This window comes from Streptomyces sp. NPDC103540 (genome assembly GCF_055584445.1).
Map to the genome: position 1 here is coordinate 1 of NZ_JBVJMA010000025.1, position 54,143 is coordinate 54,143.

Below are 54,143 nucleotides of genomic sequence, written 5' to 3' on the forward strand. Positions count from 1 at the left end.
AAGGAACGGACGCTTCCTTTGTACTCACCCTCTCGGGCTTTCCTCCGGGCTTTCGTTCTGTGTTCTTGCGTTTCCGACTCTATCAGACTCTTTCGTGTCCGATTTCCTCGGCTGCTTTCCAGGTTCTGCGCTTTCGCGCTTTCCCTTTCCGGCGGTTCCAACTCTACCAGATCATTTCCGCGCCGTTTTACCGGACTTGGATTTGAATTCGGTGACCGTTGGGGGTCTGTGCCTTTCGGCGCTCCGCTACGTTAGCGCTTTCCCCTTCCGGTTCATAATCGAGCCGGGCGGCGGGAATTCGAGCATGCCGAATAGGACCCCGCCAGGGGTAAGTCGTAGGTAGTGGTTTGGCCGCTCTGGGGGTCTGCTGATGGCAGTGCCCCGTTCAAGCGGCTCGGGCTACGTTAGGCGTCCCCGCGGGGCGAGTCAAGTTGTGCGGCGGCGTGGCGCGTGGGCGCGGTAGGGGCTGACCGTGGGGTCCCCCGTGATCCAGTAGCGGTACGGGTGGGCCGCGCCGGCACCGCCCACTCCCGTGCGCGGGCCGTTGCTCACCAGCTCGGGTGAGGTGGGGGTGCCGGCGAGCAGGGAGAGGGGCGCGTCGGGTCCCGCGCACAGGTCGGTGCCGTCCAGTGAGCGGTCCACGTCCAGGGCCGTGGCGAGGCGTGCCGGGCCTTTGGCGAGTTCGCGCGGGGTTCTGGCCGAGATCCGACGTTTGGACGCGAGGTCGGCGCCCACGGTGATCTCCCCCGCGCGCAGCAGTACGCCGCTCGCGTGGTCCGGGGGGCCGCACACCAGGTTGAGGCTGAACCACATGCCGTAGATGAAGTAGACGTACGCGTGTCCGGGCGGGCCGAACATCGACGCGTTGCGGGCCGTGCGGCCGCGGTAGGCGTGGGAGCCGGGGTCCGCGGCGCCCTCGTAGGCCTCCACCTCGGTGATGCGCAGTTCGAGGGGGCCGTCGGTGGTGCGGCGGACGAGGACGCGTCCGAGCAGGTCGGGGGCCACGGTGAGGACCGGGCGGTCGAAGAAGGACCGGCCCAAGGGCGTACGGTCGGGGCGCGCGCTCATCCGGTCGAGCGTAGTGGACGGCGTACGCGTGCAACCGGGGCCTAAGGTTCCGCGTTGGTAAGGGGTAGGCCGCCGGCCTGTCGTTTCCGTAGGTCCGTAATCCGTATCAGGGGAGTTTGAGCATGGGGTTCAGGAAGCTGTTCGCGAGCCTGGGTGCCGGTGGTGCTTCGGTGGACACGATCATCACCGAGCCGAACGTCGTGCCGGGCGGGATCGTCCAGGGTGAGGTCCGGATCCAGGGCGGGTCCGTCGAGCAGCAGATCGAGGGGCTGTCCGTGGGCCTTCAGGCGCGGGTGGAGGTGGAGGGCGGCGACGGCGAGTACAAGCAGGACGTCGTCTTCACCAAGCAGCGTCTCGGTGGTGCGTTCAAGGTTCAGGCGGGTGCCCTGCACGTGGTGCCGTTCGGGCTGGAGATCCCGGCGGAGACGCCGATCACCCACTTCGGGGGGCAGCACCTGCACGGGATGAACATCGGTGTGAGCACCGAGCTGGAGATCGCGCGCGCCGTGGACGCGGGCGACCTGGACCCGATCAACGTGCACCCGGTGCCGGCGCAGCAGGCGATCCTCGACGCGTTCCGGCAGCTGGGCTTCACGTTCCGCAGTGCGGACATGGAGCGCGGGCACATCCGGGGGACGCGGCAGACGCTGCCGTTCTACCAGGAGATCGAGTTCCTGCCGCCGGCGCAGTACCGGGGTCTGAACCAGGTCGAGCTGACCTTCGTCTCGGACGGTCGCGAGATGGACGTCGTGCTGGAGATGGACAAGAAGCCGGGGCTGTTCAGCGAGGGCAGCGACACGTACCGCTGCTTCCAGGTGGGGCTGCAGTCCTACGAGGGGACCGACTGGGCGGCGTACCTGAACCAGTGGATCGCCTCGGTCGGTTCGCAGCGCAACTGGTTCTAGGCTCGGGAGCTCGGGGCCGTACGTGCGCCACGCGTACGCGCGTGCGGCCTCACCCCTCATCCCGAGCGATCCAGGAGGAACAGCAGTGGCCGAGCAGAACAGGGCGCCCCTTCCGCACGCCTTCCACCCCGAGGTGGAGGCCTTCACCGTGACCAGCGCGGATCTCGCGCCGGGTGCGGAGCTGGCCGCGGCGCAGGTGCTGACGGGGGGCAACGTCTCGCCGGAGCTGCGGTGGGAGGGCTTCCCCGAGGGCACGAAGAGCTTCGCGGTGACGTGCTTCGACCCGGACGCGCCGACGGGCAGCGGATTTTGGCACTGGGTGCTGTTCGACCTGCCCGTGTCGGTGACCTCGCTGCCGGCCGGGGCGGGCAGCGGTGACTTCGAGGGTCTGCCGGAGGGGGCCGTGCACGTACGGAACGACTACGGCACCCGGGACTTCGGTGGTGCGGCTCCGCCGCGCGGGGAGCGGCACCGGTACGTGTTCACCGTGTACGCGGTGGACACGGAGGAGCTGGGTCCGGACGAGGATTCCTCGCCGGCGGTGGTCGGGTTCCATCTGCGCTTCCACGCCATCGGTCGTGCGCAGCTGATCGGTGAGTACGCGTCGCCGGTCGGCTGATCTTCGCCGAGCGTTTGCCCGGTCCTGGTCTAAGGAAGGCCAGGACCGGGCATTTTTATTGCGTTGTCCCGCGTGGCGCGCGCGGCCAGAGTGGTTGCGGGCCCTGCCGCCAGGGTGGTCGCGGGCCTGCGCACGGGAGGTGGGCGAGATGCGGGACACGCTGGTGCTGAATGCGAGCTTCGAGCCGCTGTCGACGGTGACCTTGAATCGGGCCGTGGTCTTGGTGCTCCAGGACAAGGCCGTGGTCGAACAGTCGCATCCCGAGCTGCGCGTGCGCGCGGCCACGATGGAGCTGCCGATGCCCCGGGTGATCAGGCTCTGCCGGTACGTGCGGGTGCCCTTCCGAAGACATGCTCCCTGGTCACGGAGGGGGGTGTTGGTCCGGGACCAACACCGGTGCGCGTACTGCGGGAAGCGCGCGACGACCGTGGACCACGTACTGCCGCGGGCCCAGGGTGGTGGGGACACGTGGTTGAACACGGTGGCCTCCTGTGCCGAGGACAACCACCGCAAGGCGGCGCGGACGCCGGAGGAGGCGGGGATGCCGCTGTTGCGCAAGCCCTTCGTGCCGTCCCCGGCTGACGCGATGCTGCTGGCCCTGGGGGTCGGGGGGCAGGACGGGTTGCCGGAGTGGCTGGCCCGGTCCGCCTAGTCCGCTCGCGCTGGGCGGCGTAGGTCTTCTACGTCGTTCAGCGGAGCAGGAGTTGGGCGATGGCGATGAGGCCGACCGTGACGATCACGGCGCGCAGGGCGGTGGGCGGGAGCTTGCGGCCGACCTTGGCGCCGATCTGGCCGCCGAGGGTGGAGCCGACGGCGATGAGCAGCACGGCGGTCCAGTCGAAGTCGGCGACGAAGAGGAAGAAGACGGCCGCGATGCCGTTGACGAGGGCGGCCAGGATGTTCTTGACGGCGTTGATCCGTTGCAGGTCCTCGTTGAGCAGCAGCCCCATGAGGCCGATGTAGAGGACGCCCTGGGCGGCGCCGAAGTAGCCGCCGTAGGCGCTGGAGAGCAGCATGCCGGTCAACAGGGCCGGGCCGCCGTCGGGGTGGGATCCGGGTCCGCCGGTGGCTTCCCGGCGGCGGCGCAGGGCCGCGGCGAGGCGGGGCTGGAGGACGACGAGCACCAGGGCCACCGCGATGAGGACGGGCACGATCGTGTCGAACGAGTCCGAGGGCAGGGTGACCAGGAGGACGGCGCCCGCGAGGCCTCCGACGAGGGAGACGGCTCCGAGGCGCAGGACGCGGCCGCGCTGGCCCTTCAGTTCCTTGCGGTAGCCGATGGCTCCGCTGATGGAACCGGGCACCAGGCCGAGGGTGTTGGAGACGTTGGCGGTCACCGGGGGCAGCCCGATGCCGAGGAGCACCGGGAACGTGATGAGGGTGCCGGAACCGACGATGGTGTTGATCGTGCCTGCGCCGATTCCGGCGGCGAGGACCGCGAGCGCTTCCCAGATGGACATGGACATGGACAGAGCCATCCCCTTCGAGTGAGTGGGTCGCCTCCCCGCCGTGAAGGTCGAGGGGCCTCACCGATCATGCACGAGGGGAGGGTCGCTCAGTCGATGGGGGGCTGCTCCCGGCGTTCGGCGGCGGCGCCGCCCTCGGGGGCCGCCTTGCCGGGGTTCTGCGGGTTGAACCCGCTCGAACCGCCCGCCAGGGGGCCGAAGTTGCCCATGGCGCCCGAGAGGCCCTTGAGCGCGTCACCGATCTCGCTGGGCACGATCCAGAGCTTGTTGGCGTCGCCCTCGGCGATCTTCGGGAGCATCTGGAGGTACTGGTAGGCGAGGAGCTTCTGGTCGGCGTCGCCGGCGTGGATGGACTCGAAGACCGTACGGATGGCCTGGGCCTCGCCCTCGGCCTTCAGCGCGGCGGCCTTGGCCTCGCCCTCGGCGCGCAGGATGGAGGACTGCTTCTCGCCCTCGGCGCGCAGGATCTCGGACTGGCGGACGCCCTCGGCCTGGAGGATGGCGGCGCGCTTGTCGCGGTCGGCGCGCATCTGCTTCTCCATCGAGTCCTGGATGGAGGTCGGCGGCTCGATGGCCTTGAGCTCGACGCGGTTGACGCGGATGCCCCACTTGCCGGTGGCCTCGTCGAGGACCCCGCGCAGGGCGGCGTTGATCTCCTCGCGGGAGGTGAGGGTCCGCTCCAGGTCCATGCCGCCGATGATGTTGCGCAGCGTGGTGACGGTGAGCTGCTCGATGGCCTGGATGTAGCTGGCCACCTCGTAGGTCGCGGCGCGGGCGTCGGTCACCTGGTAGTAGATGACCGTGTCGATGTTGACGACCAGGTTGTCCTGGGTGATGACGGGCTGGGGCGGGAACGGGACGACCTGTTCGCGCAGGTCGATCCGGTTGCGGATGGAGTCGATGAAGGGGACGACGATGTTGAGGCCGGCGTTGAGGGTGCGCGTGTAGCGGCCGAACCTCTCGACGATGGCCGCGCTGGCCTGCGGGATCACCTGGATCGTCTTGACCAGGGCGATGAAGACCAGAACCACCAGGATGATCAGGACGATGATGATCGGTTGCATGCGGTTCCCCGTGCCCTTCCGGCTGTCTGTGCTGCCCCGTTGATCGGAGTCTCGCAGACCCCGGGGCCGCGGGTCGGCTGCTTTCTCACATCACGACTGCGGTGGCCCCGTCGATGTCGACGACGTCGACGGACTGGCCGGGTTCGAAACTGGTGTCCGAGTCCAGGGCCCGGGCGGACCAGACCTCGCCGGCGAGCTTGATGCGTCCCCCGCTGCCGTCGACGCGTTCGAGGACGACGGCGGACCTGCCCTTCAACGCGTCGATGCCGCTGCGGTGTTGGGGGCGCTGGTGGCGGTGGCGGTTGGCGATCGGGCGGACGACGGCGATGAGCGCCACCGACACGATGACGAACACCAGGACCTGGGCCACCACTCCCCCGCCGAGCGCCGCCGTGACGGCGGCCGCGACCGCGCCGACGGCGAACATGCCGAATTCCGGCAGTGCCGTCAGGACCAGGGGGATGCCCAGTCCGACCGCGCCGATGAGCCACCACACCCATGCGTCGATGTCCACATGGTCATGGTAGGTCGGGTGGGCGCGGTCCGGACAGGGCGCGGGGAGGTGCGGATCTAACGCAGGGGCAGGCCCTGGGCCGTCCAGCGGTCGTGTTCGTTGCGCTCGACGACCAGCGGGAGGCCGAAGCAGAGCGAGAGGTTGCGGGAGGTCAGTTCGAGGTCGATGGGACCAGCGGTGACGACCTTGCCCTGGCGGATCATCAGGACGTGGGTGAAACCGGGGGCGATCTCCTCGACGTGGTGCGTGACCATGACCATGGAGGGGGCGAGCGGGTCGCGGGCGAGGCGGCCGAGGCGGCGTACGAGGTCCTCGCGGCCGCCGAGGTCGAGGCCGGCGGCGGGCTCGTCGAGGAGCAGCAGCTCGGGGTCGGTCATCAGCGCGCGGGCGATCAGGGTGCGCTTGCGCTCGCCCTCGGAGAGGGTCCCGAACTTGCGGTCGAGGTAGTCGGACATGCCGAGGCGGTCCAGGAAGGCGCGGGCGCGCTGCTCGTCGACGTCCTCGTACTCCTCCTGCCAGGTCGCGGTCATGCCGTAGGCGGCGGTGAGCACGGTCTCCAGGACGGTCTGCCGCTTGGGCAGCTTGTCGGCGAGGGCGATGCCGGCGACGCCGATGCGCGGGCGCAGCTCGAACACGTCGGTCCCAGGCTTGCCGAGGGTGCTGCCGAGGATCGTGGTCGTGCCCTTGGTGGGGAAGAGGTAGCTGGAGGCGAGGTTCAGCAGCGTGGTCTTGCCGGCGCCGTTGGGGCCGAGGATCACCCAGCGCTCCCCCTCCTTCACCGACCAGGAGACCTGGTCCACCAGAGCCCGGCCCTCGCGGACCACGGATACGTCCACCAGCTCCAGAACATCGCTCATGAGCGTGTTGTCACCCCTTGCAGTCACGGTTCTCTGTGCGCCGGCAGGCGCAGCCCCAGGGGAAAACCTACGCCACTCCGGAAGGGCTCCGGGCGCCAGGCCGGGCGCGGGGCCGGATCCGTAAAGTGGGGGGATGCTTTTCGAACCACGTTCAGGGCGGTTGGCCGCCTGGGGGAACGCACTGTTGGCCGGTCTGGTCTCGCCCGACGAGGCCGTTTCGTCGATCGTGGGCGAGGACGCCGCGCACCGGGTGTCCGGGCTGCCGGGGGAAGCGGGGCCGGTCGGTCTGTCGCTGGCGCTGGGACGGTTGCGGGCGCTGGGGGTGAGCGGGCTGCGGGTGGCGCTGCCGGCGCCGGGGCACCCGCTGGGGCTGAGCGGGCCGGCGGAGTTCAACGCGCGCGCCCTGGAGGCCGAGGAGGCGGTGGTGTGCGCGGGGGCCGCGCTGGGTCTGGTGCCGGAGGTCACGGAGGTGGGTCCGGCGGGTGACGTGCACGTCTCGGTGGTGTGGCACTGCCTGCCGGTACGGGAGGCCCCGCCGGCGGACGTGCCGTCGCTGGGCGAGGCCGAGCGGGAGCTGGCGGAGGCGGTGCGGGAGGCGACGACGGTGCTGACCCGGCTGGACGTGGCGGCGTCGGGGCCGGTGGCCGACGCGGCGCTGTCGGCGTACCGGGCGCGGGCGGAGGCGGGGCGGGAGGTCCTGGCCCCGGGGTATCCGCCGCGGGCGGTGCGGGTGCTGGCGTTGGCGCAGCGCGTGGACCTGCTGGTGTCGCTGGCGTACGAGAGGGGGCACGGGGGCGCCGTGGCGGCCTCGGAGATGGCGGCGCGGGCTGAGGCGCTGCGGCCGGTGGAGCGGGTGGCCCGGCGGGCCCTGGTGGCGGCGTACAACGCGGCGGTGGAGGAGCGCGAGCGGGGCTGAGCCCCGGGAAGCGGGGCCCGTACGGAGCGGCCCCGCTTCCCGGGGAGAGTGGGGGGAAGCGGGGCCGGCGGGCCCGTGCGGGGGCGGGCCCGGAGGGGATCAGGCGTTGACGCCGGTGTTGCCCCAGGCTCCGTTCAGCAGGCCGATCACGTTGACGGTGTTGCCGACCACGTTCACGGGGACGTGCACGGGGACCTGGAGCAGGTTCCCGGAGGCCACGCCGGGCGAGTTCAGGGCCTCGCCCTCCGCGGACGCACCGCCGTGCGCCGAGGAGACACCGGCGCCGGCGGCGACGAGGCCGCCCGCGATCATGGTGACGGCTGCGGCCTTCTTGAAGTTCTTCACGTTCTCGTCCTCCACTACGTCTGCCGCGACCAGCCGTCGCGGCACGGTATGGAGAACGGCGGCCGGCCTCCGCGGATACGCCATGTGGGCTACATGCACCCGACCGTATGAATCTCCGTTGAGGCGATTACCCGTCCGGTCAGTCGGTGATCCCGTGCCTGACCGCCCACAACGCGGCCTGGGTGCGGTCCGAGAGGTCCAGCTTCATCAGGATGTTCGACACGTGCGTCTTGACCGTCTTCTCGGAGAGCACCAGGGCGCGGGCGATCTCGCGGTTGGAGCGTCCGTCCGCGATCAGTGCGAGGACCTCGCGCTCGCGCTCGGTCAGGGCGCCGGGTCGGCCGGCGCCGGCGGTCTGGTCGTCCTGGGCCAGGAGGACCTCGGCGACCTCCGGCTGCAGCAGGACGTGACCCGCGTGCACGGAGCGGATGGCGGCGGCCAGGGCGTCGGGGTCGATGTCCTTGTAGACGTATCCCGCGGCGCCGGCGCGCAGGGCGGGGACGACGGTGCGCTGTTCGGTGAAGCTGGTGACGATCAGGACGCGGGCGTCCGAGTCGGTGCCGCGCAGCCTCCGCAGGGCCTCGATGCCGTCGGTGCCGGGCATCTTGACGTCCATGAGGATCACGTCGGGCCGCAGTTCCCCGGCGCGGGCGACGCCCTCGGCGCCGTCGCAGGCCTCGCCGACCACCTCGATGTCCTCCTGGACCTCCAGGAAGGTGCGCAGGCCGCGGCGGACCACCTGGTGGTCGTCGACGATCAGGACGCGGATGCGGCCGGGGCCGGGGCCGGGGGCCGGGGCGGGGGTGTCAGCCACCGGGGACCTCCATCTCGATGGTGGTGCCCGTACCGGGCTCCGAGCGGACGTCCAGTCGGCCTCCGGCCCCGCTCGCGCGGTCCCGCATGGAGACGAGCCCGAGGTGGCGGCCGGCGGTGCGGACGGTGGAAGGGGTGAAGCCGCGGCCGCGGTCGCGCACGCGCAGCACGGCCCCGCCCTCCGGGGTGCGGGCGAGGGTGACCTCGACCCGGTCGGACCCGGAGTGGCGCAGGGCGTTGTGGAGGGCCTCCTGGGCCACGCGCAGGACCGCTTCCTCCTGGGCGGCGGGCAGGGCCCGTACGCCGTCGCAGGTGAAGGTGACGTGTGCCTCGTGGGCCCGGTCGAGGACGCGGACGTGGTTGCGCAGGGTGGCGACGAGGCCGTCCTCGTCCAGCGCGGCGGGGCGCAGCTCGGTGACGGCGGCGCGCAGCTCGTCGGCGGCCTCCGCGGCGAGGGCGGCGACCTGCTGGAGCTCGCCCTTGGCGCGGGCGGGGTCCCGGTCGACGAGGGTGGCGGCGGCCTGGGCGGTCAGGCGCAGGGAGAACAGCTTCTGGCTGACGGCGTCGTGCAGCTCGTGGGCGAGGCGGGAGCGCTCCTCGGCGATGGTCAGCTCGCGGCCGCGTTCGTAGAGGCGCGCGTTGGTCAGGGCGAGGGCGGCGTGCTGGGCGAGGAGGGAGAGGAGCTCCTCGTCCTCGTCGGTGAAGCCGCGGCGCGGGCCGGGGTCGGCGGGGGCGCCGGGGTCGTCGCCGGCCCCCTCTGGGGTCCTCTTGTTCGCGAGGAAGAGCGCGCCGAGGGTCTCCTCGCCGTCCCGGATCGGCATGCCGAGGAAGTCGGCCATCTCGGGGTGCGCGGCCGGCCAGCCGCCGAAGCGGGGGTCCCGGCGGACGTCGGCCAGCCGCTCGGGGCCGTCCTGGTGGAGCATCGCGGCGAGGATGCCGTGCTGGCGGGGCAGGGGGCCGATGCGGCGCCACTGTTCCTCGCTCACCCCGTCCACGACGAACTGGGCGAAGCCCCCGTGGTCGTCGGGGACCCCGAGGGCCGCGTACTCGGCGTCGAGCAGCTCCCGGGCCGAGGCGACGATCGTGCGCAGGACGTCGTGGACCTCCAGGTGGCGGCTCATGGCGAGCAGCGCGCTGCTGACGGCGGCCAGTCCCGTACAGGGTCCGTTGTGCATGGGGTCACCGTACCGGCGGCCCTGACCTGCGGGATCGGGCCCGGGACGTAGGGCTGGGGACGGGGGCCGTCGTGCGCGGGGAGGGGATGCGGGGGTGTGGGGTCTGCCCTGGGGATGAGGGATCGGGGGGATCGGGTCGTCCTCAAGGAGGAGTTCGCTCACGCATTGCATTGCGAGTGCAACTCTGAGTGAGAGCGACGTAGGGACGGTGTGAGCCCCGGCATAGGACGCACATCACTTACGAAGCTCCGTAGTGGACGGGTAAAGGCTCTGTCAGTGCGGGCGTACGTAGCTCCGGGGCCCGAATCGGGGTGTCTTCGACGGCCCCTGATCCACTAAGCGGGATCGTACGTCACACCTTTGCCAGAGGATTTTGCCGCCGCTAAGAATGTCGACGTCGCACAGCGCCGCGGATCCCGGATCCACACGGCGCTTTCCTGCGGCCCCCGCTATTCGAAGAGGTTGCCCCGCCATGTCTGCTTCCAGCACTCCCGGTCACAGTCGTCTGACGAAGGCACACAAGCTGTCCCTCGCCGGTGTCGCCACCCTCGGCGCCTCCGCGCTCGCCTTCTCCCTCGTCCCGGCCGGCGCCACCACGGTCGCCGCCCCCGTGGAGAGCACGAACGTGGCCATGGCCCCGGTCGCGTGGAGCCAGTCGGTACAGCAGAACCTCACCGCGCAGCAGGTCGTGGCGAACAAGGCCGCCCAGGACGACGCGAAGGCCAAGGCCGCGGCGCAGGCGAAGGCGGACCGCGAGGCCAAGGCCGCCGCGAGCCGTTCCGCGGCCCGCACCCCGGTCTTCGCGAACAACCTCGACGGTTGGATCAAGGAAGCGCTCTTCATCATGAAGCGCGAGGGCATTCCCGGCACGTACGCGGGCATCCACCGCAACATCATGCGCGAGTCGAGCGGCAACCCCCGCGCGATCAACAACTGGGACATCAACGCGCAGAACGGCATCCCGTCGAAGGGCCTGCTCCAGGTCATCAAGCCGACCTTCGCCGCGTACCACGTCAAGGGCACCAAGTTCGACCAGTACGACCCGGTCGCGAACATCGTCGCCGCGTGCAACTACGCCGCCGACCGCTACGGCTCCATGGACAACGTGAACAGCGCCTACTAGGCCGCGCCCCACGGATCCCCCATGCGCCTCAGGGCGGCCCCCGGAACCTTCCGGGTGCCGCCCTGAGGCGTTTCGCGTGCGCGGGCGCCGGGACCCGGAGGTCCCGGCCTGCGTCACTTGCGCATGACCTCCGGCTCGTGGCGGCGCAGGAGCCGGGCCACCAGGAAGCCGCAGGCGATGCCGAGCAGCAGCAGGACGGTGATGTTGAGGCTCCACTGCCCGATCGTGGCGTCCCACAGCGGGTCGGTGTTGAGCGGGTTGTCGGCGTCCCACGGCGGCATGAGCTTGCCGAGGTTCAAGGTGGTGCCGGCGGCGGCGATGGCCCAGCGGGAGGGCATCAGCCAGGCGAACTGCTCCAGGCCCGGGGAGTCGTAGACCTGGAAGAGGATGCCGGTGAAGACGACCTGGACGATCGCGAACATGACGAGCAGCGGCATGGTCTTCTCGGCCGTCTTGACGAGCGAGGAGATCACGAGGCCGAACATCATCGAGGTGAAGCCGAGCGCGATCACCGAAAGGCAGATCTCGACGGCCGGCGGCATGACCAGGCCCTCCAGCGGCAGGTCGCGCGGGAAGAAGCCGATGGCGCAGATGATCACGCCCTGGAGGGCCGTGATGAAGCCGAGGACGATCACCTTCGACATCAGGTACGCCGACCGGGACAGGCCTGTCGCGCGTTCCCGTTCGTAGATGACCCGTTCCTTGATCAGCTCGCGGACGGAGTTCGCGGCGCCGGAGAAGCACATGCCGACTGCGAGGATCAGCATGATCGTGCCCGCGTCGCCGTTGAACCGGGACGGGGCCACCGGCGGGGCCAGGCCGAACTTCGCGGGGATCACCGTGGAGACCACGCCGAGGACGGCGGGCAGCAGCACCATCAGCGCGAGGAAGCCGGGGTCCGAGGCGATGACGGAGACGTAGCGGCGGATCAGGGTCCACAGCTGCGAGCCCCAGCCCTGCGGCTTCGGCGGGTTCATCTGCTGCGGCGACGGCATGGCGACGGGCTGCGGGGCGACCTGGTCGAGCTCGGCGGCGTACAGCTGGTAGTGCTGCGAGCCCTTCCAGCGACCGGCCCAGTCGTAGTCGCGGTAGTTCTCGAAGGCGGAGAACACGTCGGCCCACGTGGTGTAGCCGAAGAAGTTCAGCGCCTCGTCCGGCGGGCCGAAGTAGGCGACGGATCCGCCCGGGGCCATGACCAGCAGCTTGTCGCAGAGGGCCAGCTCGGCGACGGAGTGGGTGACGACGAGCACGGTGCGGCCGTCGTCGGCGAGGCCGCGCAGCAGCTGCATGACGTCGCGGTCCATGCCCGGGTCGAGGCCGGAGGTGGGCTCGTCCAGGAAGATCAGCGAGGGCTTGGTGAGCAGCTCCAGGGCCACGGACACGCGCTTGCGCTGACCACCCGAGAGCGAGGTGATCTTCTTGTCCTTGTGGATGTCGAGCTTGAGCTCGCGCAGCACCTCGTCGATGCGGGCGGCGCGCTCGGACTCGGCGGTGTCGCCGGGGAAGCGGAGCTTGGCCGCGTACTTCAGGGCCGTGCTGACCTTCAGTTCCTTGTGCAGGATGTCGTCCTGCGGGACCAGGCCGATGCGCTGGCGGAGCTCCGCGAACTGCTTGTACAGGTTGCGGTTGTCGTAGAGGACGTCGCCCTGGTCGGCGGGCCGGTAGCCGGTGAGCGCCTTCAGCAGGGTGGACTTGCCGGAGCCGGAGGGGCCGATGACGCCGATGAGCGACTTCTCCGGGACGCCGAAGGTGACGTCCTTGAGGATCTGCTTGCCGCCGTCGACCGTGACCGTGAGGTGGCGGGCCGAGAAGGAGACGTCACCGGTGTCGACGAACTCCTCGAGGCGGTCGCCGACGATCCGGAAGGTGGAGTGGCCGACGCCGACGATGTCGTTCGGGCCGAGGAGCGCGGTGCCGGACTTGGCGAGCGGCTGGCCGTTGACGTAGGTGCCGTTGTGGCTGCCGAGGTCGTGGATCTCGAAGCGGCCGCCGGGCATCGAGCGGAACTCGGCGTGGTGGCGGGAGACCTGGAGGTCGGAGACCACCAGCTCGTTCTCCAGGGCACGACCGATGCGCATGACGTGGCCCAGCGAGAGCTGGTGGAACGTCGTCGGGCTGCGGTGGTCGACGTGGGCGGGCCCGGACGACTGCGCGGCGGGCGCGTTCTGCTGCGGGGGCACGTACGGCTGCTGCTGGGCCTGCTGCGGCTGCTGGGCCTGCTGCGGCTGCCGCTGCTGCTGCTCCCAGGGCTGCTGCGCCACCGGGGCCTGGTAGGCCGGAGCCTGCTGAGCGGCGGCGGCCGGGGCCTGGTACGCGTGCTGCTGCGCGCCGGCGGCGCTCGGGTCCAGCCGGGGGCCGTCCGTCGCGTTGCCCAGGTGGACCGGCGTACCGGGCACCAGTTCGGCCTGCTGGACCCGGGCGCCGCGCACGTAGGTGCCGTTGGTGCTGCCGTGGTCCTCGATGCTCCAACCCCGGCCGTCCCAGCTGATGGTGGCGTGCCGCCACGACACCCGGGCGTCGTCGATCACCATGTCTCCCTGGGGATCGCGCCCCAGCGAGTACGACCTGGACGGATCGAGCGTCCAGGTCCTTCCGTTCAATTCCAGTACGAGTTCCGGCACTCCAGCCCCACTTAAGTCCCCCGAGAATCCCCCTGACGTCAGGGAGTCTAGGGATGGCGAACATCCGGGGGAACTATTTCAGGCCTTGGGCCACATGTGGAATCGGGGCCTTCCACACGCGTCCGCGGCTGCCCTTCGGCGGGGGCGAAAGTGACCCGGAGAGTGAAATACGGGACTTCTCGACCGGCGGTCGCGTCGGCTACCGCCCGGTAGCGATGCGGGGGGCGCCGGACGCGCGACGCGTTCACTGGGTGGGACGGGGGTCGGGTCCCGGGGACGGGGAAGATACGGTGAGGTCACCATGAGCGCTTCGCAGACCTCCGAGGTCCCCACCCTCCTCGTCAAGATCTTCGGCAAGGACCGTCCCGGGATCACCGCCGGGCTGTTCGACACCCTCGCCGCCTACTCCGTCGACGTCGTCGACATCGAGCAGGTCGTCACCCGTGGCCGCATCGTCCTGTGCGCCCTCGTCACCCATCCCACGGCCGGTACGGAGGGTGAGCTGCGGGCCACCGTCCACAGCTGGGCCGAGTCCCTCAAGCTGCAGGCCGAGATCCTCTCGGGCACCGGCGACAACCGGCCGCGCGGCAGTGGCCGTTCCCACGTCACGGTGCTGGGGCACCCGCTCACCGCGGAGTCCACCGCCACCATCGCCGCCCGCATCACCGAGGGCGGCGGCAACATCGACCGCGTCTTCCGCCTGGCCAAGTACCCGGTGACGGCGGTCGAGTTCGCCGTCTCGGGCGTGGAGACCGAGCCGCTGCGCACCGCCCTGGCCACGACCGCCGCGCAGATCGGGGTGGACGTGGCCGTGGTGTCGGCCGGGCTGCACCGCCGGGCGCAGCGGCTCGTCGTCATGGACGTGGACTCGACGCTGATCCAGGACGAGGTCATCGAGCTGTTCGCCGCGCACGCGGGCTGCGAGGCCGAGGTCGCCGAGGTGACCGAACGGGCCATGCGCGGAGAGCTGGACTTCGAGCAGTCCCTGCACGCCCGGGTGGCGCTGCTGGCGGGGCTGGACGCGTCGGTGGTGGACAAGGTCCGCTCCGAGGTGCGGCTGACGCCCGGGGCGCGGACCCTGATCCGGACCCTGAAGACGCTGGGCTACCAGGTGGGCGTGGTCTCGGGCGGGTTCACGCAGGTCACGGACGACCTGCGGGAGCGGTTGGGGCTCGACTTCGCCTCGGCCAACACGCTGGAGATCGTCGACGGCAGGCTCACCGGTCGGGTCACGGGCGAGATCGTGGACCGCGCGGGCAAGGCCCGGCTGCTGCGCCGCTTCGCCGGCGAGGCGGGCGTGCCGTTGGCGCAGACGGTGGCGATCGGCGACGGGGCCAACGACCTCGACATGCTGAACGCGGCCGGCCTCGGCGTGGCCTTCAACGCGAAGCCGGTGGTCCGCGAGGCGGCGCACACCGCCGTGAACGTGCCGTTCCTGGACGCGGTGCTGTACCTGCTGGGGATCACCCGGGAAGAGGTCGAGGCCGCCGACCTGGCGTGAGCGGCCTCCCGACGACGTACGGACGAGGAACGGGCGGGGGGGCCCGCGGGGGCGCCCCGGGGCCCCCCCCCCCCCGCGCCCCCCCCCGGGGGGGGCCCCCCCCCCCCCCCCCCGGCCCGGGCGGGGGGGGGCCCGGGGGGGCCGCGCGGGGGCCCCGCCCGTTCCTCGTCCGCGCGTCGTGCGCGGACCGGCCTCAGTGTTCCTTCGGCGTCCAGAAGTCGAGCAGGGTGCCCACCCCGGGTTCGAGGGACTTCCACGAGCCGGTGAAGGAGACGACGGCCAGCGCGGCGGTCGGGAAGCCGCTGCGGCCCATCCGGGCCAGGGTGTCGCCCTCGGCGCGCCCGGCGAGGACGTCGGCGAGGGCGTGCATGCCGGGGTTGTGGCCGATGACGAGCAGGTCGGCGACCTCGTCGGAGGTCTCGTTCAGCAGGGCGATGAGCTCGCCCGGGGAGGCGTCGTAGATCCGCTCTTCGTAGACGGTCCTGGGCCGGTGCGACAGTTCCTGGACGGCGAGCTTCCACGTCTCCCGGGTGCGGGCGGCGGTGGAGCAGAGGGCCAGGTCGAAGGTGATGCCGGTCTCGGCGAGCTTCAGCCCGGCGGCCGGTGCGTCCTTGCGGCCGCGTTCCGCGAGCGGGCGGTCGTGATCGGCGACCTGGGGCCAGTCGGCCTTGGCGTGCCGGAGGAGGGCGATCCTGCGGGGTGTGTCGGCGCTCATGGCTCCCAGCTTCGCATGAAACGAGCCACGGGGCGCAGGGTGTTGAGGGACCACCACCCGGGGGTGCGGCGCACCCCGGCGCACGCGGATCAGCCGACGGCGCGCAGCAGCTGGTGCGTGACGTGGACCAGGCCGGAGGCCTCTTCGGTGGCGGCCTGGGCCTCGCCGGAGCCGGCGAGCAGGAGCAGCAGGAGGCCGAAGGCGAGCGCGGGCAGGGCCAGGGTCCACCAGTGCAGTCGGGTGCTCGCGCCGGCGCCCGCGCGGGAGGCGCGACGGGCGGAGCGGGCCGGGCGGGCGGCGCCGTCAAAGGCGCGGCGGGCCGCTCGGACGGTCGGGGTGTGGCGGGGCGACCCGGGGAGCGGGGCGGCGAGGGGCGGGGTGTGCGTGGTGGCCGACATGGCCGCCTCCGTGGGTGTGCGGACGGGACGGGCTCGCTGCTTCGAATCTATGGATTCGAGGCGGCCGTTCCCATCCGGGGCACACCCCACTGGACCCTGAACCCGACCCCCTAGGGGATGGTGGGGATATCCCCACCCGCGCGGCCCGGCGCGGTGCGCGGTCGGGCGTCGACGCGGGCGCCCGAGAGGGCGTCGGCGAGGGTCGTCAGGGGGAGGCGATCGTGGCGATGACGGAGATGACCACGGTCACGAGGAGCATCGCGCCCAGCACGAGGCCGAGCTTCTTGCGACCGTTCTGGGGGTTGGGTTCGAGTACCGGCGACATGTCGTTCAGTCTCGCATGCCGCATTCGTCCTCGATCGTGCGGTCCCGGCCCGCGAGGAGGCCGAGGACGATCTGCGGGACGAGGAGGGCGGCCATCAGGGCCAGCGGGATGTCCCAGCCACCGCTGTGCTGGTACAGGGTGCCGATGACGAGGGGGCCGGGGATCGAGATGAGGTAGCCGGTGCTCTGGGCGAAGGCGGAGAGCTTGACGACGCCGGCCGGGGACTTGGCGCGCAGCCCGATCAGGGTGATGACGAGCGGGAAGGCGCAGTTGGAGACGCCGAGCAGGAGCGCCCAGGCCCAGGCGCCGGCGGCGGGGGCGAGGTAGAGCCCGAGGTAGCCGACGAGGCCGAAGGCGCCGAGGACGACGGCGATGGGCCCCTGGTTGCGCATCCGGCCGGCGAGGCCGGGGATGACGAAGGCGAGGGGGACGCCCATGACCATGGTGACGGCGAGCAGGACGCCGGCGGTGGAGGCGGAGACTCCGGCGTCGCGGAAGATCTGCGGGAGCCAGCCCATTGTGACGTAGGCGCCGGTGGCCTGGAGGCCGAAGTAGCAGGCCAGGGCCCAGGCGGTGCGGCTGCGGACGACGGAGGGGCCGGCGCTCTCGCGGGCGGCGGCGGGCGCGGCGGCCTTCTCCCTGCGGGCGGCGAGGGCGACGGGCAGCCAGGGCAGGACGGCGGCCGCGGCAAGCACGGCCCAGATCAGCAGGCCGGTACGCCAGTCGCCGCCGAGCGCGGAGGTCAGCGGGACGGTGGCGGCGGCGGCCAGGGAGGTGCCGGCGGCCAGGGCCATCGAGTAGAGGCCGGTCATGGTGCCGACCCGGTCGGGGAACCAGCGCTTGACGATCACCGGGAGCAGCACGTTGGTCAGGGCGATGCCGGCCAGGGACAGTGCGCTGGCGGCGAGGAAGGCGGCGGCGCTGTCCGCGAAGGGGCGGATCAGCAGGCCCGCGGCGACGGCGACCATGCCGGCGCAGACGACGGCGGCCGGACCGAAGCGGCGGGAGAGCCGCGGGGCGGTGACGCCGAAGACGGCGAAGCACAGGGCGGGGACGGAGGTGATGAGTCCCGCGACGGCGCCGCTCATGTGGAGGCCCGTGCGGGCCTCCTCGAAGAGGGCTCCGAGGCTGGTGATGGCGGGCCGCAGGTTGAGGGCCGCGAGCACGATGCCGACGACGAGGACCGGGCCCAGCCAGGTGGGCTGTCCCTCCGCTGTGGGGGTGGCCGTGCGGGCGGCCGGGGTGGGGGTCGGGATCGGGACGGGGCGGTGGAGGGTCTGGATGTCTTCGTCGGGCATTGAACCATCATAGAATCATGGGATGATTGGTTGTCCAGTCGTCGTACCGAGCGGGCTCAGGGAGCCCCTCCAGAGAGGACCCCGTCCGCATGCCGCTGACCTCGCCCCGGCGATCCGCGCTCGTCGACCAGGTGATCGCCCAGCTCAGGAACCAGATCACGTCCGGTGAGTGGCCGGTCGGCAGCCGCATCCCGACGGAGCCCGCGCTGGTGGAGCTGTTGGGCGTCGCCCGCAACACCGTGCGGGAGGCCGTACGGGCGCTCGCGCACAACGGGCTGTTGGACATCCGCCAGGGTTCGGGCACCTACGTCATCGCCACCAGCGAGCTGGCCGGGGTGATGCACCGGCGTTTCGCCGGCGCCGACCCCCGGCACATCGCGGAGCTCCGCTCGACGCTGGAGTCCTCGGCGGCACGGCTGGCGGCCGAACGGCGCACCGAGCGGGACCTCCAGCAGTTGGACGCGCTGCTGGCGCGGCGCGAGGAGGCGTGGCGCAGCGGGGACGCCGAGCGGTTCGTCGGGGCGGACGTCGGCCTGCACATGGCGGTGGTGACGGCCTCGCACAACGACGTGCTGATCGAGCTCTACGCCGACCTGGGCGACCTGGTGGCCGACTGGCTGCGCACGGACGTGGGCACCGAGCTGCGCGCGGCCGACCACCTGGACCACTCCCGGCTGATCGAGGCGATCCGGCGCGGGGACGCGGACGCGGCGGCCTCGGAGGCGGCGGGGTACCCCTTCGTCTGCCTCGCCAAGGAAGCCCGGTAGCGGGGTCGGCCGCGTCGGCGGGGTCGGTCGCGTCGGCCGGGACGGTCGCGGAGGCCGGCCCGCCAGCCGGTCAGGCGGTCAGCCGGTCGGGGGCTTCGTCGCCGCGGGGGGCCGTTCGTGGCTCACCCAGGCCGTACGGACCTCCTTCCAGCAGCGCCCCGTGAGCTCCACCCGGCCCGCCGGGTGGAGGGGGACGGCGGCCCCGTCGCCGTCGACGTCCCACCAGCGGTCGCATTCGACGTGCAGCCGCAGCAGGTCGGTCTCGGGGTAGGCGTTGTGGCAGGTCGCCACGACCAGCGAGCCGTCGATGCGCGTGTCGCAGTCGGCCCCGAAGAGTTCGACGGTCGGGGGCCTGGCGGGGGTCGCGGGGGGTTCGGCGGGGAGGTCGGCCGGGTGATCGGCCAGGCCGACGTGGTCGGCGAGGTTCGCGGGGTCCGCGAGGTCGGCGGGTTCGGTGAGGGCCGCGGGGTCGGCGGCTGCCGGGGACGTCGTTCCGGGAGCGGCCGACGGACCCGCCGCGCCCGGGTGCGCGGTCGCTCCCTCGGGGATCAGGAGTGCGGTCAGGACCATGGAGGTGACCAGCAGCGATACCGCTCGGCTCGGCCTGGCGCCCACGCCCGTGCCTCCTCCCCGTACCGGCCGGGAAGATCCCGACGTGGTCAGTTTGCAGGCATCCGTCCCGGTTTTCGACTCGGGAAGATCCGGTCAGACGACGAAAATCTGATCGAAGCCACCCCCTTCGCGGTGCCGCGGCGACCGCTTCCGGAGGCGGATACGGCGGTGGCCGCGCTCCCCCGGGGGAAACGCGGCCACCGCCGTACCGATGCGCGAGGCGCCTCGGATCAGGCACCCATCGCGTGCAGACCGCCGTCCACGTGGACGATCTCGCCCGTGGTCTTCGGGAACCAGTCCGACAGCAGCGCGACGACGCCGCGGCCCGCCGGCTCCGGGTCGCTCATGTCCCACTCCAGCATGGAGCGGCTGTTCCAGACGTCCGCCAGCTCGGTGAAGCCGGGGATGGACTTCGCGGCCATCGAACCGATCGGACCGGCCGAGACCAGGTTGCAGCGGACGTTCTCCTTGCCCAGGTCGCGGGCGAGGTAGCGGCTGGTGGCCTCCAGCGCGGCCTTGGCCGGGCCCATCCAGTCGTACTGCGGCCAGGCGAACTGCGCGTCGAAGGTGAGGCCGACGACGGCCGCGCCCTCCGCCGGGAACAGCGGCTTGCACGCCATCGTCAGCGACTTCAGGGAGAACGCCGAGACGTGCATCGCGGTCGCGACCGACTCGAACGGCGTGTTCAGGAAGTTGCCGCCGAGGGCGTCCTGCGGAGCGAAGCCGATGGAGTGCACGACGCCGTCGAGCCCACCGAGCTCGTCGCGGACCAGGCCCTCCAGGCGCGCCAGGTGCTCGTCGTTGGTGACGTCGAGCTCGATCACCTTGGCCGGCTTGGGCAGCTTGCGGGCGATGCGCTCGGTGAGCGTGGGGCGCGGGAAGGCGGTGAGGATGACCTCGGCGCCCTGCTCCTGGGCCAGCTTGGCGGCGTGGAAGGCGATGGACGACTCCATCAGCACCCCGGTGATGAGGATGCGCTTGCCGTCGAGAATTCCGCTCATGGTGATCAGTGACCCATGCCCAATCCGCCGTCAACGGGAATGACGGCTCCGGTGATGTACGCGGCGTCGTCGGACGCCAGGAAGCTCACGGCTGCCGCGATCTCCTCGGGCTGCGCGTAGCGGGCGAGCGGCACCTGGGCGACGATGCCCGCGCGCTGCTCGTCGGTGAGCGCCTTCGTCATGTCGGTGTCCACGAAGCCCGGGGCGACCACGTTGAAGGTGATGTTGCGCGAGCCCAGCTCGCGCGCGAGCGAACGGGCGAAGCCCACCAGCGCGGCCTTCGAGGCGGCGTAGTTGGCCTGGCCCGCCGAACCCAGCAGGCCCACGACCGAGGAGATCAGGACCACGCGGCCCTTCTTCGCGCGCAGCATGCCGCGGTTGGCCCGCTTGACGACGCGGAAGGTGCCCGTGAGGTTGGTGTCGAGGACGGAGGTGAAGTCGTCCTCGGACATGCGCATCAGCAGCGTGTCCTTGGTGATGCCGGCGTTGGCCACCAGCACCTCGACGTTGCCGTGCTTCTCCTCGATCTCCTTGTAGGCCTGCTCCACCTGCTCGGAGTCGGTGATGTCGCAGCGCACCGCCAGCACACCCAGCGAGGTGAGCGCCTCCGGCGGCTCGCCCGAACGGTACGTGATCGCGACCTTGTCGCCCGCCTGTGCGAAGGCCTGGGCGATGGCGAGGCCGATGCCCCGGTTACCTCCGGTGACGAGAACCGAGCGGCTCAACGGATCACCCTTTCGCTAGCTGTCTGGATACCGAAAACCTATAGGCCCGCGCCGGCATCCGGAGAATCGGGCTCCGACAGGGCCTCGCGACGGGCTCTGTCGCATTCCTACAGAAAGATGTGTGCACAAGAGCCCCGGGCGCGACATGATCGGGGCGACCGGCCCCGACCCCGGGAGGACTTCCGTGGCCCATTCCATCGACGCGGCTTTCACCGCGCTGCCCCTGCGGGCGCTCGCCGACGCGGCGCTCGCCAGGGCCCGCGCGCTGGGCGCCGATCACGCCGACTTCCGGCTGGAGCGGATCCGCAGCGCCTCCTGGCGCCTGCGCGACGCCAAGCCCTCCGGCGGCTCCGACACCACCGACCTCGGCTACGCGGTCCGGGTGGTGCACGGCGGCAGCTGGGGCTTCGCCTCGGGCGTGGACCTCACCATGGACGCCGCGGCCCGGGTGGCCTCGCAGGCCGTCGCCATGGCGAAGCTGTCCGCCCAGGTGATCAAGGCCGCGGGTTCCGACGAGCGGGTCGAGCTCGCCGAGGAGCCCGTGCACGCGGACAGGACGTGGATCTCCGCCTACGACGTGAACCCGTTCGAGGTGCCCGACGCCGAGAAGTCGGCCCTGCTCGCCGACTGGAGCTCCCGGCTGCTCGCGGCGGAGGGGGTGGCGCACGTGGACGCCTCGCTGCTCGCCGTCCACGAGAACAAGTTCTACGCCGACACCGCCGGCACCACCACCACCCAGCAGCGGGTGCGGATCCACCCGCAGCTCACGGCCGTCGCGGTGAACTCCACCACCGGCGAGTTCGACTCCATGCGCACCATCGCCCCGCCGGCCGGGCGCGGCTGGGAGTACCTGACGGGCACCGGCTGGGACTGGGGCTCCGAGCTGGAGCGGATCCCGGAGCTCCTCGCCGAGAAGATGCGGGCCCCGAGCGTCGAGGCGGGCCGCTACGACCTGGTGGTCGACCCGTCCAACCTGTGGCTGACCATCCACGAGTCGATCGGCCACGCCACCGAGCTCGACCGGGCGCTGGGCTACGAGGCGGCGTACGCGGGAACCTCCTTCGCCACCTTCGACCAGCTGGGCAAGCTCAAGTACGGCTCCTCGATCATGAACGTGACGGGTGACCGGACGGCCGAGCACGGCCTGGCGACCATCGGCTACGACGACGAGGGCGTCGAGGCGCAGAGCTGGGACCTGGTCAAGGACGGCACCCTGACCGGCTACCAGACGGACCGCCGCATCGCGAGGCTCACCGGTCTGGGCCGGTCCAACGGCTGTGCCTACGCCGACTCCCCCGGGCACGTGCCCGTGCAGCGGATGGCGAACGTGTCCCTCCAGCCGGATCCGGGCGGGCTCTCCACGGAGGACCTGATCGGCGGGGTGGAGCGCGGGATCTACGTGGTCGGCGACCGCTCGTGGTCGATCGACATGCAGCGCTACAACTTCCAGTTCACCGGGCAGCGGTTCTTCCGGATCGAGAACGGCCGGCTGGCCGGGCAGCTGCGCGACGTCGCGTACCAGGCCACGACCACCGACTTCTGGGGCTCGATGGAGAAGGTGGGCGGCCCGCAGACCTACGTCCTGGGCGGCGCCTTCAACTGCGGCAAGGCCCAGCCGGGCCAGGTCGCGGCGGTCTCGCACGGCTGCCCGTCCGCCCTGTTCCGCGACGTGAACATTCTGAACACCACGCAGGAGGCCGGACGCTGATGTCTGCGATTCGCACGAAGCCCCACGAGATCGTCGAGCGGGCCCTGGAGCTGTCCACGGCCGACGGCTGCGTCGTCATCGCCGACGAGGAGTCCAGCGCCAACCTGCGGTGGGCGGGCAACGCGCTCACCACCAACGGCGTCACCCGCGGCCGGACCCTGACGGTCATCGCCACCGTCGACGGCAAGGAGGGCACCGCCTCGGGGGTCGTCTCGCGCTCCGCCGTCACCGCCGCGGACCTGGAACCGCTGGTACGGGCCGCCGAGGCGGCCGCGCGCGGGGCCGCTCCCGCCGAGGACGCCCAGCCGCTCGTGACGGGCACCCCGGTCTCGCCGGACTTCACCGACGCCCCGGACGAGACCTCCTCGGCGGTGTTCGCGGACTTCGCCCCGGCCCTCGGCGAGGCCTTCGCCCGGGCCCGCGCGGGCGGCCGGGAACTGTACGGGTTCGCCAACCACGAGCTGGTGTCGACGTACGTCGGCACCTCGACCGGTCTGCGACTGCGCCACGACCAGCCCAACGGCACGCTCGAACTCAACGCCAAGTCCCCGGACCGCACCCGCTCGGCCTGGGCCGGCCGCGCCACCCGCGACTTCAAGGACGTGGACCCGACCGCGCTCGACGCGGAGCTGGCCGTGCGCCTGGGCTGGGCGGAGCGGAAGATCGAGCTGCCGGCGGGCCGGTACGAGACCCTGCTGCCGCCGACGGCCGTGGCCGACCTGCTGATCTACCAGATGTGGTCGGCGGCGGCCCGCGACGCGGTCGAGGGCCGGACGGTGTTCTCCCGGCCCGGCGGCGGCACCCGCGTCGGGGAGCGGCTCTCCGGGCTGCCGCTGACCCTGCGCAGCGACCCGAACGAGCCGGGCCTGGAGTCCGCGCCGTTCGTGATCGCGCACAGCTCGGGCGACGACGCCTCGGTGTTCGACAACGGCCTGCCGGTCGGGGCGACCGAGTGGATCAGCGGGGGCGAGCTGGCCCGGCTGACGACGACCCGGCACAGCGCGGCGCTGACGGGGCTGCCGCTGTCCCCGTCGTTCGGGAACCTGATCCTGGACGGGGGCGGGGAGAGGTCGCTGGAGGAGATGGTGGCGGCGTCGGGCCACGACGGGCCCTGCCTGCTGCTGACCTGCCTCTGGTACATCCGCGAGGTCGACCCGGCCACACTGCTGCTCACGGGCCTGACCCGGGACGGGGTGTACCTGGTGGAGAACGGGCGGGTCACGGGCGAGGTGAACAACTTCCGCTTCAACGAGTCCCCGGTCGACCTGCTGTCGCGGGCCTCGGAGGCGGGCCGGACCGAGAGGACGCTGCCGCGCGAGTGGGGCGACTGGTTCACGCGGGCCGCGATGCCGGCGCTGCGCATCCCGGACTTCAACATGAGCTCGGTCAGCAAGGGCGTCTGACCCACCTAGACTGACCATGGCAATTTCAGACATCGAAGGAGTCGAGAGACCGTGACAGACATCGTCGACGAACTGAAGTGGCGTGGGCTCTTCGCCCAGTCCACCGACGAAGAAGCGCTGCGGAAGGCGTTCGCGGACGGTCCGGTCACGTTCTATTGCGGCTACGACCCCACCGCGGCCTCGCTGCACGTGGGTCACCTGGTGCAGGTCCTCACCATGCGCCGCCTCCAGCTGGCCGGGAACCGGCCGCTGGCGCTCGTCGGCGGGGCCACCGGTCAGATCGGCGACCCCCGTCCGACCGCCGAGCGGACGCTGAACGACCCCGCCGTGATCGCGGAGTGGGTGAACCGGCTGCGCTCGCAGATCGAGCCGTTCCTGTCCTTCGAGGGCGAGAACGCGGCGGTCCTGGTGAACAACCTGGACTGGACGGCGGGCATGTCCGCCATCGAGTTCCTGCGGGACATCGGCAAGCACTTCCGCGTCAACAAGATGCTGACGAAGGACTCGGTCGCCAAGCGCCTGGAGTCCGACCAGGGCATCAGCTACACGGAGTTCAGCTACCAGCTGCTCCAGGGGATGGACTTCCTGGAGCTGTACCGCCGGCACGGCTGCACCCTCCAGCAGGGCGGCTCGGACCAGTGGGGCAACCTGACGGCCGGTCTCGACCTGATCCACCGGGTCGAGCCGGGCGCGCAGGTGCACGCCATGGCGACGCCGCTGATGGTCAAGGCGGACGGCACCAAGTTCGGCAAGACCGAGGGCGGGGCCGTGTGGCTCGACCCGGAGATGACGACGCCGTACGCGTTCTACCAGTTCTGGCTGAACGTGGACGACCGGGACATCTCGACCTACATGCGGATCCTGTCGTTCCAGAGCCGTGAGGAGCTGGAGGCGCTGGAGGCGCAGACCGCCGAGCGGCCGCAGGCGCGGGCCGCGCAGCGGGCGCTGGCGGAGGAGCTGACCACGCTGGTGCACGGCGCGGACCAGTGCGCCGCCGTCATCGCCGCGTCGAAGGCGCTGTTCGGTCAGGGCGATCTGGCGGAGCTGGACGAGGCCACGCTGGCCGCGGCCCTGTCCGAGCTGCCGCACGTGAAGGTCGAGGCGCTCGGCCAGGTCGTGGACCTGCTCGCGGAGACGGGTCTGGTCGCCAGCAAGTCGGCCGGCCGGCGGACCGTGAAGGAGGGCGGGGCCTACGTGAACAACGTGAAGGTGACCGCCGAGGACGCGGTCCCTGCCGAGGGCGAGCTGCTGCACGGCCGCTGGCTGGTGCTGCGGCGCGGCAAGAAGAACCTGGCCGCCGTCGAGGTCACCGGCGCCTGACGCACGGTCGAGGGGGCCGGCGCGGACGTCTCGTCCGCGCCGGCCCCCTCGTCGTGTGCGGGGTGCCGTGGCGGCGGCCCGTCACGTGGTGCGGCTCTTGCCGCCCTTCAGCGCCATGTAGACCATGTCGCCGAGTCCGACGATGAGCACCGCGCCGGCGAGCTGGAGCAGGTGGCGGACCCAGTCGATGCCCCGGGTGTCCTCGACGCCGATCCACCGGGAGACGGCGTTGCCGAGGATGGCTCCGACGATGCCGAAGATGGTCGTCAGCCACAGGGGTTGGTGTTGCTTCCCGGGCAGGATGGCACGGGCGATGAGGCCCAGCACGAAACCTACGATGATCGCCCACAACCATTCCATGACGAGCCTCCTCGTGGCGCGTGGTACGCATGTGGGCCCAGTTTCAACCCGTCCGGCCTACCGCGCATTTCGGACACTGCCGTTCGGGGGTACCCCCTCTCCTCGCCGCGGGCCGGGCGGCGTACCGTGGAACGGGACCGGGCCGGGAGCGCCCGGCCGGCCGATCGGGTGGTGGAGAGTGCAGCGGACGAAGCGGAACGGACCCGAGGTCTTCCGGATCACGGGAGCCCGGATGGGGCTGGCCGAGGACGTGCGGGGGCGCCAGCGCCGGTACGTCATCTCGATGACGGTGCGCACCCTGTCGGTCATCGCCACGGTGATCCTGTGGAACGTGGAGCGTCACGTGGCGATGGTGACGCTCGCGGCGGGCGTCCTGTTGCCCTACGTGGCGGTGGTCATCGCGAACGCCGGACGCGAGACGGCGCCCTCGCTGCCGTCGCACTTCGTGCCCGCGCCCGTGCGCCCCGCGCTGGAGGCGGGAAACCTCAATAAAAGCTCAGATCAATCATGAAGTTCCGGTGCACCGCACCGGGTCCTGCGTGACATACTGCCTACGCGCTCCGCATCCCCCGTCGGAGCGACGGACCGACGCCGGGCAGCTCCCCCCGTGGCTGCCCGGCGTCGCCCTTCCGTTCCAGGGGTGTTTGTAGGGTTGAGGCCGTGACTTCCCCTGATGACAACACCCCCGAAGCGAACACCCCGCACGCCGCGGACACCGCCGCCGACGCCGCCCCCGAACCCGCCCCCACCTGCTCCGCCAAGGGGTGCCGTGACTCCGCGGTGTGGGTCCTGGCGTGGAACAACCCGACGCTGCACACGCCCGAGCGGCGCAAGACCTGGCTGGCGTGCGAGGAGCACCGCGAGCACCTGTCGCAGTTCCTGGGGGTCCGGGGGTTCCTGAAGGACGTCGTACGCCTGGAGGAGTGGGTGCAGCCGGAGGGCTCCGGACGCCCTTGAGGAACGCCTGAGCCCCGGTCGTGACCGGGGCTCGGTGCGCGGGGCGCGGAGTGTGGAACGGGCCGCCTCGGGGCGGGCCGCCCTGGGCGGTCGACCGCGGCGGGTCGACCGCGGCGGGTCAGCCGCCGATCGCCGACATGGGCCGGTCGGGCTGGAGGAACGTCGGGTCGTCGAGGCCGGAGCCGGCCTTCTTGCCCCACATCGCCACCTTCCACAGGCGGGCGATCTCCTCGTCCGGCGCCCCCGAGCGCAGCGCGGCGCGCAGGTCCGACTCCTCGGTGGCGAACAGGCACGTGCGCACCTGACCGTCGGCGGTGAGCCGGGTGCGGTCGCAGGCGCCGCAGAAGGGGCGGGTGACCGAGGCGATGACGCCGACGGTGGCGGGGCCGCCGTCGACGATCCAGCGCTCGGCGGGGGCGGAGCCGCGCTCGTCGGCGCCCTCCTCGGTGAGGGTGAAGCGGGTGCGCAGCGATTCCAGGATGTCCCCGGCGGTGATCATCCCGTCGCGCTTCCAGCCGTGCTGGGCGTCGAGCGGCATCTGCTCGATGAAGCGGAGCTCGTACGCGTTGTCCACGGCCCAGGCGAGGAGGTCGGGGGCCTCGTCGTCGTTGAGGCCGGGCATGAGGACGGCGTTGACCTTGACGGGCGTGAGGCCGGCGTCCCGGGCGGCGGCCATGCCCTCGATGACGTCCTTGTGCCGGTCGCGGCGGGTGAGGGTCTTGAAGACCTCGGGCCGCAGGGTGTCGAGGGAAACGTTCACCCTGTCGAGGCCGGCGGCCTTCAGGGCCTGCGCGGTGCGCTTGAGGCCGATGCCGTTGGTGGTCAGCGACATCTTGGGACGCGGTTCCAGGGCGGCGCACTGCTCGACGATCCCGACGAGGCCGGGGCGCAGCAACGGCTCGCCGCCGGTGAAGCGGACCTCGGTGATCCCGAGCCGGGTGACGGCGATGCGAATCAGCCGGACGATCTCTTCGTCGCTGAGGAGGTCCGACTTGCCGAGCCACTGGAGGCCCTCTTCGGGCATGCAGTAGGTGCAGCGCAGATTGCACCGGTCGGTGAGTGAGACGCGCAGGTCAGTGGCCACGCGGCCGTAGGTGTCGAGAAGCACTGTGGGCCCCCTCCCCTGTCCGGTTTTCCTAGAGGTAGGCGCAGTCGCGGATGGACGGATGCGCTGATTCGAGCCTACGCGACGGCCGTGGCCCGTAGGGATGCCCGAATGAACGAGACGCGGCGTGACCGCATCGTAGAGAAGTACGACGCGGCCACGCCCCGTGTCCGGATGCTTTCGGTGAATCCGCCGGTCGGTCGTCCGGTCAGTGGGCCCCGGTGCCGGTGAGGGAGCGGACCTCCAGCTCGGCGAACTTCTGCGGGTCGGCCGGCTCCTTGGACAGGACGGTTCCCAGCCAGCCGAGGAGGAAGCCGAGGGGGATGGAGATGATGCCGGGGTTCTCCAGGGGGAACCAGTAGAAGTCGGCGTCCTTGAACATCGAGGTCGGCTTGCCGGATACGACGGGCGAGAAGAGCACCAGGCCGACGGCCGAGATCAGGCCTCCGTAGATGGACCACAGCGCGCCCTGGGTGGTGAAGCGCTTCCAGAAGAGGCTGTAGAGGATCGTCGGGAGGTTGGCGGAGGCGGCTACCGCGAAGGCGAGGGCGACGAGGCCGGCGACGTTGAGGTCGCGGGCCAGGGCTCCCAGGCCGATGGCGACGGCGCCGATGACCACGGTGGACCAGCGGGCGGCGCGCACCTCCTCCTTCTCCGTGGCCTTGCCCTTGCGGATGACGTTCACGTAGAGGTCGTGCGCGAAGGACGAGGAGGAGGCGAGGGTGAGGCCGGCGACCACCGCGAGGATGGTGGCGAAGGCGACCGCGGAGATCACCGCGAGCAGGATCGCGCCGCCGGTGGATCCGGCTCCGCCGCCGACCTCCTGGGCGAGGAGCGGGGCGGCGGTGTTGCCGGCCTTGTTGGAGGCGAGGATGTCGGCCCGCTCGAGCAGGGCGGCGGCGCCGAAGCCGAGGGCGATCGTCATCAGGTAGAAGGCGCCGATGATGCCGATGGCCCAGTTCACGGACTTGCGGGCGGCCTTGGCCGTGGGGACGGTGTAGAAGCGGATCAGGATGTGCGGCAGGCCCGCGGTGCCGAGCACCAGGGCGAGGCCGAGGGAGATGAAGTCCAGCTTGGAGAGGGCGTCCTTGCCGTACTTGAGTCCCGGCTCCAGGAACTTGGTGCCCTGACCGCTGTTCTCGGCCGCCTGGCCCAGCAGGGCGGAGATGTTGAAGTTGAACTTCACGAGGACCAGCAGGGTGATCAGCAGGGCGCCCGCGATGAGCAGCACCGCCTTGATCATCTGGACCCAGGTGGTGCCCTTCATGCCGCCGATGGTCACGTAGACGATCATCAGCACGCCGACCAGGGCGACGACGGCGACCTTGCCGCCGTCGCTGGTGATGCCCAGGAGCAGGGAGACGAGGACCCCGGCGCCGGCCATCTGGGCGAGCAGGTAGAAGATCGAGACCACGATGGTGGAGGTGCCGGCGGCGGTGCGGACGGGCCGCTGGCGCATCCGGTAGGCGAGGACGTCGCCCATCGTGTAGCGGCCGGAGTTGCGCAGCGGCTCGGCGACCAGCAGCAGGGCCACGAGCCAGGCGACGAGGAAGCCGATGGAGTAGAGGAAGCCGTCGTAGCCGAAGAGGGCGATGGCTCCGGCGATGCCGAGGAAGGACGCGGCGGACATGTAGTCGCCGGAGATGGCCAGGCCGTTCTGGAAGCCGGTGAACTGGCGTCCGCCCGCGTAGAAGTCGGCGGCGTCCTTGGTCTGGCGGCCGGCCCAGATCGTGATGATCAGGGTGGCGACGACGAACAGCCCGAACAGGGTGATGATCAGCGGGCGGTGCTCGGTGGCCCCGGCGGCGACCGTCAGGGGGGCGAGGGTGCTCACTCTCCGGCCTCCATGCGCTGCTTGATGGCCTCGGCCTTGGGGTCGAGCCTGGCCGCGGCGTGCCGGGAGTAGAGCCAGGCGATCAGGAAGGTGGTCGCGAACTGGGCGAGGCCGAGGACGAGGGCGACGTTGATGTTGCCGAAGAGCTTGGTCCCCATGAAGCCGCCCGCGTAGCTGGACAGCAGGACGTAGAGCAGGTACCAGGCGATGAAGGCCACGGTGAGCGGGAAGGCGAACGAGCGGTAGGCGCCGCGCAGCTCCACGAACTCGGGGCTCTGCTGGACGCGCGCGAAGTCATCGGCCGTGGGACCCGTCGGGGCCGGTCCCGCGCCGCCGGGGGGCGGCGCTGCTTCGGTGGTCACGGGGGGTTCTCCTTGTGACGCGGGTGCGGTGGGGACGACGGACAAAACAACCTCCGTGTGGGGGGACGGTGGTGCTGAGCCCCCCCTGCCAACGGCACGGCCGGCGTGTCGCGACGGTTCAACACCCGCTGTTTTTTTGGCTTCTCGTCTTTTTTGGACGCTGATTTCTCGAACTGATGGCGCAAAGGCGAACGGCGGCACTAGGTTCGCGTGTCATGAACCCGTCCGGCGCGACCGCGCCCGTACGGCTTTTTGACGATGAATGTGGAGAACCCATGCCTCATCCGGTCCAGGGTCGCCGGCGCGCCCTCGCCGTTCCGTTCGGCCTGGCGCTCGCCGCCTCGCTCGCCGTCCTGCCCTCGGTGAGCGCCTCGGCCGCTCCCCTCGGCAACACGGCGGAGCCCGCGGCGGTCTCGAAGGCGACCACCACCGGCCCGAAGCTCTCCTACGTGGCGAACCTGACCGCGTACGGCACGGCCAAGCAGGCGAAGAAGGCCATCGAGCGGGCCGGCGGAACGGTGGTGACGGCCTATGAGCAGATCGGCGTCGTCGTCGCGCACTCCCAGAACCCGGAGTTCGCCAAGCAGCTGCGGACCCAGCGCAGCCTGTTCGTCTCGGTCGGCGCCACGCGCACGGCCCCCCTCTCGGCGGTGCAGACCACCGAGGAGGGCGCCACGCAGAAGCTGAGCGACGCGGACGCCGCGAAGGCGGCGGCACGGGCCACCGAGGGGCAGGAGCCGCTGGAGCCCAACCAGTGGGATCTGCGGACGATCAAGGCCGACCAGGCTCACAAGATCAACGATGGCAGCCCGGACGTCACTGTGGGCGTCATCGACACGGGTGTCGACGACACCCACCCGGATCTCGCCCCGAACTTCTCCAAGGGCCAGTCCGCCAACTGTGTCGGCGGTGTCGCGGACACCTCCGAGGGCGCCTGGCGTCCGTACGCCGACGGCAGCGACCACGGCACCCACGTGGCGGGCACCATCGCCGCCGCCCGCAACGGCATCGGCATCAGCGGCGTCGCGCCGGGCGTGAAGGTCGCCGCGATCAAGGTGAGCGAGCCCGCCACCAGCCTCTTCTACACCGAAGCGGTCGTCTGCGGGTTCATGTTCGCCGCCGACAAGGGGATCGAGGTGACCAACAACAGCTACTACGTCGACCCGTGGAACTACACCTGCAAGAACGACGACGACCAGAAGGCGCTGGTGGAGGCCCTCGCCCGGGCGACCAAGTACGCCGAGCGCAAGGGCGTGCTGAGCGTGGCCTCCGCGGGCAACTCCAACCACGACCTGGCCGGTGACTCCATCACCGACACGACCAGCCCGAACGACACCACCCCGGTGCCGCGCACCATCGACCCGAAGGTCTGCCTGGACCTGCCCACGCAGCTGCCCGGCGTGGTCACCGTCTCGGCCACCGGCGACCAGGGCCTGCGCTCCTACTACTCCAGCTACGGTCTCGGCGTCGTGGACGTCGCCGCCCCGGGCGGCGACAAGTACCAGGTGCCCGCCACCCCGGACGCCAACGGCCGCGTGCTGTCGACCGTCCTCGACGGCGGCTACGGCTACAAGCAGGGCACCTCGATGGCCGCTCCGCACGTCGCGGGCGTGGCCGCGCTCCTCAAGAGCGCCCACCCGAAGGCCACGCCCTCGCAGCTCCAGGCGATGCTGAAGGGCCAGGCCACGAAGGCCGCCTGCCCGGCCAAGATCTACGACGCCGCGGGCAACCTGATCGACGCCACCACCTGCCAGACCAAGTGGGGCCAGAGCGGCTACTACGGTCACGGCGTGGTCGACGCCCTGAAGGCCGTCAAGTAACACCCGCGCTCACGCTCACGCTCGCGCTCACCGAAAGGCCGGACGGGGTCCTCCCCCGCCCGGCCTTTCGCCGCGTACGGCGCGAGGGGTCAGGGCTTGATCAGCACCTTGAGCGCGCTGCGGTCGTCCATCGCCCGGTAGCCGTCCGGGACCTCGTCCAGGGACACGGCGCGGTCGAAGACGGGCGCCGGGTCGATGGCCCCGCTCAGCACGTCCTCCAGCAGCTCCGGGATGTACGCGCGGACGGGGGCGACACCGCCGCGCAGGGTGATGTTGCGGTCGAACATCACGCCGAGGTCGAGGCCGGTGCCGCTGCCGTGCGGGACGCCGACGTAGCCGATCGCCCCGCCGTCGCGGGTGATGTTCACGGCGGTGCGCATCGACTGCTCGGTGCCGACCGCCTCGATCACGGCGTGGGCGCCCTGGCCCCGGGTCAGCTCGCGGACCGCCGCCTCGGCGGCCTCGCCGCGCTCGGCGACGACATCGGTGGCGCCGAACAGCTTCGCGATGTCGGTGCGCGCGGAGTGCCGGCCGAGGGCGATGATCCGCTCGGCGCCGAGCCGCCTGGCCGCGAGGACGCCGCACAGGCCGACCGCGCCGTCACCGACGACGGCCACCGTGGTGCCCGGGCGCACGCCCGCGCCCAGGGCGGCGTGGTGTCCGGTGCCCATGACGTCCGAGAGCGCCAGCAGGCCGGTCAGCAGGTGCTCGTCGGAGGCCGCGGCGGCGGGCAGCCGCACGAGGGTGCCGTCGGCGTGCGGGACCCGTACGGCCTCGCCCTGGCCGCCGTCGTGGCCGACCGAGCCCCAGAAGCCGCCGTGGGTGCAGGAGGTGTACAGGCCCTCGACGCAGTAGTCGCAGGTGCCGTCGGACCACATGAAGGGGGCGACGACGAGGTCGCCGACCTTGACGTCCGTCACGGCGGCGCCGGTCTCCTCGACGACGCCGAGGAACTCGTGGCCGATGCGCTGGCCGGGCTGCCGGGCGGCCTCGCCGCGGTAGGCCCACAGGTCGCTGCCGCAGATGCAGGCGCGCAGGACGCGGACGACGGCGTCCTCGGGGCGCTGGATCGCAGCGTCGGGCACCTCCTCCACGCGTATGTCGTGCGGGGCGTGGATGACGGTGGCGCGCATGGTGGTGCAGCCCTCCGGATCAAGGTTGGTTCAGTCTTGTATGACTTTGTTGACCTCCCTACGGTACGCCTGTCCGAAAGTGAGTGCGCCCGTGGCCAGAAGGTACTGGGCCGCCAGGTAGGTGGCCATGATCCAGAAGTCGGGCCGGGGCAGCTGGGGCCACTGCGCCACCCCGGTCGCGATCAGGGTGTCGGAGAGCAGGAACAGCGCCCCGCCCAGCCCCGCGGCCCGCCCGAGCGCCCCGGCGCGGTAGGCCATGGCGGTGAGCAGCAGGCTGTATCCGGCGACGGGGATCCGCAGCTCCGCCGGAAGGTCGCCCCAGAGCAGCGCGACGGTGGTGACGAGCGCCGCGGCGTACGCGACCCCGAGCGCGGGGCCGGTCCGGCGCCGGCCGAAGAGCACGAGGTAGCAGACGTGCCCGGCGGCGAAGGAGCCCATCCCGATCAGGAAGGCGGGGTCGGCGTCGAAGAGGAGGGCCACGTCCCCGCCCCAGCCGAAGACGAGCGCGGCGACCAGAAGCCGGGGGGCGCGGCGGGTGATGACGTGGGCCACCAGCAGCGGCATCAGCAGCGGCTTGGCGATGACGTGCCCGAGGTGCCAGCCGGCCAGCAGCGAGCCGAGGTCCACGGCGACGGCGACGAGGAAGGCGCCGAGCAGCACCCGCCCGGCGCGTCCGCCCGGCGCGGGAGCGGCGGCGGGGCCGGGGCCGGGGCCGGATTCGGGGGCGCGGCAGGAGCCGGAGCCGGAACCGGGCGGCACGGACGGGGACGGGGTGCGGGATCCGGTGACGCTCACGCGGCGGCCTCACTCTGCGGGGCCGCGGGGGCGGCGGCACGGACGGCGGGGGTGGCGGGGCCTGCGGGGGTGGCGGGGCCGGCGGGGGTGGTGGGGCCGGCGGCGGCCGGGCCCGGCTGCCATCCGGGGCCGGCGAAGACCCGTCCGACGCGCTCGCGCCAACTGCCGGCGGCCCGTACGTCGCGGGCGATGGCGGCGTACTCGTGGGTGGCGACGCGCAGCGGGTTGTGGGTCTCGATGTTCTTGGTCAGCCCGTACACGGGCCGCTCGGTCTCGCCGACCCAGGAGCCGAACGCCCGGTCCCAGACGATCAGGATCCCGCCGAAGTTGCGGTCCAGGTAGCCGCCCTGGGAGGCGTGGTGGACGCGGTGGTGGGAGGGGGTGTTGAAGACGTACTCGTAGGGCCTCGGGAGCCTGCCCACGCGTTCGGTGTGCACCCAGAACTGGTAGAGGAGGTTGAGGCCGTAGCAGAACGGGATCACGGCGGGGTGCACGCCGAGGACGACCATCGGCAGGTAGAACCACGTGCCGGTGGCGCTGGTCCAGGGCTGCCGCAGGGCGGTGGTGAGGTTGAAGCCGCGGCTGCTGTGGTGGACGACGTGACAGGCCCACAGGATGCGGACGGTGTGGTGGAGCCGGTGCTGCCAGTAGTAGAGGAAGTCCTGCGCGAGCAGCATCAGCGGGAGGGTCCACCACAGGAACGGCACCCGCAGCGGGGTCAGTTCCCATACGGCCGTGAAGACGGCGATGACCGGGATCTTCCACAGCAGGTCGAAGCCGATGCTGCCGAGCCCCATGGTGACGCTCGTGACGGCGTCCCTGGCGTCGTAGCCGACGGCGTCCTCGTCGGGACGGAGTCGGTAGCTCACCACCTCGACGACGGTGAGCAGGACGAAGGCGGGTATGGCCCACAGCACGACATCGGGCGGATTCGGCATGCCCGCACCATAGAGCCGCTCCCGGGCCGCCGCCAGGGGTGGTTACCGATCGGTACCCCATCGATGTCACCGGCGGTCCGGCGCGGCCGGCCGGCTCGGCCCGGGGGCGCGACGGGCGCCCCCGGGCGAAGCCGGAGCGGCTACCAGACCCGGACCGACGCCCCCCGGGCGAAGGCCGGGCTCGTGGCGCCCGGCGGGACGTGCGTCAGGGGCTCGGCGATCTCCCGGACCAGGGGGCCGTGCTTGGCCGCCAGCGCGTCCAGGAGGGTGAGGTCGAAGCCGTAGACGCGGGCCGCGTTGCCGCCGACCATCGCCGCGACCTCCTCGCGGGGCAGGCCCGCGTACGCCGCGCGCAGGCCCTCGCGGGAGAACGGCGTGGTGCCCTCGTCGTGCGGGTAGTCGCTGCCCCACATGATCTTGTCGAGCCCGATCCGGTGGCGCAGCGGCACCTCGTGGGGGCGCATGAAGCTCGCGCCGACGAAGCAGTTCTCCCGCCAGACCTCGCCGGGACCCGCACCCATGGAATCGGCCAGGCCCGCGCCGAACTTGGCCTCCGCCGTGGACGCCGCCGCGACGAGCCGGCCGTGGTAGTAGTCCAGCATCTCCAGGACGCCGGGGATCCAGCCCGACCCCTGCTCCGTCAGGACCAGCTTGAGCCCCGGGTGGCGGCGGAAGGCCCCGCCGAAGATCAGGTGCCACAGCGCCCGGTGCGAGAACCAGGTCGTCTCCACCATGAAGACCGCGCGCGCCGCCGGTTCGTCCCCCAGCGGCGGCGACGCCGAGCCGCCGTGGTGGTTGACGGGGACGTCCAGTTCCGCGCACACCGCCCAGATCGGGTCGTACGCCGACGAGTACAGCTCCGGGACCGGCGAGCCCGGCGGGACGCCCGGCAGCAGGATGCCGCCCGTCAGGCCGGCCTCCTTCGTACGGCGGATCTCGGCGACCGCCGCGTCCACGTCGTTGAGCAGGATCTGGGCGACGCCCGCCCGTCGCCCCGGGGCCTGCGCGCAGAAGTCCTCCATCCAGCGGTTGTGCGCCTGGAGTCCGGCCCGGCGCAGCTCGTACTCGGCGGCCGTCGGCGGCTGGGCCATCAGGGAGGCCTTGGGGAAGAACGGGGGGATGGTGTTCGGGAAGAGGACCTCCGCGACGATCCCGTCCGCCTCCAGTTCCGCCAGCCGGCGCGCCGAGTTCCAGTTGCGGTCCGCCGTGTCGGCGAGGAGGTCCTCGTACGGGTTCACGTACGTGGCGGCCCAGGCGTCGAAGGCCTCGTGGTGGCGGCGTTCCAGGTAGGGCCGGTAGTCCGGCAGGTCGGCGCCCGCGTGGCAGTCGGCCGAGATCACCGTGTAGCGGTCGTCGTCCGTCACGGCGAGACCCCCAGGGTCGGGAAGTCGTGCCCGGTCAGCCAGTGCCGGCCCACCTCGCGCGAGCGGGCCCAGGAGGCCTCCACCGCCGGCTGGTCCGGGGACTGGCCCAGCTCGGCCGGGGTGGGGCCGATCCGGCGGGCGATCGGGGCGAGCCGGTCGGTGTCGAAGCCGAAGACCTCGGCCGCCGCGAGGCCCAGCATGCGACGGGTCTCGGCGACCGGGATGTCGTGGAAGGTGTTCTTCAGCCAGGTGCGGGTGTGGGGCCAGGTGCCCTCGGGGTGCGGGAAGTCCGAGCCCCACAGGATGTTGTCGACGCCGATCTCGTAGCGCTGGGCGAGTTCGCGGCGCTTGGTGTTGGTGGCGCAGACGAACACCTGCCGGTCCAGGTACTCGCTCGGCGGGCGCCGCAGCTCCTCGAAGGGCGAGAGCTTCTTCCCGCCGTGGGCGCCGAGGTAGAGCCGGTCCATGAACCACAGCAGGTTCGGCAGCCACCAGCAGCCGGACTCCGCGACGCCGAACCTGAGGCCGGGGTGGCGTTCGAAGACCCCGGACCACAGCAGGAACCACAGGGGGCGCGCCGGCCACCAGGTGACCTCGGAGACGTAGATGCCGAGGTGGTCGCCGTACTCGTGGCGGGGCGCGGCCCCCGAGTGGGTGACGATCGGCATGGCCGTCTCGGCGGCGGCGGCCCACACGGGGTCGTAACGGCGGTCGTGGTAGGGCGCCTTGTCCACCCACATGGAGGGGATCATCAGCGCGCCGAGCCCGGACTCCTTGGCCCGGTGGATCTCGGCGACGACCTTGTCCGGCTCCCCGGTGACGGGCAGGAGGGCGACCCCGCAGTGCCGTTCGGGGTTCTGCGAGACGAACTCCGCCAGCCAGCGGTTGTGGGCCCGCGCCCCCGCCATGCCGAGTTCGGGGTCCTGGTCGCCGGAGAGGCCGAGGCCCACGCCGAAGGGGGCGGCGGTCCGGCTGTCGACGGCGTCCGCGTCGGGGAAGACGACCTCGGCGGCCACGCCGTCGCCGTCGAGTTCCTTGAGCCGCTGGTTGACGTCCCAGCCGCCCTTGAGGCCCTCCTCGTGGTCGTGGAACCACTTCTCGGCGAAGGCCTCGTTGCGGATGCCGAGGCGGGTGGCCTCCTCGCGGCGGGCGTCGCGCTGCCCGAGGAACTCGTCGAACCGCGCGTGGAAGCGGGAGTCGAGGTAGGGGCGGTACCGCTCGGTGGGCAGGCCCGCGTGGCAGTCGGAGGAGATGATCAGGTACGGGTCTTCGTACGTCTCGTCAGGCACGGCGGGCCCCTCAGTCGAGGATGAAGCTTTCCAGGTAGGCGGGGTTGGCGCGGTCGAGCATCGACCGCGACCGGGCGCGGATCTGCCGGTCGCTGTGCTCGCTCGCCGGGAGCATCCAGAAGCGGTCGGCGCGGATGCCGTCGACGACGTGCTCGGCGACCTCCTCGACCGGGGTGAACGTCGGCTCGTGGCCGGCCGCGCGCATCGCCGCCTCGTACTGGTCGAGGCTGCGGTACGGGGTCCTGCGCGGGCGCCGCTTCGCGTACCGCTCGGGGCGGTTGCGGTGGGACTCCCACAGGCCGGTGCGCAGCATGTGCGGGCCCGGGAAGAGGACGGAGGCCCCGACGGCCGCGCCCTCCGCCCTGAGGTGGGCGTACAGGGACTCGGTCATGGTGACCACGGCCGCCTTGGTGACGGCGTAGACGGAGGCGGTGGGCAGGGGGGCGATGCCGCCGTCGCCGGAGGAGGTGTTGACCACGTGGCCGGGGGCGCCGCCCTCGATCATGCGGGGGACGAAGGCCTGGATGCCGTGGAAGACCCCCCAGACGTTGACGGAGAAGGCCCACTTCCAGTCGTTGGGTTCGTGCTGCCACATGCGGCCCTCGGCGCCGGAGCCGACGCCCGCGTTGTTGCACAGGACGTGCACGGCGCCGAAGGTGTCGTAGGCGGCGTCGGCCAGCGAGAGGACCGCGTCGCGGTCGCTGACGTCGACGGCCCGGGCGAGGACCTCGGCGCCCTCCGCGACGAGTTCCTCGGAGGCCTTGCGCAGGGCCGTCTCCTCCACGTCGGCGAGGACCACCTTGAGTCCCTCGGCCGCGAAGCGACGGGCCATGGCGAGGCCGATGCCACTGGCGGCGCCGGTGACGACGGCCACCTGTCCGGGTTCGAGTCGCATCTCAGACGCTGCCTTCCGGAGGTCCGTCGAGGATCTGCATCGGGTCGTCGTAGCGCTGGTGGAGGTAGGGCAGGAGGGCCCGGGCGCTGACGCGCTCGACGACGCGGCCCTTCTGGTCCGTGGTCTTCTCGCCGATGGTGATCTCCACGATCCGGCGTACGGGGAGGTCGGCGACGGGGTCGTACATCGACTCGCGCAGGACCACGTCACCGGTGACGTGGTCCAGCCGACGGACCCTCTCGTTGCGGGTGCAGTGGACGAGGACCGGGTCGGTCTCGAAGCCGGAACCGTCGACGGCGGGAAGGAACTTGAAGTAGAAGTCGGTCTTGAGGGTGGGCTCGGGCAGGGGAAGGGCACGGTCGACGGCCCCGCGCACCTCGACGAAGGCGATCCCGTGGCGGGCCAGGGCGGCCCGGACGACGAGGCCGTCGCGTTCGACGGTGACCTCGCCGAGCTTCTTCGGTTCGCCGAACACCTCGCGGCCTCCGGTCAGGGCGCGCTCGTGGGTCATCGGCATGACGAGGGGGTACCAGCCCTCGACGTCGCCGTGCCGGGCGGCGACGGCCACGGAACCGGCTCCGAGGGGGTAGCCGGCCAGGTCGACCTTGCTGATGTTCGCCCGTACGAGGGGCCGCTCGGCGGGCTTCAGTGGCGGGGGCAGCACCGCGGCCACCACGTCCGGGTCGCTCTCCCAGACGGCCACCACGCCGGTGGACCAGATGTCGGGGAGCTTCGCGTTCTTCTCGCGCGCCGCCGCGATCTCGGCCTCGGTCCGCGCTCCGTACCGTACGCGTGCCATGTCTCGCACCATCCCTCGTCTCGTGAGCGGGGTCGGTCGGGTGTGTAACACAGTTACACTCCCTTCGATGAAGGGTAAAGACCCCTGCACACAACAGAACTGACGCTTCGACAGATGGGTGGACCCGGGCCGTGGCGAGGAACGCGCTCACCCGCGGGGAGGTGCTGGACGCCGCCGCCGCCCTGGTCAGGCGCCACGGCCCGGCGGCCCTCACGATGCGGGGGCTGGCCTCGGAGCTGGGTACGGCGGTGACCTCCATCTACTGGCACGTCGGCAACCGCGAGTCGCTGCTCGACGCACTCGTGGAACGCACCGTGCGGGAGATGGGCGCGGTCGACCCGGTGGGGCGCACCCCGGCCGAGCGGGTCCTGTCGGTGGCCCGGTCCCTGCGGCGCGAGCTGCGCGAGCGCCCGCATCTGATCGCGATGGTCCACGAACGCGGCCTCACCGAGCGGATGTTCCTGCCCGCGCAGCGGGCCCTCGTGCACGAGGTGCGCGCCGCCGGACTGCGGGGGGCGCGGGCCGCCGACGCGGTGCGGGCCATCCAGTTCCAGATCGTCGGCTTCCTGCTGGTCGAGCGCAACCGCGAGCGCTCCCCCGCCCAGTCCCCGACCGAGGGCGACCTCTGGGACCCGGCGTTCGCCCCCGACGACCCGGCGCTCGCCCGCGCCCTGGCCCGCCCGGCGGACCCGGAGCGGTTGTTCCTGCTGTCGGTGGGGGCCCTGACGGAGGCCCTGCTGGGGCAGGGGGGAAAGCGGCGGAGCCGACCGGCGGACCCCGCCCCGCCCTGATCTCGGCCCTGCCCCCTGTGGCGAATTGAGGCTTTTGTCGCGTTCCTTGCCCGGTCGCCGACCCCTCGGTGGAGCCGGCCCGCAAGGTCGTCGGGCCATGTCTGTCAGCGGGTGCCGATATCCTCTGTGACCATGCTCGACGACCGAACGACCGCAGAGACGACGTGGCCGACCGCGTACCCCCAGGGTTACGCGGTCGTCGACGTGGAGACCACCGGGCTCGCGCGCGACGACCGGATAGTCTCCGCGGCCGTCTACCGGCTCGACGCGCAGGGGAACGTGGAGGACCACTGGTACAGCCTGGTCAACCCGCGCCGGGACCCGGGACCGGTCTGGATCCACGGCCTGACCAGTGCCGTGCTCGCCGACGCCCCGCACTTCGAGGACATCGCCGAGGAGTTCGCCGGACGGCTCGCGGACCGCGTGCTCGTCGCGCACAACGCCATCTTCGACTGGCAGATGATCGCCCGGGAGTACGCGCGGGCCTCGGTGACCGCGCCGGTCCGCCAACGGCTGTGCACCATCGCCCTGTCGAAGGAACTGGGGCTCCCCCTGCCCAACCACAAGCTCGCCTCCCTCGCCGCGCACTTCGGCGTCGTCCAGCAGCGCGCCCACAACGCGCTCGACGACGCCCGCGTGCTGGCCGAGGCCTTCCGTCCGTCGCTGCACGCCGCCGCGCGGGACGGCGTCCGACTGCCGCTGCTGGAGTGCCGCCCGCTGACGGAGTGGTCGGACAACCCGACGACGCCCCGGATCGGGCAGCAGGCCTCGTACGGCGGCGGCGCGACGTGGCGCACCCCGCGCAAGCGGCCGGCGTGCCCGCACCCCAACCCGGGACGCTTCGAGGACGGCAAGCCCCTCAAGCAGGGCATGCGGGTCGCCTTCTCGGGCGACACCTCGGTGGACCGGGAGCTGCTGGAGGACCGGGCCGTGGAGGCCGGGCTGCACGTCGCGACGAGCGTGTCGCGCCTCACCAGCCTGCTGGTGACCAACGACCCCGACTCCTCCACCTCCAAGACGGTCAAGGCGAAGTCCTACGGCACCCCCGTCGTCGACGAGGCGGCCTTCACCCACCTGCTGCGGGACGTGGCCCCCGCCGGCTGAGACGCGCGAGGGCGGGACGGGGCGCGTTGCTCCGGCCGGGTGCAGGCGCCACGACTCACCCCGGTGGATCTTGTTCCGTTCCGCCGCCCCGTCGAGCATGCGGCGCATGGCACGTTGCGAGGTCTGCGGAAACGACTACGGCATGTCCTTCGAGGTGCACGCGCAGGGCGCGGTGCACGTCTTCGACTGCTTCTCCTGCGCCATCCACCGCATGGCGCCGATCTGCGAGCACTGCCGGGTGCAGATCATCGGGCAGGGCGTCGAGGTGGACGGGCAGTGGTTCTGCGGCGGGCACTGCGCCCGCGCGGAAGGGAAGGTGGGCATCGTCGACCGCGTCTGACCCCCGGCCCCACCCGTCCCCACACCCCCTCCCCGGCTCTCCCCCACCCCCTCCCCACGACCCCGGAAGGCCACCCGGCCGCCGGGGTCCTCGTCGCTGGGGGTACCGTCGTGGGCGTGTACCGCTTCGTCCTGACCCGGCAGTGGGTGTGCCTCACCCTCGTCGCCCTCGTCCTCATCCCCGCGATGATCAAGCTGGGGTTCTGGCAGTTCCACCGCCACGAGCACCGGGTCGCCCAGAACGAACTGATCGCGAAGAACCTGTACGGCGAGCCGGTGCCGGTGGGCGACCTCACCTCCCCCGGCCACACCGTCCCCCGGGACGACTACTGGCGGGCCGTCACCGCGACCGGCACCTACGACCCCGCGCACGAGGTCGTCGTCCGGATGCGCACCTCCAACGACGACAAGGTCGGCTTCCACGTCGTGACCCCGCTGCTGCTGGCCGACGGCCGCGCGGTGCTCGTCAACCGGGGCTGGGTACCCGGCGGGGACGACCCGCGCGCCTACCCCCCGGTCCCGGCGGCACCCACCGGCGAGGTCACGGTCACCGGGCGGCTGAAGGCCGACGAGACCAGCGGTGGCAGCGGCATCAAGGACCGCAAGGGCCTGCCCGACCGCCAGGTGATGCTGATCAACAGCGAGCAGCAGGCCGCCGCCCTCGGCCGACCCGTCCTCGGCGGCTACCTGGAACTGACCGCCCCCGCCCCGGCCGACGGCGGACCCGAGCCGGTCGCCGAGCCCGACCACGACTCGATCGGCGCGCACATGGCGTACGCCGTCCAGTGGTGGCTGTTCGCCTCGGCGGTGCCGGTGGGCTGGGTGGTCCTGGTCCGCCGCGAGCGGCGCGACCGCGAGGAGGCCGCGGCCAAGGCCGTTTCGCCGGAGCCCGCTTCGGCGTAGCGTGACCCGCATGGATCTTGGACTGAAGGACCGGGTGTACGTGGTCACCGGCGCGACGCGGGGCCTGGGCTTCGCCTCGGCGCGCGAGCTGACGGCCGACGGGGCGAAGGTGGTGCTCACCGGGCGGGACGAGAAGCGCGCCGCGGACGCGGCCGCCGCGCTCGGCCCGAACGCGGTGGGCGTGGCCGCCGACAACGCGGACCCGCTGGCCGCGGCCCGCCTCGTGGCCGGCGCGAAGGAACGCTTCGGGCGCCTGGACGGCATCCTCGTCAGCGTCGGCGGGCCGGCTCCCGGCAGCGCCGCGGACAACACCGACGAGCAGTGGGCGGCGGCCTTCGAGTCGGTGTTCCTGGGCGCGGTCCGCCTCGCGCGGGCGGCGGCGGCCGAACTCGGCGAGGGCGGGGTCATCGGCTTCGTCCTCTCCGGCTCCGTGCACGAGCCGATCCCGGGCCTGACCATCTCCAACGGACTGCGCCCCGGACTCGCGGGCTTCGCGAAGTCCCTGTCGGTGGAGCTGGGGCCGCGCGGGATCCGCGTGGTCGGGCTGCTGCCGGCGCGGGTCGACACCGACCGGGTGCGGGAACTGGACGCCCTGTCCGGGGACGCGGACGCGGCGCGGGCCGGCCACGAGGCCCGCATCCCGCTGCGCCGCTACGGCACCCCGGAGGAGTTCGGCCGCACGGCGGCGTTCCTGCTCTCCCCGGCCGCCTCGTACCTGACCGGCGTCATGCTCCCGGTGGACGGCGGCGCGCGGCACGGCTTCTGACGCGTCCGCCGCACACGCGGCACCCGCCGCGGCCACCGCCCGGCCCCTCGGGGCCGGGTTTCCCGGGGCCGGTCAGGTGACGCGGCTCGCCCGGTGCGCCACCACCTTCAGGCGGACCTCGGCGGACAGGTCGGGCCGGGCCGTCGAGGCGCGGGCGTGGCCGAGCACCGGTCCCGCGAGGGCGGCCAGCGCGTCGGCGGGGACGGCGTGCGGCTCCAGCTCCAGCAGCACCCGAAGCCGCGGCGCGCCCCCGCGCCGGGGCAGGCCCCGCCGGCCGCGCCGCCCCCGCAGCGCGACCCGGCAGGCGGCGACCCCGTCGAGCGCTCCCGCCTCGGCGGCCACCGCCTCCTCCAACGCCCGGCCCCGCAGCACCGCGAAGCCCCCGTCGCCCGTGTCCACCTCCAGCGCGGGCAACCGCGCCCGGCGCAGCTGCGCGAGGAGCCACCACAGCGCCAGCAGCACGCACAGCCCGACGCCGGCGAGCACCGCCCACCACCAGGTGTCCACCAGCTCCCCGTACCGCGCACGGTCGTCGGCCGCCAGCAGAGGGGCGTGCCGGTCGGCGAAGGGCCGGGTCGCGGTGAGGAGCGTGACGCCGGCGGCCAGCAGCACGGCTCCGGCGAACGCGAGCAGGGTCCGGTTCAGCGGTGCGAGCACGCGGGTCACCTCCCGACCCGGATCCGCGCCCGGGGCGGGTGCGCGAGGCCGAGTTCCTCGATGCCGACGGCGAGTACGTGCTCCAGGTCGGCCCGTACGTCGTCCAGGTCCCGGAAGTGCGAGGTGGCCCGGACCCCGACGTGGGCGCGGCCGACCCTGACCCGTACGGCGCGGACCCCGGAGACCTCCATGGCCCGGTCCCGGAGCACCAGGGCCGCCGCCTTGCGGCCGATCCCGGCCCGCACCCCGGGGTGGGCGCTCATCGTGAGGAGCCCCCGCCGGCCGGGCAGGAGCGCGGGCAACAGGAGCGCCGCTCCGGCGAGGGCGAGCAGCGCACCCGCGATCACGACCCCCGGGTCGGCGGGGGTGTGGTGTTCCAGCAGCCGGACGAACGCGCCGTACGGGCGCGTCGCCGGGCGGTGGGCCCGTACGGCGACCAGGTCGTAGAGCAGGAGCCCGGCCGCGGCCAGCACCACCAGCGCGGTGAGGGCGGCCGGCAGGCGCCGGGGGGACCTCGGGGGCTTGCGCACCGGGCCGCGCGCAGGTCTCGGCTCGGGGCCCGCTCCGGGGCCCGGCTCGCCGGGCGGTCGCCGCGTGGGCGCGTTCACCGCAGCCGCCGCTCGCGCCCGGCGGGGGCGTCGGAGGTGCCGGCGGGGCGCAGGTGCTCGATGTCGATGTCCACCTCGGGGACGCTCATCGACGCGCAGCCCTCGACGCGTTCGACGACCCGCCGGCGGACGGCGGCGCAGCGCGCGGCGAGGTCGTCGGGGTAGGGAAGGTGCAGGCTGACGTGCACCCGGGCGATGTCGTGGTGGACGGTGACGGTGGCGTGGGGGGCGGGCAGGGTCGCTGCGCCCGCGGCGGGGGTCGGGGTCGGGCCGAGGGCCTCCCGCGCGGCCCGGGCCGCGATCTTGGCGATCACCCGGTCGGCGATGCGCAGGGCTCCCCGGTCGGCCGCCGGCACCCGGGGAGGTGTGGTGCGCGGTGGGCTCGTCACGGCCTCACCCGTGCCGGTCGTCGCGCTCGCGCGGGCCCCGGCCCTCGCGGGTCCGGCTGCGGAACAGGTCGCCCGCCTCCAGGTCCCCGTCGAGGAGGCGGCCCACGACGAAGCCGACCGCGCCGAGCGCCGCCACCAACAGGAAGGCCCCGAATCCGCCGAAGTACCCGGCGAACCCGAGGGCCATGCCGGCCAGCAGGCCGGCGACCGCCATGCTCATCGCTTGGCTCCTCTCGGCTCCGGAGCCGGCTACTGGAGCCGGGACTCGGGCTCGTCGTCGGGCTCGTCGGGCAGTTTGACGTCGGCGACGGCGATGTTCACCTCGACGACCTCCAGGCCGGTCATGCGCTCGACCGCCGAGACGACGTTCTCCCGGACCGCCCGGGCCACGTCGCGGATCGACACCCCGTAGTCGACGACGATCTCCAGGTCGAGGGCGGTCTGCACCTCGCCGACCTCGGCCTTGACGCCCCGACTGACGGCGGCTTTCGGCCCGCCCGGAACCTTGTCGCGCACGGCGCCGAAGGTGCGGGAGAGTCCGCTGCCGTTGCCCATGGCGTGGACACCGGCGACCTCGCGGGCGGCCAGGCCTGCGATCTTCTCGACCACGCCGTCGGCGATGGTCGTGCGGCCCCGGTCGGCGGGCGCGCGGGAGGCGCCCCCGCCCCCTGTCGCTGCATCGGTCATCGGCGCGCGTCCTTCCCGTGGTGCGGACCCCCGGACCACGGTAAGCGCGCCACCGCGCGCCCGCCCGGCGACCGCCGACGGGCGGGCGACGACGGGCGGGCGGGCGGGCGGGCGGGCGACGAAGGGCACGGGGCCGGACACGCCGGATCCCCCCGCCCTTGGGAGCGGGGGGATCCGGCGTCGGTCGTCGCGAGGGTGGGTCAGTCGGAGAGGCCGGCCAGATCGCGCAGGCGGCGGGCCTGGGCGGCGCGCTCGGCGGCGCGCTGCTCGTCGTAGGGGCGGGAGCCGGCCTCGCGCAGCAGCGCCTTGGTCTCGATCACGGCGTCGCGCGGGGGTGCCACCAGTGCCGTGGCGAGGTCCTTGACGGCGGCGTCGAGTTCGTCGGCCGGGACGACCAGGTTGGCGAGGCCGACCCGCTCGGCCTCTTCGGCGTGCACGAAGCGGCCCGTCGCGCAGATCTCCAGCGCGCGGGCGTAGCCGACGAGCGCGGTCAGCGGCTGGGTACCGGCCAGGTCGGGGACGAGCCCGAGGCTGGTCTCGCGCATGGCGAACTGCACGTCGTCCGCGACCACGCGCAGGTCACAGGCGAGCGCCAGCTGGAAGCCGGCGCCGATCGCGTGCCCCTGCACGGCGGCGACGGAGACGATGTCGTTGCGCCGCCACCAGGTGAAGGCCTCCTGGTACTCGGCGATGGTGGAGTCGAGGGCTTCGTCCGAACCGCGCGCCAGATCCAGGAAGGACGGCTCGCCCTCGAAGCCTTCGGGGGTGAACGCCTGCCGGTCGAGGCCCGCGGAGAAGGACTTGCCCTCGCCCCGCAGTACGACGACCCGGACGGTGCCCGGCAACGACCGTCCGGCCTCCGCCAACGCCCGCCAGAGCGCGGGGGACTGGGCGTTTCGCTTGGCCGGATTGGTCAGGGTCACCGTGGCGACCGAGTCGTCGATGGTGAGCCGTACGCCGTCCTTGTCGAGCAGAGCCATCTGGTGCCTCCGGAAGTGCAGTCGTGGCCGTGTACCGGACCTAAGTGACTGCACAGTAACCACCCGGTCGACCACGGGGCCGACCGGGGGTCACCGAAGGAACCGCGCGTAGGTGAGAATCCGCCGATCCGTCGAGACGTCGATCCATGGAGCTGTGGAACGTGAGCGTGGAGCTGTCGGGCGCCTTCGGCACCGGCCTCGGCCCGGGGGCCAGGGTCAGGCCGCAGCCGCCTTCTTGCCGCGCGTCGCGCCACCGCGACCACGTAGCGTGACTCCGGACTCGCTGAGCATCCGGTGGACGAATCCGTAGGACCGGCCGGTCTCTTCGGCCAGTGCCCGGATACTCGCACCGGAGTCGTACTTCTTCTTCAGGTCTGCCGCGAGCTTGTCGCGCGCGGCGCCGGTCACCCGGCTGCCCTTCTTCAGAGTCTCGGCCACCCGTGCCTCCTCGTGGGAAGTGCGCTCTGGACTTCTCATGATCACCCCTCCCCGGCTTCCTGGCCACCCATTCAGCAAGGTCGGTACGACCGCATTTCTCAAGCAGTGGACACACGAGCAGAACGGAATCTTCTCTTCCGCCGCATGACCTGCGTCACACTTCCGCGCGACCGGCGGGAATCTCCAGGTCAGGGGCGGGACGCCGGAACGGCGACGACCCCGGTCGCGCATCCGTGCGGATGCGGCCGGGGTCGTCGAACCACGCGCGACGGTACGAGACCGTCTCACTCAGATGATGGATCACGCCTGAGCCGAATGATCCATAAGGAACTGGATCAGCGGGTCGGGGCCGATCGGGCGGCCGTCAGGCCAGGGCGACCAGGTCCCGGTAGTCCGGGCCCCACAGGTCCTCGACGCCGTCCGGGAGCAGGATGATCCGCTCCGGCTCCAGGGCCTCCACGGCGCCCTCGTCGTGCGTGACGAGGATGACGGCGCCCTTGTAGGTCCGCAGGGCGCCCAGGATCTCCTCGCGGCTGGCCGGGTCGAGGTTGTTCGTGGGCTCGTCGAGGAGCAGCACGTTCGCCGAGGAGACGACCAGGGTGGCCAGGGCCAGACGGGTCTTCTCGCCACCGGAGAGCACGCCGGCCGGCTTGTCCACGTCGTCGCCGGAGAACAGGAAGGAACCGAGCGTCTTGCGGACGTCGACCAGGTCGAGGTCCGGGGCCGAGGAGCGCATGTTCTCCAGGACCGTGCGCTCGGGGTCGAGCGTCTCGTGCTCCTGGGCGTAGTAGCCGAGTTTGAGGCCGTGACCGGGGACGACCGTGCCGGTGTCGGGCTTCTCCGTGCCCGACAGCAGGCGCAGCAGCGTGGTCTTGCCGGCGCCGTTGAGGCCCAGGATGACGACGCGCGAGCCCTTGTCGATGGCCAGGTCGACGTCGGTGAAGATCTCCAACGAGCCGTAGGACTTCGACAGGCCCTCGGCGGTCAGCGGGGTCTTGCCGCAGGGGGCCGGGTCCGGGAAGCGCAGCTTGGCGACCTTGTCGGAGACGCGGACGGCCTCCAGGCCGGACAGCAGGCGCTCGGCGCGCTTGGCCATGTTCTGCGCGGCCACCGTCTTGGTGGCCTTGGCGCGCATCTTGTCGGCCTGCGAGTTCAGGGCCGCGGCCTTCTTCTCGGCGTTCTGGCGCTCGCGCTTGCGGCGCTTCTCGTCGGCCTCGCGCTGCTGCTGGTAGAGCTTCCAGCCCATGTTGTAGACGTCGATCTGGGCGCGGTTGGCGTCCAGGTAGAACACCTTGTTCACCACGGTCTCGACCAGGTCGACGTCGTGGGAGATGACGATGAAGCCACCGCGGTAGTTCTTCAGGTAGTCGCGCAGCCAGACGATGGAGTCGGCGTCGAGGTGGTTCGTGGGCTCGTCGAGGAGCAGGGTGTCGGCGTCCGAGAAGAGGATCCGGGCGAGCTCGACGCGACGGCGCTGACCACCGGAGAGGGTGTGCAGCGGCTGGTTCAGGACGCGGTCGGGCAGGCCGAGGGCGGCCGAGATCGTCGCGGCCTCCGCCTCGGCGGCGTATCCGCCCTTGGTCAGGAACTCGGTCTCCTGGCGCTCGTACTGCTTGAGCGCCTTCTCGCGGGTGGCGCCGCTGCCGGTGGCGATGCGCTCCTCGTTGGCGCGCATCTTCTTGAGCAGGACGTCGAGGCCGCGCGCGGACAGGATCCGGTCCTTGGCCAGGACGTCGAGGTCGCCGGTACGGGGGTCCTGCGGCAGGTAGCCGACCTCACCGGATCGGGTGATGGTGCCGCCGGCGGGCAGCCCCTCGCCGGCGAGGCACTTGGTGAGGGTGGTCTTGCCGGCTCCGTTGCGGCCGACCAGGCCGATGCGGTCGCCCTTGGCGACGCGGAAGGAGGCGGACTCGATGAGGACGCGGGCGCCGGCGCGCAGCTCGATGCCGGTGGCGGTGATCACGGAAATACTCCAGGGCGGTGGGGACGGCGGAAGGGGTGGCGGGACGCGCGTTGCTTCGACGCCGCTAATCCGCGAGGAGATTTGCCATGGGAGTCATTCTACCGGGGGTGCGCAACTACTTTTCGGGGCCTCCCGCCGCGCCTCCGCCCGGCTCCCGCCGGCCCCGACCCCCGCCCGCGTCGCCCGTTCGGCCCACGGGCGGGCCCGGGACACCGGGGGCGCGGCGGGACGAACGGGTTGATACTCGCCGCAGGAGCGGCCACCCGACCGCCCCGCTTCCGAGCCCGAGGGCGGTGCGGCATGCAGTTCGACGACAACGCCAACCTGGACACCTCCGAGGTCCAGGACGTGCGCGGCAGCCGCATCCCCGGTGGGCGGGCCACGGTGGGCGGCGGCATCGTCGGCCTGATCGCGCTGGTGCTGGGACTGCTCTTCGGGGTGGGTCCGGAACAGCTGGGCCTGTCCGACGGGAACCCGCAGCCGGTTCCGAACGCCTCCTCGGACGCGCAGGTGCAGCAGGCCTGCCGGACGGGGCAGGACGCGAACACCCGCGAGGACTGCCGGCTGGTGGCCGTGGTGAACAGCACGCAGGACTTCTGGAAGCAGGAGTTCGCCCGGCGCGGGGGCACCTACAGTCCCGCGCAGACGGTCTTCTTCACCGGCCGGGTGGGCACCGCCTGCGGCGCGGCCACCTCGGCCGTCGGCCCCTTCTACTGCCCCGGGGACCGCAAGGTGTACCTGGACCTCGGCTTCTTCAACGAGCTGCGGACGAAGTTCGGCGCGAGCGGCGGCCCCTTCGCCCAGGCGTACGTCGTCGCGCACGAGTACGGGCACCACATCCAGAACCTGACCGGCACCCTCCAGCGGGCCCAGGACGGCCGGCAGGGCGCGAACAGCAACGCGGTGAAGGTCGAGCTCCAGGCCGACTGCTACGCCGGGGTGTGGGCGCACAACGCGACGAGGACCCCGGACGAGTCCACGGGGCGGCCCCTGATCACGACCCTGACCGACCAGGACATCCGGGACGGGCTGGACGCGGCGGCGGCGGTGGGCGACGACCGGATCCAGGAGAAGTTCCAGGGTCGGGTCACCCCGGAGTCCTGGACCCACGGCTCGGCGGAACAGCGTCAGCAGTGGTTCTACCAGGGCTACCGCACCGGCGACATGGCCCAGTGCAACACCTTCCGCTGACGCGCGGCGGGGCCTGCCATGCTGTGACGTGGGTCACCGGCGCGGCGGGTGCCGCGCGTCACGAGAGGGAGTGTTCGTCATGGCAGGCGTTCCGTCCATCTACCCCACCCTGCTCTACCGCGACGCGAAGACGGCGATCCGGCAGCTCACGGACGCGTTCGGCTTCGAACGGGTCGCGGTCTACGAGGGCGAGGACGGCTCGGTGATGCACGCGGAGCTGTCCTACGGCAACGGCGCGGTGATGCTCGGCAGCAAGGGGCGCGGGGGCCGGTTCGACGAGGCGATGGAGGGGGCGGGGACGACGGGCGTCTACGTCGTCGTCGACGACGTGGACGCGCACCACCGACGGGCCGTCGAGCACGGGGTGGAGATCCTCATGGAGCCCACCGACCAGGACTACGGCTCGCGGGACTACATGGCGCGCGACGCCGAGGGCAACGTCTGGAGCTTCGGGACGTACGCGCCGCAGCTCTGAAGGCCCGCGGCGCGCACGGCCCGGGGTGCTACGCGCCCCCGGTGTGGACCTGGAACGCGGCCCGGCGGACGGCCTTGGCCAGGGCCGGGTCGGGGTGGGCGGCGGCGAGGGCCACCAGGACCTGCACGGTGCGCGGGTGGCCGACCGCGCGGACCTCGTCGAGGAGCCGGGGGACGGTGGTGCGGACGGCCGAGTCCAGGTGGCGGGCGAGCAGGTCGGCCTCGCCGTGGTCGGCGATGGCGGCCGCGGTGTCCACCCAGAGCCAGGTGGACTCCTCGGGGGTCAGGACGTCCTGGGCCTCGTCCGGGTCGACCCCGTCGTGTTCGGCGAGCCAGAGCAGGGCGTACGGGCGCAGCGCGGGTTCCCGTACGGCCGCGCGGACCTCGCGTTCGGCGGGGGCGCCGACCACGCGCAGGGCCTCGAAGGCCAGGCCGCGCAGGAGGGCGTCCTCGCCGCGGGCCGCGTGGAGCAGCTCGCTGACGGCGTGGCCGACGGGACGGGCGGCGAGCCAGGCCTGGTACTCGGCGCGGGCGGGGCCGGGGGTCAGGCGGGCGCAGCCGTGCAGCATGGCGGCGGCGGACTGCTCGATGTTCCCGGCGGGGCTCTGCGCGGCGACGCAGATCTGCTCCAACTTGACCCAGACGGCCCAACTGCCGAGCGGGGTGAGGGTGGCCTGCGCGGGGCCGAGGGTGACGGCGTCCACGGCGGCGAGCCCGCCCAGTGCCCAGCGCAGCAGTCGGGTGAGCGGCAGGGGGCGCTCGCCCGTGCCGGTGGAGGCGGCCTCGGTGCCGTAGGGGACCTCGCACCGCTCGTCGCGCAGCTCGGTGACGCGCTGGCCCAGGAGGTCCAGGAGGTCCGGGACGGTGACCGGCCCGGCGGACAGCTGGAGCAGGGACAGCAGCTGGGGCATGGCCTCGACCACCTCGGCGACGGCCGAGGGGGCGATGTCGGCGGGGGCCGGGTGGACGAGCGACCAGGCGTCGAAGAGGGCGACCCAGCCGCGCAGCACGGCGGTGTCGTCGCGGTCCCAGGCGCGCAGGCGCCAGCCGGGCCGGGCCTGGGCGCCGTGCACCTCGACGAGGCCGGAGAGCCGGGCGCGGTCCCAGCCGACGCGGATCTGGCCGTGCGTCAGGCCCAGCTCGGCGGCGGCCCGTTCGACGTCGGGGGCGGGCAGCGCGCCCGACGGTGCGGGGCGGCCGCCGTCGCCGGCTCCGAGGTTCAGCTCGGCCCAGCGGGCCAGCCGTACCGCGTCGGCGAGGGAGGCGCGGGCGCGGTTCGCCAGGTCTGCCGTGGCGGGGGTGCCCGCCGGGGGCCGGGGAGCCGGCCGGGTTCGCCGGTCGGTCACCGCCTTGCGCGCCGTGGCGACGGAGCGCGGGGAGACGAGTCGGAGTCTGGAGTCGCGAGCCAACTGCTCATCAGGCTTTCGGGACGTCACGGAAGCAGTCTCGCCCGTCACTGGCCGAAAGCCCAAACGGAACGGGGCCTTTCCACAGGTCACAGGGTGGATGAATCGGGATGATTCGCCCACAGGCTCCGGTCCGCCGCAGGCCCTTCACGACCGCGCCACACCCCGCGCCGCGTCCGGCACCGCGTCCGGCACCGCCTCCCGCGCCCGACGGTCCGTCACATCAGGGGCACCAGGAAGCGCCGCAGCGCCTCCTCGTAGCCGGCGGGGTCGGCGTTCCACATCGCCCCGTGGCCGGCCTCCCGGACGGTGTGCAGGGTGACGAGGTCGGGGCGGGCGGCGGCGAGCCGGCGCGAGGGCCCCCAGGGGGCGAGGGTGTCGTCCGGGCCGTGGAAGAGGAGGACGGGGACGCGCAGCGCGCCGGGGTCCGCGGCGGGGGGCCGGTGGTCGGCGCGCAGTCCGGCCCGACCCTCCGCCGCCCGCATCGCGAACGGCATCAGCGGGGCGGGGGTGTGCCGGGCGGCGACGAGGCCGCGCAGGGTGGTGTGCCAGTCCAGCACGGGCGAGTCGAGGACGACGCCGCTGACGCGCGAGGCCAGGGCGGAGCGCTCCAGGGCGCGCAGGGCCATCGTGGCCCCGGTGGACCAGCCGTGCAGGATCACGCGCCGGGCGCCGTAGCGCAGGGCGTAGCGGATGGCGGCGTCGAGGTCGCGCCATTCGGACTCGCCGAGGTGGCCGAGGCCGTCCGGGGAGGCGGGGGCGCCGAGGTCGCCGCGGTAGGCGAGGGAGAGCACCGGCAGCTTGTGGCGGTGCAGGAAGGGCATGACCACCATCGGGTGCTCGCGGCCGGCGCCCAGGCCGTGGACGGCGATCACCCAGGTGCCGCGGGCCGCGGGCACGAACCAGGCGGGGAGCGGGCCGAGCTCGCCGGGGACGTCCACGTCGGCGTGGTCGAGGCCGAGGGCGGTGCGGGGGTTGCCCAGGTGGACCTGGGGGGTGAGGGCCACCCGGGTGCCGGGGTCGAGGCTGCCGTGGGTGACGGCCAGGAGGCGGCGTACGACGGTGTCCGGGCCGTGGGGGGCGTCGGGCAGGACGGGGCCGACGACCGCGTGGACCCCGGGGGCGTCCAGGCCGTAGGTGCCCGGTCGCAGGGAGGCGAGCGAGCGGGTGAGGACGACGCGGCCGGCGGCGGTGGAGTGGACGCTGAGCCGGGGGGTTCCGGGCAGGGGGCGGCCGGGCTCGGGGCGCAGGGCCGCGTCGGCGGCGTACCGGCCCGCCGCGACGGCGGCCGCGGCCGCTCCGGCGCCGATCAGGGTCGCGGTGACGGCCGTTGCCGTCGCAGTGGCGGTACGCACGGCTCCAGTGTCGAGGCGGGTGCGCGCGGGGGCCACCGGAGGTACGGCGGACGGGGGTCGGGGCGGCCGGCCGGACGGGGTGCGGAAGCGGAGTGATCTACCTCTCTTCAACGGCCCGGCGAGGGGCTTCGAACGTGCCGGGCGGGACAACCGGAAGGTGCTCACGACCCCGCCCTGACGTGCATTAATCGATATATCCACGAAAGAATCGGGACGAAGAGTCCGATGGGGTGCCGGGCCGGGACACCAACCGTCCCGAGTCAGTTCATCTTCCGTTCACCCAGGTTGCCTACGGTCGCCGAGCCACTGACGTCAAACAGAAGCCTGGGTAAATGGAGCACATAACGCTTCTCCTCGGGATCGTGATCATCACCGCTCTCGTGTTCGACTTCACGAACGGTTTCCACGACACGGCCAACGCGATGGCCACCACCATCTCGACCGGCGCCCTCAAGCCCAAGACGGCGGTGGCCATGTCCGCCGTGCTCAACCTCGTCGGCGCGTTCATGTCCGTGGAGGTCGCCAAGACGATCTCCAAGGGCCTCGTCAACGAAGAGGGCATCCAGCCGGAAGTGATCTACGCGGCCCTGGTCGGCGCGATCCTCTGGAACCTCGTCACCTGGCTGGTCGGCCTCCCCTCCAGCTCCTCGCACGCCCTGATGGGTGGCCTCATCGGTGCCGCGGTCGCCTCCGCCGGCCTCGGCGCGGTCAACGGCGGCGTCGTCGTCACCAAGGTGCTGATCCCGGCGATCGCCGCGCCGATCGTGGCCGGTGTGGCCGCGATGCTGGCCGCGAAGATCACGTACAGGCTGAACGACAAGGTCGGCGAGAAGACCTCCGCCAAGGGGTACCGCGCGGGCCAGATCGCCTCGGCCGGTCTCGTCTCCCTGGCGCACGGCACCAACGACGCGCAGAAGACGATGGGCATCATCACGCTGGCGCTCGTCGCCGGTGGCGCCCTGGCCCCCGGCTCCAACCCGCCGGTGTGGGTCATCGTCTCCGCCGGTGTGGCCATCGCCCTCGGCACCTACCTGGGCGGCTGGCGCATCATCCGCACCATGGGCAGCGGCCTGACCGACCTCCAGCCGCAGCAGGGCTTCGCCGCCCAGACCTCGGCCGCGAGCGTCATCCTGGCCTCCTCCAGCCTCGGCTTCTCCCTCTCCACCACCCACGCCTGCTCCG

At 72.3% G+C, this 54,143-nt stretch carries 58 protein-coding genes (1 of these 58 running past the window's edge); 21 read left to right on the forward strand and 37 right to left on the reverse strand.

From position 1 onward, the window contains the following. Nucleotides 1-426: 426 nt before the first annotated feature. Nucleotides 427-1,068, reverse strand: coding sequence for a DNA-3-methyladenine glycosylase (locus tag ACZ6ZI_RS37475; RefSeq protein WP_469528943.1), 642 nt, complete (start codon nt 1,066-1,068; stop codon nt 427-429). Between the two features lie 122 nt (nt 1,069-1,190). Here ACZ6ZI_RS37475 and ACZ6ZI_RS37480 point away from each other — a divergent pair, with 122 nt between their 5' ends. The 3 genes from ACZ6ZI_RS37480 (at nt 1,191) to ACZ6ZI_RS37490 (ending at nt 3,244) form a co-directional block, all read left to right on the forward strand. Further along, the gene (locus ACZ6ZI_RS37480) at nt 1,191-1,973 is read left to right on the forward strand and encodes a sporulation protein (RefSeq protein ID WP_363055618.1); all 783 of its coding nucleotides are present in this window, start codon (nt 1,191-1,193) and stop codon (nt 1,971-1,973) included. 85 nt (nt 1,974-2,058) lie between these two features. Further along, nucleotides 2,059-2,592: a YbhB/YbcL family Raf kinase inhibitor-like protein gene (locus tag ACZ6ZI_RS37485; protein WP_363055619.1), complete on the forward strand. Its 534-nt coding sequence runs from the start codon at nt 2,059-2,061 to the stop codon at nt 2,590-2,592. 148 nt (nt 2,593-2,740) lie between these two features. Then, the gene (locus tag ACZ6ZI_RS37490) at nt 2,741-3,244 is read left to right on the forward strand and encodes an HNH endonuclease (RefSeq protein ID WP_363055620.1); all 504 of its coding nucleotides are present in this window, start codon (nt 2,741-2,743) and stop codon (nt 3,242-3,244) included. A gap of 37 nt (nt 3,245-3,281) precedes the next feature. On the opposite strand, the gene ACZ6ZI_RS37495 is transcribed toward ACZ6ZI_RS37490, so the two are convergent. The 4 genes from ACZ6ZI_RS37495 to ACZ6ZI_RS37510 form a co-directional block, all read right to left on the reverse strand. Next, nucleotides 3,282-4,052, reverse strand: a complete 771-nt coding sequence (locus tag ACZ6ZI_RS37495; RefSeq protein ID WP_363055802.1) for a sulfite exporter TauE/SafE family protein — start codon at nt 4,050-4,052, stop codon at nt 3,282-3,284. A 95-nt stretch (nt 4,053-4,147) separates the two neighbouring features. Further along, a complete protein-coding gene (locus tag ACZ6ZI_RS37500) occupies nt 4,148-5,122 on the reverse strand; it encodes an SPFH domain-containing protein (RefSeq protein ID WP_363055621.1) in 975 nt (324 codons plus the stop codon). An 85-nt stretch (nt 5,123-5,207) separates the two neighbouring features. Continuing rightward, on the reverse strand, nt 5,208-5,636 hold the full coding sequence (locus tag ACZ6ZI_RS37505; protein WP_363055622.1) for an NfeD family protein: 429 nt from the start codon (nt 5,634-5,636) through the stop codon (nt 5,208-5,210). Between the two features lie 56 nt (nt 5,637-5,692). Further along, the gene (locus ACZ6ZI_RS37510; protein ID WP_469528949.1) at nt 5,693-6,493 is read right to left on the reverse strand and encodes an ABC transporter ATP-binding protein; all 801 of its coding nucleotides are present in this window, start codon (nt 6,491-6,493) and stop codon (nt 5,693-5,695) included. 133 nt (nt 6,494-6,626) lie between these two features. Here ACZ6ZI_RS37510 and ACZ6ZI_RS37515 point away from each other — a divergent pair, with 133 nt between their 5' ends. Continuing rightward, nucleotides 6,627-7,409, forward strand: coding sequence for a hypothetical protein (locus tag ACZ6ZI_RS37515; protein ID WP_363055624.1), 783 nt, complete (start codon nt 6,627-6,629; stop codon nt 7,407-7,409). 99 nt (nt 7,410-7,508) lie between these two features. Here ACZ6ZI_RS37515 and ACZ6ZI_RS37520 read toward each other — a convergent pair whose 3' ends face one another. The 3 genes from ACZ6ZI_RS37520 to ACZ6ZI_RS37530 all read right to left on the reverse strand — a co-directional run bounded on the left by ACZ6ZI_RS37520 (nt 7,509) and on the right by ACZ6ZI_RS37530 (nt 9,742). Continuing rightward, nucleotides 7,509-7,754, reverse strand: a complete 246-nt coding sequence (locus tag ACZ6ZI_RS37520; RefSeq protein ID WP_363055625.1) for a chaplin — start codon at nt 7,752-7,754, stop codon at nt 7,509-7,511. Between the two features lie 139 nt (nt 7,755-7,893). Beyond that, on the reverse strand, nt 7,894-8,568 hold the full coding sequence (locus ACZ6ZI_RS37525; RefSeq protein WP_469528952.1) for a response regulator: 675 nt from the start codon (nt 8,566-8,568) through the stop codon (nt 7,894-7,896). Continuing rightward, the gene (locus ACZ6ZI_RS37530) at nt 8,561-9,742 is read right to left on the reverse strand and encodes a GAF domain-containing sensor histidine kinase (RefSeq protein ID WP_469528955.1); all 1,182 of its coding nucleotides are present in this window, start codon (nt 9,740-9,742) and stop codon (nt 8,561-8,563) included. The genes ACZ6ZI_RS37525 and ACZ6ZI_RS37530 overlap by 8 nt, the downstream gene beginning before the upstream one ends. A gap of 472 nt (nt 9,743-10,214) precedes the next feature. Here ACZ6ZI_RS37530 and ACZ6ZI_RS37535 point away from each other — a divergent pair, with 472 nt between their 5' ends. Next, on the forward strand, nt 10,215-10,865 hold the full coding sequence (locus ACZ6ZI_RS37535; RefSeq protein WP_469528957.1) for a transglycosylase SLT domain-containing protein: 651 nt from the start codon (nt 10,215-10,217) through the stop codon (nt 10,863-10,865). Between the two features lie 113 nt (nt 10,866-10,978). Here the strand turns inward: ACZ6ZI_RS37535 and ACZ6ZI_RS37540 are convergent, their stop codons facing one another. Next, nucleotides 10,979-13,486: an ABC transporter ATP-binding protein/permease gene (locus ACZ6ZI_RS37540; RefSeq protein ID WP_469528960.1), complete on the reverse strand. Its 2,508-nt coding sequence runs from the start codon at nt 13,484-13,486 to the stop codon at nt 10,979-10,981. A 301-nt stretch (nt 13,487-13,787) separates the two neighbouring features. Here ACZ6ZI_RS37540 and serB point away from each other — a divergent pair, with 301 nt between their 5' ends. Next, complete coding sequence (gene serB / locus ACZ6ZI_RS37545; RefSeq protein WP_363055630.1) at nt 13,788-14,987, forward strand: phosphoserine phosphatase SerB; 1,200 nt, start codon at nt 13,788-13,790, stop codon at nt 14,985-14,987. Nucleotides 14,988-15,180: 193 nt separating this feature from the next. On the opposite strand, the gene ACZ6ZI_RS37550 is transcribed toward serB, so the two are convergent. The 4 genes from ACZ6ZI_RS37550 to ACZ6ZI_RS37565 form a co-directional block, all read right to left on the reverse strand. Next, complete coding sequence (locus ACZ6ZI_RS37550) at nt 15,181-15,702, reverse strand: SixA phosphatase family protein (protein ID WP_363055631.1); 522 nt, start codon at nt 15,700-15,702, stop codon at nt 15,181-15,183. A gap of 89 nt (nt 15,703-15,791) precedes the next feature. After that, the gene (locus ACZ6ZI_RS37555; protein WP_469528963.1) at nt 15,792-16,100 is read right to left on the reverse strand and encodes a hypothetical protein; all 309 of its coding nucleotides are present in this window, start codon (nt 16,098-16,100) and stop codon (nt 15,792-15,794) included. 205 nt (nt 16,101-16,305) lie between these two features. Further along, entirely contained in the window at nt 16,306-16,425 is a 120-nt protein-coding gene (locus ACZ6ZI_RS37560; RefSeq protein ID WP_363055633.1) for an SGM_5486 family transporter-associated protein, read from the reverse strand. Nucleotides 16,426-16,430: 5 nt separating this feature from the next. Further along, on the reverse strand, nt 16,431-17,723 hold the full coding sequence (locus ACZ6ZI_RS37565) for a CynX/NimT family MFS transporter (RefSeq protein ID WP_469528965.1): 1,293 nt from the start codon (nt 17,721-17,723) through the stop codon (nt 16,431-16,433). 89 nt (nt 17,724-17,812) lie between these two features. Between ACZ6ZI_RS37565 and ACZ6ZI_RS37570 the strand changes: the two genes are divergently transcribed. After that, nucleotides 17,813-18,490 (forward strand): FadR/GntR family transcriptional regulator, encoded by a 678-nt coding sequence (locus ACZ6ZI_RS37570; protein ID WP_363055635.1) that lies wholly within the window; start codon nt 17,813-17,815, stop codon nt 18,488-18,490. 78 nt (nt 18,491-18,568) lie between these two features. Here ACZ6ZI_RS37570 and ACZ6ZI_RS37575 read toward each other — a convergent pair whose 3' ends face one another. From ACZ6ZI_RS37575 to fabG, 3 genes are all read right to left on the reverse strand, one after another. Further along, entirely contained in the window at nt 18,569-19,105 is a 537-nt protein-coding gene (locus tag ACZ6ZI_RS37575) for a hypothetical protein (RefSeq protein ID WP_469528968.1), read from the reverse strand. 227 nt (nt 19,106-19,332) lie between these two features. Then, nucleotides 19,333-20,103 carry an enoyl-ACP reductase FabI gene (gene fabI, locus ACZ6ZI_RS37580; protein ID WP_363055636.1) on the reverse strand — a complete coding sequence of 257 codons (771 nt, stop codon included), beginning with the start codon at nt 20,101-20,103 and terminating at the stop codon, nt 19,333-19,335. A 5-nt stretch (nt 20,104-20,108) separates the two neighbouring features. Next, the gene (gene fabG / locus ACZ6ZI_RS37585; protein WP_469528971.1) at nt 20,109-20,828 is read right to left on the reverse strand and encodes a 3-oxoacyl-[acyl-carrier-protein] reductase; all 720 of its coding nucleotides are present in this window, start codon (nt 20,826-20,828) and stop codon (nt 20,109-20,111) included. Nucleotides 20,829-20,973: 145 nt separating this feature from the next. Between fabG and ACZ6ZI_RS37590 the strand changes: the two genes are divergently transcribed. Genes ACZ6ZI_RS37590 through tyrS form a run of 3 tightly spaced genes read left to right on the forward strand, consistent with a single transcriptional unit; the run spans nt 20,974 to nt 25,259 of the window. Then, nucleotides 20,974-22,536, forward strand: coding sequence for a TldD/PmbA family protein (locus tag ACZ6ZI_RS37590; protein WP_469529057.1), 1,563 nt, complete (start codon nt 20,974-20,976; stop codon nt 22,534-22,536). Beyond that, the gene (locus ACZ6ZI_RS37595; protein WP_469528973.1) at nt 22,536-23,939 is read left to right on the forward strand and encodes a metallopeptidase TldD-related protein; all 1,404 of its coding nucleotides are present in this window, start codon (nt 22,536-22,538) and stop codon (nt 23,937-23,939) included. The genes ACZ6ZI_RS37590 and ACZ6ZI_RS37595 overlap by 1 nt, the downstream gene beginning before the upstream one ends. A gap of 51 nt (nt 23,940-23,990) precedes the next feature. Next, nucleotides 23,991-25,259: a tyrosine--tRNA ligase gene (tyrS, locus tag ACZ6ZI_RS37600; RefSeq protein ID WP_469528976.1), complete on the forward strand. Its 1,269-nt coding sequence runs from the start codon at nt 23,991-23,993 to the stop codon at nt 25,257-25,259. 81 nt (nt 25,260-25,340) lie between these two features. Here tyrS and ACZ6ZI_RS37605 read toward each other — a convergent pair whose 3' ends face one another. Next, the gene (locus ACZ6ZI_RS37605) at nt 25,341-25,619 is read right to left on the reverse strand and encodes a GlsB/YeaQ/YmgE family stress response membrane protein (RefSeq protein WP_363055641.1); all 279 of its coding nucleotides are present in this window, start codon (nt 25,617-25,619) and stop codon (nt 25,341-25,343) included. A 232-nt stretch (nt 25,620-25,851) separates the two neighbouring features. Here ACZ6ZI_RS37605 and ACZ6ZI_RS37610 point away from each other — a divergent pair, with 232 nt between their 5' ends. Both ACZ6ZI_RS37610 and ACZ6ZI_RS37615 read left to right on the forward strand, forming a co-directional pair. Then, nucleotides 25,852-26,130, forward strand: coding sequence for a DUF3099 domain-containing protein (locus ACZ6ZI_RS37610; protein ID WP_363055642.1), 279 nt, complete (start codon nt 25,852-25,854; stop codon nt 26,128-26,130). Between the two features lie 149 nt (nt 26,131-26,279). Continuing rightward, entirely contained in the window at nt 26,280-26,576 is a 297-nt protein-coding gene (locus tag ACZ6ZI_RS37615) for a hypothetical protein (protein WP_469529062.1), read from the forward strand. 118 nt (nt 26,577-26,694) lie between these two features. On the opposite strand, the gene moaA is transcribed toward ACZ6ZI_RS37615, so the two are convergent. The 3 genes from moaA to ACZ6ZI_RS37630 form a co-directional block, all read right to left on the reverse strand. Then, on the reverse strand, nt 26,695-27,684 hold the full coding sequence (gene moaA, locus ACZ6ZI_RS37620) for a GTP 3',8-cyclase MoaA (RefSeq protein WP_363055643.1): 990 nt from the start codon (nt 27,682-27,684) through the stop codon (nt 26,695-26,697). Nucleotides 27,685-27,889: 205 nt separating this feature from the next. Then, nucleotides 27,890-29,515, reverse strand: coding sequence for a solute symporter family protein (locus ACZ6ZI_RS37625; RefSeq protein ID WP_469528980.1), 1,626 nt, complete (start codon nt 29,513-29,515; stop codon nt 27,890-27,892). Next, complete coding sequence (locus tag ACZ6ZI_RS37630) at nt 29,512-29,877, reverse strand: DUF485 domain-containing protein (RefSeq protein WP_363055645.1); 366 nt, start codon at nt 29,875-29,877, stop codon at nt 29,512-29,514. Before ACZ6ZI_RS37630 ends, ACZ6ZI_RS37625 begins: the two co-directional genes overlap by 4 nt. A gap of 275 nt (nt 29,878-30,152) precedes the next feature. Between ACZ6ZI_RS37630 and ACZ6ZI_RS37635 the strand changes: the two genes are divergently transcribed. Then, nucleotides 30,153-31,697 (forward strand): S8 family serine peptidase, encoded by a 1,545-nt coding sequence (locus tag ACZ6ZI_RS37635; RefSeq protein WP_469528982.1) that lies wholly within the window; start codon nt 30,153-30,155, stop codon nt 31,695-31,697. A gap of 89 nt (nt 31,698-31,786) precedes the next feature. Here ACZ6ZI_RS37635 and ACZ6ZI_RS37640 read toward each other — a convergent pair whose 3' ends face one another. The 7 genes from ACZ6ZI_RS37640 to ACZ6ZI_RS37670 form a co-directional block, all read right to left on the reverse strand. Then, nucleotides 31,787-32,830 (reverse strand): zinc-dependent alcohol dehydrogenase family protein, encoded by a 1,044-nt coding sequence (locus ACZ6ZI_RS37640; protein ID WP_469528984.1) that lies wholly within the window; start codon nt 32,828-32,830, stop codon nt 31,787-31,789. A gap of 30 nt (nt 32,831-32,860) precedes the next feature. Continuing rightward, entirely contained in the window at nt 32,861-33,490 is a 630-nt protein-coding gene (locus ACZ6ZI_RS37645) for a lysoplasmalogenase (protein WP_469529060.1), read from the reverse strand. A gap of 131 nt (nt 33,491-33,621) precedes the next feature. Continuing rightward, entirely contained in the window at nt 33,622-34,563 is a 942-nt protein-coding gene (locus ACZ6ZI_RS37650; RefSeq protein WP_469528988.1) for a sterol desaturase family protein, read from the reverse strand. Nucleotides 34,564-34,703: 140 nt separating this feature from the next. Next, entirely contained in the window at nt 34,704-35,927 is a 1,224-nt protein-coding gene (locus ACZ6ZI_RS37655) for an amidohydrolase family protein (RefSeq protein ID WP_469528991.1), read from the reverse strand. Further along, a complete protein-coding gene (locus ACZ6ZI_RS37660) occupies nt 35,924-37,216 on the reverse strand; it encodes an amidohydrolase family protein (RefSeq protein ID WP_469528994.1) in 1,293 nt (430 codons plus the stop codon). Before ACZ6ZI_RS37660 ends, ACZ6ZI_RS37655 begins: the two co-directional genes overlap by 4 nt. Before the next feature lie 10 nt (nt 37,217-37,226). Beyond that, nucleotides 37,227-38,111 carry an SDR family NAD(P)-dependent oxidoreductase gene (locus ACZ6ZI_RS37665; RefSeq protein WP_469528999.1) on the reverse strand — a complete coding sequence of 295 codons (885 nt, stop codon included), beginning with the start codon at nt 38,109-38,111 and terminating at the stop codon, nt 37,227-37,229. 1 nt (nt 38,112) lies between these two features. Beyond that, nucleotides 38,113-38,910 (reverse strand): acetoacetate decarboxylase family protein, encoded by a 798-nt coding sequence (locus ACZ6ZI_RS37670; RefSeq protein WP_363055651.1) that lies wholly within the window; start codon nt 38,908-38,910, stop codon nt 38,113-38,115. Between the two features lie 131 nt (nt 38,911-39,041). On the opposite strand from ACZ6ZI_RS37670, the gene ACZ6ZI_RS37675 reads away from it, so the two are divergent. The 5 genes from ACZ6ZI_RS37675 to ACZ6ZI_RS37695 all read left to right on the forward strand — a co-directional run bounded on the left by ACZ6ZI_RS37675 (nt 39,042) and on the right by ACZ6ZI_RS37695 (nt 42,813). Continuing rightward, entirely contained in the window at nt 39,042-39,701 is a 660-nt protein-coding gene (locus tag ACZ6ZI_RS37675) for a TetR/AcrR family transcriptional regulator (protein ID WP_469529003.1), read from the forward strand. Between the two features lie 126 nt (nt 39,702-39,827). Then, nucleotides 39,828-40,805, forward strand: coding sequence for a DEDDh family exonuclease (locus ACZ6ZI_RS37680; RefSeq protein WP_469529006.1), 978 nt, complete (start codon nt 39,828-39,830; stop codon nt 40,803-40,805). A gap of 106 nt (nt 40,806-40,911) precedes the next feature. Continuing rightward, complete coding sequence (locus tag ACZ6ZI_RS37685; RefSeq protein ID WP_351890894.1) at nt 40,912-41,145, forward strand: hypothetical protein; 234 nt, start codon at nt 40,912-40,914, stop codon at nt 41,143-41,145. Nucleotides 41,146-41,261: 116 nt separating this feature from the next. Next, on the forward strand, nt 41,262-42,047 hold the full coding sequence (locus tag ACZ6ZI_RS37690; protein ID WP_469529010.1) for an SURF1 family cytochrome oxidase biogenesis protein: 786 nt from the start codon (nt 41,262-41,264) through the stop codon (nt 42,045-42,047). 10 nt (nt 42,048-42,057) lie between these two features. Further along, nucleotides 42,058-42,813, forward strand: coding sequence for an SDR family oxidoreductase (locus tag ACZ6ZI_RS37695; protein ID WP_469529012.1), 756 nt, complete (start codon nt 42,058-42,060; stop codon nt 42,811-42,813). Between the two features lie 72 nt (nt 42,814-42,885). On the opposite strand, the gene ACZ6ZI_RS37700 is transcribed toward ACZ6ZI_RS37695, so the two are convergent. The 8 genes from ACZ6ZI_RS37700 to ACZ6ZI_RS37735 form a co-directional block, all read right to left on the reverse strand. Beyond that, nucleotides 42,886-43,470: an alkaline shock response membrane anchor protein AmaP gene (locus tag ACZ6ZI_RS37700; RefSeq protein ID WP_469529015.1), complete on the reverse strand. Its 585-nt coding sequence runs from the start codon at nt 43,468-43,470 to the stop codon at nt 42,886-42,888. Nucleotides 43,471-43,475: 5 nt separating this feature from the next. Next, nucleotides 43,476-44,000, reverse strand: a complete 525-nt coding sequence (locus ACZ6ZI_RS37705; protein WP_469529017.1) for a DUF6286 domain-containing protein — start codon at nt 43,998-44,000, stop codon at nt 43,476-43,478. 74 nt (nt 44,001-44,074) lie between these two features. Continuing rightward, the gene (locus ACZ6ZI_RS37710) at nt 44,075-44,467 is read right to left on the reverse strand and encodes a hypothetical protein (protein WP_469529020.1); all 393 of its coding nucleotides are present in this window, start codon (nt 44,465-44,467) and stop codon (nt 44,075-44,077) included. A 4-nt stretch (nt 44,468-44,471) separates the two neighbouring features. After that, nucleotides 44,472-44,687: a hypothetical protein gene (locus ACZ6ZI_RS37715; RefSeq protein ID WP_363055659.1), complete on the reverse strand. Its 216-nt coding sequence runs from the start codon at nt 44,685-44,687 to the stop codon at nt 44,472-44,474. 29 nt (nt 44,688-44,716) lie between these two features. Continuing rightward, on the reverse strand, nt 44,717-45,154 hold the full coding sequence (locus ACZ6ZI_RS37720; protein WP_363055660.1) for an Asp23/Gls24 family envelope stress response protein: 438 nt from the start codon (nt 45,152-45,154) through the stop codon (nt 44,717-44,719). Between the two features lie 200 nt (nt 45,155-45,354). Further along, nucleotides 45,355-46,134 carry an enoyl-CoA hydratase/isomerase family protein gene (locus ACZ6ZI_RS37725; RefSeq protein WP_363055661.1) on the reverse strand — a complete coding sequence of 260 codons (780 nt, stop codon included), beginning with the start codon at nt 46,132-46,134 and terminating at the stop codon, nt 45,355-45,357. Nucleotides 46,135-46,350: 216 nt separating this feature from the next. Continuing rightward, entirely contained in the window at nt 46,351-46,572 is a 222-nt protein-coding gene (locus ACZ6ZI_RS37730; protein ID WP_007263382.1) for a helix-turn-helix domain-containing protein, read from the reverse strand. Nucleotides 46,573-46,936: 364 nt separating this feature from the next. Continuing rightward, nucleotides 46,937-48,535: an ABC-F family ATP-binding cassette domain-containing protein gene (locus tag ACZ6ZI_RS37735; protein WP_363055662.1), complete on the reverse strand. Its 1,599-nt coding sequence runs from the start codon at nt 48,533-48,535 to the stop codon at nt 46,937-46,939. A gap of 300 nt (nt 48,536-48,835) precedes the next feature. Here ACZ6ZI_RS37735 and ypfJ point away from each other — a divergent pair, with 300 nt between their 5' ends. Then, nucleotides 48,836-49,726 (forward strand): KPN_02809 family neutral zinc metallopeptidase, encoded by an 891-nt coding sequence (ypfJ, locus tag ACZ6ZI_RS37740; protein WP_363055663.1) that lies wholly within the window; start codon nt 48,836-48,838, stop codon nt 49,724-49,726. A 79-nt stretch (nt 49,727-49,805) separates the two neighbouring features. Further along, the gene (locus ACZ6ZI_RS37745) at nt 49,806-50,201 is read left to right on the forward strand and encodes a VOC family protein (RefSeq protein WP_469529027.1); all 396 of its coding nucleotides are present in this window, start codon (nt 49,806-49,808) and stop codon (nt 50,199-50,201) included. 28 nt (nt 50,202-50,229) lie between these two features. On the opposite strand, the gene ACZ6ZI_RS37750 is transcribed toward ACZ6ZI_RS37745, so the two are convergent. Together ACZ6ZI_RS37750 and ACZ6ZI_RS37755 are read right to left on the reverse strand one after the other, a co-directional pair. Continuing rightward, nucleotides 50,230-51,636, reverse strand: a complete 1,407-nt coding sequence (locus tag ACZ6ZI_RS37750) for a hypothetical protein (RefSeq protein WP_469529030.1) — start codon at nt 51,634-51,636, stop codon at nt 50,230-50,232. Nucleotides 51,637-51,824: 188 nt separating this feature from the next. After that, the gene (locus tag ACZ6ZI_RS37755) at nt 51,825-52,961 is read right to left on the reverse strand and encodes an alpha/beta hydrolase family protein (protein WP_469529033.1); all 1,137 of its coding nucleotides are present in this window, start codon (nt 52,959-52,961) and stop codon (nt 51,825-51,827) included. Between the two features lie 332 nt (nt 52,962-53,293). On the opposite strand from ACZ6ZI_RS37755, the gene ACZ6ZI_RS37760 reads away from it, so the two are divergent. After that, on the forward strand, nt 53,294-54,143 hold the 5' portion of the coding sequence (locus ACZ6ZI_RS37760) for an inorganic phosphate transporter (RefSeq protein ID WP_469529035.1). It continues 419 nt past the right edge of the window; only the first 850 of its 1,269 coding nucleotides appear in the window; it begins with the start codon at nt 53,294-53,296; the stop codon falls past the right edge of the window.

Bases quoted from the DNA above. Each gene is read 5' to 3' on its own strand.
- ACZ6ZI_RS37475 (WP_469528943.1), bottom strand. From the start codon at position 1,068: ATGAGCGCGCGCCCCGACCGTACGCCCTTGGGCCGGTCCTTCTTCGAC.
- ACZ6ZI_RS37480 (WP_363055618.1), top strand. From the start codon at position 1,191: ATGGGGTTCAGGAAGCTGTTCGCGAGCCTGGGTGCCGGTGGTGCTTCG.
- ACZ6ZI_RS37490 (WP_363055620.1), top strand. From the start codon at position 2,741: ATGCGGGACACGCTGGTGCTGAATGCGAGCTTCGAGCCGCTGTCGACG.
- ACZ6ZI_RS37495 (WP_363055802.1), bottom strand. From the start codon at position 4,052: ATGTCCATCTGGGAAGCGCTCGCGGTCCTCGCCGCCGGAATCGGCGCA.
- ACZ6ZI_RS37500 (WP_363055621.1), bottom strand. From the start codon at position 5,122: ATGCAACCGATCATCATCGTCCTGATCATCCTGGTGGTTCTGGTCTTC.
- ACZ6ZI_RS37510 (WP_469528949.1), bottom strand. From the start codon at position 6,493: ATGAGCGATGTTCTGGAGCTGGTGGACGTATCCGTGGTCCGCGAGGGC.
- ACZ6ZI_RS37515 (WP_363055624.1), top strand. From the start codon at position 6,627: ATGCTTTTCGAACCACGTTCAGGGCGGTTGGCCGCCTGGGGGAACGCA.
- ACZ6ZI_RS37530 (WP_469528955.1), bottom strand. From the start codon at position 9,742: ATGCACAACGGACCCTGTACGGGACTGGCCGCCGTCAGCAGCGCGCTG.
- ACZ6ZI_RS37535 (WP_469528957.1), top strand. From the start codon at position 10,215: ATGTCTGCTTCCAGCACTCCCGGTCACAGTCGTCTGACGAAGGCACAC.
- serB (WP_363055630.1), top strand. From the start codon at position 13,788: ATGAGCGCTTCGCAGACCTCCGAGGTCCCCACCCTCCTCGTCAAGATC.
- ACZ6ZI_RS37550 (WP_363055631.1), bottom strand. From the start codon at position 15,702: ATGAGCGCCGACACACCCCGCAGGATCGCCCTCCTCCGGCACGCCAAG.
- ACZ6ZI_RS37555 (WP_469528963.1), bottom strand. From the start codon at position 16,100: ATGTCGGCCACCACGCACACCCCGCCCCTCGCCGCCCCGCTCCCCGGG.
- ACZ6ZI_RS37560 (WP_363055633.1), bottom strand. From the start codon at position 16,425: ATGTCGCCGGTACTCGAACCCAACCCCCAGAACGGTCGCAAGAAGCTC.
- ACZ6ZI_RS37565 (WP_469528965.1), bottom strand. From the start codon at position 17,723: ATGCCCGACGAAGACATCCAGACCCTCCACCGCCCCGTCCCGATCCCG.
- ACZ6ZI_RS37570 (WP_363055635.1), top strand. From the start codon at position 17,813: ATGCCGCTGACCTCGCCCCGGCGATCCGCGCTCGTCGACCAGGTGATC.
- fabI (WP_363055636.1), bottom strand. From the start codon at position 20,103: ATGAGCGGAATTCTCGACGGCAAGCGCATCCTCATCACCGGGGTGCTG.
- ACZ6ZI_RS37590 (WP_469529057.1), top strand. From the start codon at position 20,974: ATGATCGGGGCGACCGGCCCCGACCCCGGGAGGACTTCCGTGGCCCAT.
- ACZ6ZI_RS37595 (WP_469528973.1), top strand. From the start codon at position 22,536: ATGTCTGCGATTCGCACGAAGCCCCACGAGATCGTCGAGCGGGCCCTG.
- ACZ6ZI_RS37605 (WP_363055641.1), bottom strand. From the start codon at position 25,619: ATGGAATGGTTGTGGGCGATCATCGTAGGTTTCGTGCTGGGCCTCATC.
- ACZ6ZI_RS37610 (WP_363055642.1), top strand. From the start codon at position 25,852: ATGGGGCTGGCCGAGGACGTGCGGGGGCGCCAGCGCCGGTACGTCATC.
- ACZ6ZI_RS37635 (WP_469528982.1), top strand. From the start codon at position 30,153: ATGCCTCATCCGGTCCAGGGTCGCCGGCGCGCCCTCGCCGTTCCGTTC.
- ACZ6ZI_RS37640 (WP_469528984.1), bottom strand. From the start codon at position 32,830: ATGCGCGCCACCGTCATCCACGCCCCGCACGACATACGCGTGGAGGAG.
- ACZ6ZI_RS37650 (WP_469528988.1), bottom strand. From the start codon at position 34,563: ATGCCGAATCCGCCCGATGTCGTGCTGTGGGCCATACCCGCCTTCGTC.
- ACZ6ZI_RS37665 (WP_469528999.1), bottom strand. From the start codon at position 38,111: ATGCGACTCGAACCCGGACAGGTGGCCGTCGTCACCGGCGCCGCCAGT.
- ACZ6ZI_RS37670 (WP_363055651.1), bottom strand. From the start codon at position 38,910: ATGGCACGCGTACGGTACGGAGCGCGGACCGAGGCCGAGATCGCGGCG.
- ACZ6ZI_RS37685 (WP_351890894.1), top strand. From the start codon at position 40,912: ATGGCACGTTGCGAGGTCTGCGGAAACGACTACGGCATGTCCTTCGAG.
- ACZ6ZI_RS37695 (WP_469529012.1), top strand. From the start codon at position 42,058: ATGGATCTTGGACTGAAGGACCGGGTGTACGTGGTCACCGGCGCGACG.
- ACZ6ZI_RS37715 (WP_363055659.1), bottom strand. From the start codon at position 44,687: ATGAGCATGGCGGTCGCCGGCCTGCTGGCCGGCATGGCCCTCGGGTTC.
- ACZ6ZI_RS37720 (WP_363055660.1), bottom strand. From the start codon at position 45,154: ATGACCGATGCAGCGACAGGGGGCGGGGGCGCCTCCCGCGCGCCCGCC.
- ACZ6ZI_RS37725 (WP_363055661.1), bottom strand. From the start codon at position 46,134: ATGGCTCTGCTCGACAAGGACGGCGTACGGCTCACCATCGACGACTCG.
- ypfJ (WP_363055663.1), top strand. From the start codon at position 48,836: ATGCAGTTCGACGACAACGCCAACCTGGACACCTCCGAGGTCCAGGAC.
- ACZ6ZI_RS37745 (WP_469529027.1), top strand. From the start codon at position 49,806: ATGGCAGGCGTTCCGTCCATCTACCCCACCCTGCTCTACCGCGACGCG.